The following is a 57,671-nucleotide window of genomic DNA, read 5'->3' as shown; positions in this document are numbered from 1 at the left end:
CCCGTTGCCGAACAGGTTGACCGAAACCACGCAATGGCGTGCCGGATCGATCGCCCTTCCCGGTCCGAAGAAACCCTCGTTACGCATATGATTGCCGGTGTAAAAAGTCGGCAGTACCACAACGTTATCCCGGCTTGCGTTCAGCTCACCATAGGTTTTATACGCGAGCTGCGCGTCGGGCAGAACCACACCCGACTGCAGTTCGAATTCGCCGAGATCGTAGACGCTGTAATCTTTCAAAACAGGCGCAGGTATTCCTGTACTTCCCAGTCGGTAGTGACCTGGTGGTAACGCTCCCATTCGTCGACCTTGTAGGCGAGGAAAGATGACAGCATCTGCTCGCCCAGCACCTCTTTCGCCAGTTTGCTCTTGCCGAGTTGCTCGGTTGCTTCCAGCAGGTTACGCGGTAGCGCGGTCAGCTTTTGCTGTTTCTTATCATCCATGACGTAGAGGTCTTCGTCCACCGATTTACCCGGATCGATCTTATTGACCACGCCGTCGATGGTTGCCCCCAGCATCATACCGAGGCCGAGGTAGGGATTCATACACATGTCGGCGGCGCGATTTTCGAGTGCGAAACGGCTTTGCGGCATGCGCAGCATCGCCGAGCGGTTATTCGAGCCGTAAGTGATATGCGTTGGCGCCCAGGTGTAAACGCCACCCTCGAAACCACCCACCTTGGGCACCAGCCCGTTGTAGGAATTGACTGTACTACAAGCTACTGCGGTAATCGCCGCGCCGTGTTTGAGAATACCGCCAATGGCGTGGTAAGCGGTTTGGCTCCAGCCGCCCTTGCTGTCCGCATAGAGGTTATTGTCTGGCTTGCCAACCCTGACCAGCGAGGTATTCATATGTGCACCCGAGCGCCAATCGCCGGTAGTCGGCTTGGGCATGAAAGTAACGAACATGCCGTGCTTCTTGGCAATTTCCTTCAGCAGAACTCTCAGGAAAACCATTCGATCCGCCATTTCGAGTACGTTGGTATAGTGAAAATCGAGCTCGAACTGCGAATAGGCACCTTCAGCGACAACGTCGTGCAGTTGCCAGCCGAGGTCGTTCAGAATATCGATCAAATTACCGAGGAAACCCATCGCGTCGATCGAGTATTCAACATCGTAGCCGAAAGCCTGACGCCGCGGCCGTATGCCTTCGCCTTCGGCGGGATCGTCGTCGAAGGCCTTAACGGGTTTCCCGTTTTCATCCCACTGCATGGTAATGAATTCGGGCTCGATGCCGGCCATCATCGCGTAGCCCTGGTCGGCAGCATCACGGATGATGCGTTTCAGCGCCTGGCGCGGGCACAGGTTGTAGGGTTTGTCCTCCCACCAGAGATCGGCGAATACCCAGGCACAGGTCGGATCCCAGGGGCAGATCACGAGGCTGTCGAGATCGGGCACCGGGATCTGGTCGGAGTCAGCCGGGCCGAGTTCAGGCACGAAAGACACCGAGTGCACGGCGAATTGAGGTCCCTTGCCGAGGCATAGCGGTTCGAAGTCACAAATGGGTACAGGCTTGGTCTTGGGTACGCCGAGCATATCGATCCAGCAGGATAGTATGTACTTGACGCCGGCATCCTCGAGTTTTTTTTGTTCTTTTCTGATACGCGTCTTGCTGGGAAAAGATTTCTCCATACTCTCGTAGTACGTGCTGCTCATTGTTGTGCTCCTCTGTGTGATTACTGTGCCTGCCGTTTCAGCAGGAACTGGTTTTTAAACATTTCGATACCGCTCATGACCTCTATCTGATCGATGTCTTCGTGACCGAAACAGTGTTGTTCCAGGAAAGACTGAAATGCGCCACTGGTTTCGCAAACCACTTCGATCAGTAAATCGTAGCGGCCAGAAACCCAGAGTACGTAGACGACTTCGCCGTGTTCGCTGAGGCGGTGAGCGACGCTGCGTGGTGTTGCCGGGCTTGCGACCTTGATCCCGATCATCGCATCGGCCTGGTAACGAATTGCCATCGGGTCGGCCAGTGCGACAATCTTGAGTGCGCCGCCACGTTTCATCGACTGCACGCGGTTGCGGATCGTGCCTTCCGAAACCTTGAGCGCCTTGGCGATATCCTTGTAAGGTAAACGGCCATCCTGTTGCAACATCTTGATAATGGCGCGGTTAAGATCATCCTCGGTGGAGGCGATGCCACGCACCCTGGGTTCAGCGGAGACTGCAGCTTCAGAAGCCATATTTATAGTTTTCGCGATTGAAAGCGCGGCATTATTGATGAAAACGGAGAATATTGCAAAAATTATTGCGCAAAGCGTAAAATAATCAATAATATTTGTTTCGCGAATGGGTAACTCTGTGCTAATTTAACGCGTTCTGACAAGTTCTGAATCATGCTGACTCAGTCATTATTTCGCGATTTTGATGCGGTTGAATCGGTACCCTGTGGTTTACCGGCGCTTGCCTATACCAGCGATGAATTTCTGCAGCTCGAAAATCAGCATCTGTTTGCCAAACACTGGGTGTTCGCCGGTTTTTCACATGACCTGCAAAATACGGGTGACACAAAACCCATCCAGATAGCCGGACTGCCGGTTTTCCTGTTGCGCGATTCCAAGGGTGGAATTCGGGCTTTTCACAATGTTTGCCGACATCGCAACCTGAAACTAATCGATGGTGATGGCAACTGCGGCAAACTGATCCGCTGCCCTTACCACAGCTGGAGTTACGATCTGTGCGGTAACCTCATAAATGCCCCCTATTTTGGTGGTGGCGCACAGCAGCAGCCCGAAAATTTCGATTTTACCGAGCATGGCTTGATACCGGTACATTGCGCAATTTGGCATGACTGGATTTTTGTCAACCTGTCCGAAGATCCAACTCCATTCGAGGATTTCCTTGCACCGATCAGGAAAATGCTCGGCGGCAATAAGGTCGAAGACTATAAACCGGTTATGACCATCGATTTTGGTGAAATTGCCTGTAACTGGAAGCTGTTGATGGAAAATTTCATCGAGCCTTACCACGTGCAATTCGTACACCAGACCACGACCAATCAGCCGTTGCAGGATCATCGCACTTTTATCGAGGCGCACTGCGTCGGTAGCGTGGTGGAGCTCAACGCCGAACAACAGGCCAGAGCAAACTTGAGCGCACTCGGCGTGACATCGCACTACCTGACGTTGTTTCCGAGTTTCATCCTTGGCACCTATCAACCCGACCAGCTTGGTGTGTACCTGCACCAGCCGATTGACGCCGGCCATACACGCCAGCGCCGGGTTATTTACACCCACAAGGACGCGAACTATAGTGACGCCGAAATTCAGCAGTTAAGGGATTTGTGGCATAGAGTTCATCTCGAAGATCATGCAATGTGCATGCGTATGCAACAGGGGCGGCAATCGTCGCTTGCCGCCGACGGCGGGGTATTATCACCCTACTGGGAAAACAGCGTGCGCCGATTCCAGGAGATGATCGCTGACGCGATCCGACCCGCACTATAAAGAATAGAGGCAAACCATGAGCGATCAAAAACCCGATTTCCGACTCGATCACACTATGATCCGCGTATTCGACCAGGAAAAGACCCTGGATTTTTACACCCGCATCCTGGGTATGAAGATACTGCGTCAGAACGAGTATCCAGACGGCCGCTTTACGAATACCTTTGTCGGTTACCAGGGTGAGGACGAGGGTACGACGATCGAAATGACCTACAACTGGGATCAGACGGAACCTTATGATTTCGGCAATGCCTGGGGGCATTTTGCGCTCAAGGTATCCGATGTCTATGCGACCGCAGAGTATCTAAAGTCAGAAAGTGTTGAATTTGTGCGCGAGCCCGGCCCGATGAACGCGGGCACACGCATCATCGCATTCTTCAAGGATCCAAACGGCTACGTTATCGAACTTAACGAACCGCTCGGAAACTCTTAACTTTCGTCATTGCGAGCGTAGCGGGGCAATCTTATAGATTCGAGAGATTGCTTCGACGCTATGCGCCTCGCAATGACGTCAGGAGTCGATGCTTAGACCAGATCGTCGAGGCAGCTTGCGAGGATATCCATACCCTCGTTGATCAGTGTGTCGCTGATGTTCAGCGCGGGCAGGAAGCGAATGACGTTACCGCGTGCGCCACAACTGAGCAGTGCCAGACCATTTTCATAGGCAGCACCGATTAATGCTTTGGTCAGGTCCGGGTCCGGTTGCTCGGCATCGCCGTTCTTGACCAGCTCCATTGCCATCATCGCGCCGTGACTGGTGCGCAGGTGGCCGATGTTTGCCGGGAATTTCGCCTGCAAGGCTTCGAGGCGACTGGCAAATATCTTGCTTACGTGGCTCGCAGAGTCGACCAGGTTTTCTTCTTCGATTACGTCAATCATCGCCAACCCTGCGACACAGCCAAGTGGTGAACCGGCATAAGTGCCGCCGAGACCGCCGGGTAGTGGCGCGTCCATGATGTCGGTTTTACCGACAACCGCGGCAATCGGAAAACCATTGGCCATGCCCTTGGCCACCGTCATCAGGTCGGCCTCGATATCGGCATATTCGCTACAGAACATCTTGCCGGTGCGTGCGAAGCCGGTCTGGATTTCATCGACGACCAAAACGATTCCATGCTCATCACAAAGTGCTCGCAGCGCCTGTAAAAATTCCACTGGCGCCGGGTAAAAGCCACCTTCACCCTGCACCGGCTCGACGATGATCGCGGCGACATCACTGGCTGCGATATCGGCCTGGAACAGGTTATCAACTCCTTTGAGTGCGTCAGCCACCGAGACGCCGTGATACTCGATCGGGAACGGAGCGTGGTAAATCTCTGCCGGAAACGGACCGAACAGATTTTTATAAGGAGTAATCTTGCCGGTCAACCCCATCGCGAGCATGGTTCTGCCGTGAAAGCCGCCGTTAAAGGCGATCACGCCGCGTCGTCCGGTATGCGCGCGCGCGATCTTGACTGCATTTTCGATCGCCTCGGCACCGGTGGTGACGAAAATTGACTTTTTCTTGCTCGGCCCGGGCGCCAGTTCATTCAGTTTTTCGGCCAGGCGTACCGAGCTGTCGTAGGGAGTGACCATGACGCAGGTATGGCTGAACCTGTCGAGCTGCTCGGCCACCGCTGCAGTGATTTTCGGATGGCAATGACCTGCCGAACAAACGGCGATACCGGTACCGAAATCGATGTAGCGGTTGCCCTCCACGTCCCACAATTCCGAACCCTGCGCACGTTCGACATAAACCGGCGCGATATTTCCCTGACCGCGGGCCACGGCATCTTCTTTACGAGTTTGCCACTCTTTGTTGGAAAGACCTGCAAATTCGGTCACTTTCAGTTTTGGGTTACTCATTTGTCGATTCCTCCCATGCACAGGTACTTGATCTCGGTATAATCATCGAGACCGTACTTCGAGCCTTCGCGGCCTTGTCCGGATTCCTTGACACCCCCAAACGGCGCCATTTCATTGGAGATGATGCCTTCGTTGATACCGACGATGCCGTATTCGAGGCTTTCGGCAACCCGCCAGATGCGCCCGATATCGCGCGCATAAAAATAACAGGCGAGGCCGAACTCGGTATCGTTCGCTATCTGGATGGCTTCATCCTCGGTGTCGAACTTGTACAGGGGTGCGATCGGCCCGAAGATTTCTTCACGGAATACCCGCATTTCGCCATTGACGTTGGTCAAAATGGTGGGTTCGAAGAAATGGGTCCCGAGCTCGGAACGGTTACCACCGACCACCATGTTTGCGCCCTTGCTGACCGCGTCAGCGACAAAAGCTTCCATATCGTTTGCGGCCTGTTCGGTGATCAGGGGTCCAACCGTAACACCTTCCTCGGTGCCGTCACCCATCTTGAGGCCGCTGACGGCAGTTGCCAGTTTGTCGGCAAAGGCGTCATAGCAGCTGGCTTGAACCATGATACGGTTGGCGCAAACGCAGGTTTGCCCGGCGTTGCGATACTTGCTGATCAGTGCACCGGCGACGGCTGCGTCAAGATCGGCATCGTCGAAGACGATGAAAGGCGCGTTACCACCGAGTTCCATCGAGGTACGTTTTACCGTCTGTGCACATTCGGCCATCAGTTGCTTGCCAACCGGGGTAGATCCGGTAAAGGTCAACTTGCGCACGGTTGGATTGGATGTCAGTTCCTTGCCGATGGCAGCGGTTTCACCGGTGACCATATTGATGACGCCCGGCGGAATACCGGCACGCTCGGCCAGTTCGACGAACGCGTAGGCGGATAACGGGGTTGCGTTGGCAGGTTTACAGACCACAGTGCAGCCGATCGCAAGCGCCGGCGCAATTTTGCGCGTCAGCATGGCGTTGGGAAAATTCCACGGTGTAATACAGGCGACGACACCCACGGGTTGCTTGATACAGACGATGCGCTTGTCATTGGAAGGCTGCGGGATGGTGTCGCCGTAGATGCGCTTGGCTTCCTCGGCAAACCATTCGATATAGTTGGCACCGTAGGCGACTTCACCGCGCGACTCGGCCAACGGCTTACCCTGTTCGACAGTCATGATCATCGCCAGGTCTTCCTGTGCTTCCATCATCAGGTTGAACCACTTGCGCAAACAGGCGGCGCGCTCTTTAGCAGTCCTTTTGCTCCATTCGGGAAACGCGGCGCCGGCTGCTTCGATCGCGCGGCGGGTTTCCGCGGTGCTGCATTTCGCAACTTCAGCGATAACTTCACCATTGGCAGGATTGGTCACCGGCACGGTTTCGCTGTTGTCAGCGTCCACCCATTGGCCATTGATATAGGCTTTTGTTTTAAGCAGTGCCTGGTCCGTTAGTTGAATACTCATATGCTTGATCCCAAGAAATTTGCCGGAAAGGCGTGCAGCATAACGATTTCGCCCCTGGGCGACAATAAATTTAGAGAACAAGCGGTAAAAGTAGCGATCGTTCACAGACATCATCTGTTAGAATGATGACAGAGGATAGGAATGGAGTTGCAATGCCTGACACTGGCGCCCCTCCCAACAGGAAATCGCGGACTACGCTGGACTTTTATCATAGTCCCACACAACTGCGCTTCGATACCTGGAATCGACTCAAGGAACACACCCATCGCCTGGCCGAAAAACAGTTGCGCAAAGCGGATGTCGCTGCATTAATCAAGAAAACCGGCGATGCCATGTCCGTTTTGCAGAGCATCGAAGACTATACCGCTTTTCCATCACATGAAGATTTCAAATTGCTGTGGCATCTGTTCGAGCAACAGGATTTTGACCTGCTTTCGCGTGTAGTCTCGAGGATTGTGCGCGCATTAACCGGAGGCACTTATCGCTCACGGCAAATTAACCTGCGCGTGCCAACCGAGCTTGAGGACAAGGATGAGGTCAACCAGTACTATGACGAAGAGCGCCAGCAGCAGCGACCTTATTTCGAGCTACTGTTTGTCGATGAAAGCGGACCTGAGGACGTCAAGCGACTGCGTGAAAGCCTGCATGCACTACGACGCCCGGAAGATCAATTTATCTACGACATCGTCGTGGTGCCGAGTTTTGAAGATGCGCTGATTGCAGTCCTGTTTAACTACAATATCCAGGCAGTGGTGATTCGTTACGGATTTCCGCTGCGCTCGGCCAATCATCTCGAAGTTCTGCAACGCTACCTGGCGCGTATCGATGAATCGAAATACGAAGAAGCACTCGGCATCGAGCGTGGTCCGCTGCTCGGCAACTGGTTATCCGAACTGCGGCCGGAACTCGACTTGTACCTGGTTACCGATGCCGCAGTGGAAGATATTGCCGGAAATGTCACGCAAAAATTTGCACGCATCTTTTACCAGCAGGAAGACTACCTCGATCTGCATCTGAATGTCCTGCGGGGCATCCAGGCTCGTTACCAGACCCCGTTTTTTACCGCACTGCGCAGATACAGCCGACAACCCACCGGGGTATTCCACGCGATGCCGATATCGCGTGGCAAATCGATCACCAAGTCGCACTGGATCAAGGACATGGTGCAATTTTACGGCATGAATATATTTCTCGCCGAAACCTCGGCCACCTCGGGCGGACTCGATTCACTGCTACAACCGCATGGGCCGATCAAGAAAGCCCAGGAGCTGGCGGCCCGCGCGTTTGGCGCCAAGCGTACCTACTTCGTCACCAACGGTACCTCCACCGCGAACAAGATTGTGGTGCAGGCGCTGGTTAAACCGGGCGATATCATCCTGGTTGATCGCGATTGTCACAAGTCACATCACTATGGCATGGTGCTTTCTGGCGCCCATGTCTGCTATCTTGATTCTTACCCGCTGAATAATTACTCCATGTATGGCGCGGTGCCGCTTAAGGAAATCAAGCGAAATCTGTTGCTTTATAAAAAGGCCGGTCTATTGCACATGGTCAAGATGTTGTTACTGACCAACTGCACCTTTGATGGCGTGGTCTATAACGTCAAACGGGTAATGGAAGAGTGCCTCGCGATTAAGCCCGACCTGATTTTTCTCTGGGACGAAGCCTGGTTCGCTTTCGCCGGATTCACCCCGGCTTATCGACGCCGCACCGCGATGGTGACCGCCAAGTATTTAAGGGCAAAATATCGTAGCGATGATTACGCGCAGCAGTATGCCGAACATAAAGAGCGTATCGCCAAATTAAAAGATGCTGATCTGGTTGATGAGCCTTTGCTGCCGGATCCGGACAAAGTCAAAATTCGCGTTTATGCAACGCAATCTACGCATAAATCGCTGACCTCGTTACGCCAGGGCTCGATGATCCATGTCGCTGACCAGGAATTTAATCACAAGGTGCAGGAACCGTTTAACGAGGCTTTCATGACCCACACCTCGACCTCGCCGAATTACCAGATCCTGGCCTCGCTCGATATTGGTCGGCGCCAGGTCGAACTTGAGGGATTCGAAATGGTACAAAAACAAATCGAGTTGGCGATGGCAATCCGCGAACGCGTCGTGTCGCATCCATTATTGAGTCGCTATTTTCGATTTTTAAACGCCAAAGACATGATCCCGGAAGAATACCGACCATCCGGTATTGATTGTTATTTCGATAAGGAAAAAGGCTGGCGCAACACACGCATGGAAGAGGCCTGGGCTATCGATGAATTTGTCATCGATTTGTCACGCTTGACGCTTTACATCGGTAAGACGGGTGTCGACGGCGATACCTTCAAAAACGAGTACTTGATGGATAAATACGGCATCCAGATCAACAAGACCTCGCGTAACACCGTACTGTTCATGACCAATATCGGTACTACTCGTAGCTCGGTCGCGTTTTTAATCGAGGTACTGGTCAAGATTGCTACAGATCTGGAGCATGAGCGCGAAGACGCAGGCAGGGTTGAGCGCAAGTTGATCGATAATAGAGTCAAGTCGCTTTCGGAAGATTTGCCACCGTTGCCCGATTTCAGTTACTTTCATGCAGCCTTCAGCCCCGGCGCCGCAAACAAAATCAAGACAAGCGAAGGTGATATTCGTAGCGCGTTTTTTTTAGCCTACGACGATGAGAACTGTGAGTACATGACCATCGACGAGAAAACCATTGGCGTTGCTATGAAGTCCGGCCGTGAGTTAGTGTCTGCCAGCTTCGTAACGCCTTATCCGCCTGGTTTTCCGGTGCTGGTTCCGGGACAGGTGGTGAGCGAGGAAATACTGGCATTTATGCGTGCACTGGATGTCAAGGAAATCCATGGCTACAACGCCGAAATAGGTCTGCAACTGTTTACCGAGGAAGCGCTGGTAAAATTCCAGCAATAGCACCAGCATCATCGCAAATCCCGTTCCGATCACTTTGGTCAAGCTTTCGATTTATACGCCACTTCGGGAGTAATCCCGCAAAAGACGCTACCAACCGGCGCTTGCGTTGGTTGGTCCATCCATGGATCCGCTTGTCGCCCGATGCGTCGGACCGCAGCATTCTTGCCGCGCTACACTTTTGCGAGATTACTCCCGAAGTGGCTGAGTATCAAAGCTGTGGTCACCGATGTATCTGGAATGCGCGATTCGATCGATTGAACCGGGACTATGGTGTTTAGAACTTCAGAACAGGTACCGGCTGGCTGGTGTATACCTCGCCGTAAGCCTGGCTCTTCGGCGGGTAGCCCTCAGGATCGACAAAGGCGATGTGGTAGTCACGTGCGCTGAAATTTCGAAAGTTGAACGCCCAGCTATTGTGCGGCCAGAAGTATTCACAGGAATTGCGTTGTGGGAAGAATGCGGCGTCGTACAGGGTACCGAATCCACGCCCAAATCGGGTCTGGTAGAGTGGAAACTGCAGGAATTCGCGGGCGAACGCAGCAGCGGTATGTTCGCGATCCGCAGTCACGTTATGCAAATGCTGGAATCGGGCGTGGGTAAACACCTTTTCTTCATACAGTGGCCAACTACTGTCTGCCTGATGGTTGGTGGCGACCCGGCTGCCGACGAAGTTCGGGGTACGACCCGCATCAAGTTCGACAGTTTCGAAATTAGCTTCGCGATCGAGCAGCATGATGTTATAGGCACCCTGGACCGGAACCCTTTTAATCAACTCGCAGGCCTCTTTGACATCGCCCGCAAACTCGAGCAGATAGCGCAGCAGAATAGAAATCCCGAAGCCCTCGCCGAATTCTTCACGACCGCCAAATGACATCGATACCGCAAGCCCGTCGTCATTGATACCGTCGAGCACCCCGGACATACAGTCAAGCATGGCGATGACCTGGCGCTGCGCGAACTTGCTGCGCATGATCAGGCCATCAAACACGTAGGGCGAATAATCGTAGCTGCGCACCATGACGATCTCATCGGCGTGATAAATCGCCTGCGAGCAGCCGCGAAATAACGGCGGCGGGCAATACTGGGCAAGGAAACGTGCCGCATGATCGCCGCCACCGGCAAGGTCGACCATGGTTTCGTATATCGCTTCGAATTCGGGCATATGACGTCTAAGCGCTTGCACCGACTCATGATAAGTGGGTCGATCGCCTTCACCGTAGCGCAGAAACCAGCGACGATAAGCGGGCCACAGGTTTTTAAAATGCTGTTGCCAGGTTGGTCCGGGTGTCTCTTCCGCGAAGGCGTGGAAGGTGAAATCCATATGGGTTGGATGACTCATTAAAAGGGTGAAAATGGTGGGTCGATGATGGTGGGTGAGGGTGGATCAGGCGTATCATCTGGCTCAGTGAGCGCGTTGCCCACGGGTTCCAGATCGTTACGCGTCCACCAGTACCAGAAACCCTGCTCACGCAACCAGGTGCTGAGACGGTCGATACTGTTCCATTCACGGCCAGCCCCGCGCGCGTTGAATACCCGGCACAGCTGGTTGTCGACATAAACCGCCACTGCCCAGGCCAGTGGATGTTTACCCTGGTCGCCATAGCCGCCACCCTGGTGCAGGCGTTCGATGCGGTAAACCACTGCAAACTCGCCGAGCCGTGCACTTTCACGCAACGGCGCCAGGTCGGCCTGGGTGACCGAGCCACTAATCCCGAGGCTGACATCTTGATTCATGGTGTTGACAAATTCAAATTAGTTGCCTACATTATGGTTCATAATGTAGATGGCTGCAATTTTTCCGTTCTGCGTTTTTTGTATCAGAAAGAATTTTATCCTTATTCCGCAAAATTCATATTATGGAGCATACTGTGAGTAAAAAAGTTTCCCCTATCCCACGTGGTTATAGAACTGCGACACCTTGCCTGACAGTTTTCGATGTCGATGCCGCCATCGCCTTCTACCTGGCAGTTTTCGGTGCCGAGGTACTGACGCGCCAAAGCGGTGCAGATGACGCAATCGCGATTCATGCAACCGTGAAAATCGGCAACAGCATTATAGCCCTGAACGTCGAATCTCCAGAGCAGGGTATTTTTTCACCCCTGCGCCTGGGGGCTTGCACCGGACAGATTCATCTTTACGTCGACGATGTCGACCTCAGTTGGGAACGCGCGCTCGAAGCCGGCGCCAAGGTCCATACACCGCTCTATGATGCGTACTGGGGCGACCGCACCGGTGTACTTGTCGATGGCAATGGATACCTGTGGTCGATGGCCAGCAAGATCGAAAACGTATCTCAGGACGAGATTTCCCGACGTGCCAAGGCGTGGTACCAGGTAACCGCCGAGGTACCGGTTGACGTTGGGACTCCGGTCGAAGCTTATTTGGCCGAGGAAACGGTTGCGAACGATAACGTAGCTGTCTAAGCTGCGGACTTTCGTTACCTGTTGAAAGGGCCGGGATTACTCCCGGCCCTTTCTCTAAAAAACGCCGTATATGGAAGAACATTCTCTGACCGCAACAGAGCAATTAAAAGCACTCGCGCAAGGAAAGATCGACGCCGTCGAACTACTCGAACAAACGATCACGCGTGCCGAGGCCATCGGGCCGCTATTAAATCCAATTGCGTTAAAGCTATACAGCCGCGCCCGCCAGGCCGCCCAGGAAGCCGATAAGTTACGCGCCAGTGGCAAAGGTGGCCGACTTTGCGGGTTGCCGATCACCATCAAGGATTCACAGTTTCTTGCTGGCTATCCCTGTGCCAACGGATCGCAGATACTGAGCGATTTTATTCCAACCGAAACCTGCCGCGCGGTGGAACTGCTGGAACAGGAAGGCGCGATTATTTTTGCCAAAACCACCTGCCCCGAATTCAGTCTCACCGGGGTCACCGATTCGGAGATCTACGGACTGACGTCGAATCCGTGGAATATTGAACGTACCTGCGGCGGATCGTCGGGTGGGGCCGCGGTCATGGTGGCGACCGGGCTGGGTTCTTTTTCACTGGGTGGTGACGGAGGAGGCTCGATCCGCATTCCATCAGGCTTTTGTGGCATTGTCGGTTTCAAACCCAGTTTCGGGGTAATCCCGCGCGAACCCTGCTTCCCCTCCTGGCAATCGCTGGTTGCCTACGGCCCGATGACGCGCAGCGTAGCCGATGCTCGCCTGTTCTTCGAGATTTTAAGTGAAGGTTTTACTGCGGATTCGGGGCCGAAATCGACCGGGTCCAGGATTATTTACTCGGAGGATCTTGGATTCGCGCCAGTAAACAGTGACGTGCGCGAAGCGTTTCGCAAGGTCATTGGCATGATGCAGCAAGCGGATTTCGACCTGGTGGAGGATAATCCCGGACTCTCTTCGTCGGTGATCACCTGGGCGGTCACCGCCTGCTACGATGCCGCGGAAAATGCGCGCGGTAGTGCCTACAATATCGATTACCTGGGTGAAGTGGCCAAGGGCTTTTTCGATTTTGGCGAGCAGTTCAGCGCCAAGGAATTCGACGCAGCACAGGCCCATCGTAAAGTCATTCGTCGTCACTATGCCGAAATGTTTGCCCGCCACGATGCTCGCATCCTGGTGACGCCCACCCTCGGTTGTGAAGCTTTTCCGCATGGCAGTATTCATCCCCACAAGATCGATGATACGAATATCGAACTCCCGTGGCTGGACTGGGCGAGCTTTCTTTACGATGCCAATCTCGCGGGCATGCCGGCCTGTGCGATACCGATGGGCCTTGGTGATGAGGGCCTGCCGCTATCGTTGCAGATACTGGGGCCGAAGGGCAGCGATTACGAAGTTCTGCGCGTTGCCGAGGCGATCGAGAAACTGGTCGGCTGGGATAATTCGATTGTCACTCCCGCTACCGACGACCTGGGACAGCAAAGCGCCTAGAAAAGTTTGGAACCGAAAGGATCCTGGTAAAGATCCGGGACCGCCTGGGGTTCGACGCCATGGAACTCGGCGTTTATCGCCGCGGTCCAGAGCTTGGCGCGTTCCCGCAACTCGCGCTGCTCGGTCTGCATGCGACCGCGCGAAACGATGATGCCGAGATCGGCGCCCTTGTAAACATAATCACCTTCGCGATAAACCCGCAGGTAGTAAGCCTCGTCGTTATCGATAACGTTGGTCCAGTCGAGATCGGGTCGGTCATAGCTAATACTGCCGTGGTGGTCCATCGTCCAGACACCGCTCCTCGGCGCATGCGTCAGCTGCTTCACCTTGTCCTCGGTCTGCTTCAATACCAGCTGGCTCCAGAAATCGTACTCGTTCCAGCGATTCTGTACCTTGCGCAGATCGATTTCGTAATCGACATCGAGATATTCAAGCAAGTGAAACAGGAACAATGGCACACCGCCGTAGTGTGCGGTGATCAGGTTGGTCAGGGGACTCGCGCCGCTGATACGCGGGTTAACCTCGCCGAGATAAGGCGTGCCATCGTTGGTGTCGAGCAGGAAATCCATGCAAAAAACACCCTTGTAACCCTCCTTGTATAGCTTGTTCCCCAAAGCCGAGGCCATGTTGCGCAATTCTCTGCGAATCTTCGCGTTAAATATCTTCGGCCAGACGTCATTGCCGCACCAACCACCCTTGTAAGGGGTGATTTCCTCGAAGCCGGTGATGTCGGTCTGGATCGGGCCCGACAGGGTGCCGTGACGGGTGACGCATACCTCGAGGGTTCCGGGCATATGATCGATGCGCTTCATGATTTTCAGCTGCTCGCCTTTCATGTCGTCGGCGTTCTTCTGCCAGTCAGCTTCAGACTTGATAAAAAAGGTAGTGCGGCCGGAATCACCGTAAGGGGTTTGTACCACGAGGTCATTGCCCAGCCTGGCATCGGTGGCAGCTTTCATGAGCTCGTCAAAACTGTCGGCCTTGCCGAGTACATTGGGTGCGCTATCGATTCCGGCCTCGCTGGCGAGCCGGGTCAGCTCGATCTTGGAGTCGAGTCTTTTACGCAACCCCACCGGGGGCAAGGCGATGTCGACGCCCAGGTCGCGGCAGATCTCTTCGGTTTTTTCGTCGAGCATGACGAACAGTAACTTGGCCGGGCCATTGCCGGCTTTTTTTATCTTATCGATGACCTCCTTGTGCATCAGCATGTAGTTGCACACATCCTCCATCGATTCAAACTCTGCATGGCCTTTTTCCGAGGGCACGAATACGCGCGGGTGGGTGCCATCAAAAGAATCGAAATAATTGATGTGAAAAAAGCGGTTGACGAATTTTTCGAGGCCGAGCAGGTTGAACGCGGTCGGCGAGACGAAAAAGATCGGGGTTTCGTTGCGCCGAAAAAAAGTCAGAATGTCGGATAATCCACGAACCTTGGCGCTTCTGCCCATTTTACTTCCCCCGTAAAGTGAAATGATATGGATCGATAAAGGACCAGCGATAATATAAGATTGCTGGGCTTAAATCACCCGTTAATCAAAAAGACCCAGAAGCCATGACCAGAACAAGCCGTCGGCGCAATCGCAAGCTGCCTGGCGAGCCACAGGTAGCGGTTCGTCAAATCGACCGTAAAGTACTGCGCAATCGATTTGCTCCGCTGGAACCGCTGGACGAGGAGCAACTAGAATTTATTCACGATGTCTCGCTGCGTATCGTCGAGGAAGAAGGCATCGAGGTGCTGGGTGAGCAGGCCCTGGAATTGTTTCGCAAGGCTGGCGCAAGCGTCGATGAGCAGGGCGTGGTGCGCGTGGACCGGGAACTGTTACTCGAAACGGTTGGCCTGGCACCCGAGACTTTCGAGGTAGTTTCGCGCAATCCGGAGCAAACCCTGCTGGTTGGCGGTAACGTCATCAATTTCGGGCTGGTGTCGGGAACCCCCAATGTCCACGACAATATTAATGGTCGCCGCGCCGGAAACTACGAGGATTACAAGAAGCTGATAAGCTTCGGGCAGTATTTCAACGTACTGACCTTCTTTGGTAACCAGGCGACAGCACCGACCGATATGCCGGCAAATTCTCGTCATCTGGACACGACCTATATCAACCTGACACTTTCCGACAAGCCGTTTTTTGCCACCGGAATCGGTGGCGGGCGCGCGCGCGACGCGATCGAAATGAGCGCAATTGCGCGCGGCTTGAGCATGGAGGAAATGAAGACCAATCCGAGCGTGATGACCAATATCAACGTGAATTCGCCGCGCAAGCTCGACGATGCGATGGCCTATGGCTCAATGCAGATGGCGATGTTCGGTCAGCCGGTGACGGTGACCCCGTTTACCCTGATGGGCGCAATGACACCATCGACGATGGCCGGTGCGCTGGCACAGCAGAATGCGGAAGCGCTGGTCGGCATCGCGCTGCTGCAGTTGACCAATCCAGGTACCCCGGTGGTTTACGGCGGTTTTACCTCCAATGTCGATATGCGTTCCGGCTCGCCGGCTTTTGGCACGCCTGAAAACGCGCTCGCCAATATCGCGGGTGGCCAGCTGGCACGGAGGTACAAGCTGCCTTACCGCACTAGCGCCTGTAATGCGTCGAACGCGGTTGATGCGCAGGCGACATACGAAACCCAGATGGCCCTGTGGGGCTCTGTCATGGGTCACGGTAACCTGATCTATCACACTGCCGGCTGGCTCGAGGGGGGGCTGGTTGCGTCTTTCGAGAAACTGGTTATCGATTGTGAAATGCTGCAGCACATGAGCAAGATGTTAGAGCCACTCAAGATCGATCTGGCAGAGACCGGGCTCGAAGCGATGCACGAGGTTGGACCGGGCGGTCATTTCTTTGGCTGCGCACACACCATGGAACGCTACAAGCACGCGTTTTACGAGCCCTTTATCAGCGACTGGCAAAACAGTGAAAACTGGGTCATCGCCGGTGCCAAAGATGCCACCACCCGCGCCACCGAGTTATGGCCAAAAATTCTCGAAGAATTTGAGCCACCACCGGTAGACCCGGCCATCGAGGAAGCACTGCAGGCCTATATGGCCCATCGCAAGGAGGAACTGGGTGGCGCAGAACCGTTACTCGAACCGACCGCTTAGCGCTCCGCGTAAATAGCCCGAGCGCCCGTCATCCTGCGAATTGGCCGGCACGCCATACAGAGTCTGTCGTCCCGCGACTTGATCCGATGCGTCGGAGCGGCGGGACCCAGCAATGCCTGACTTATCCTTAATATCACTGGATACCGCGGTCAAGCCGCGGTATGACAGCCTGGCGGGGTATGACAGACTGGCCGGGGATGACAGTAAATAGCCAGCGATTATTTCAGCAGTCTTTCTTCGAAAGGATACTTGATCAGGTTCTCGTAACCATCTTCGGTGATCAGCACCTGGTCTTCGAGCTTGACGCCCTCCTTGCCGTCGACTTCACCGGCGTAAACCTCGACGCAAAACACCATGCCAGGTTCGACCACGCCATCATATCCGTGGGCGTCGTAATCCTCGCGATACCGTATTGCCGGGTATTCATCGCACAGGCCGACGCCGTGCATCACGACCCCGTAGCGATTCGGAATACAGTTGTCGGGTAAGCGATGCGCTTTTTGCGTTATCTCGCTGAACGTTACCCCCGGCTTGAGCAAATCCATGTTAGTCATGATGTGCTCGTAGGAGATCTGGTAAATACGTTTTTGTGCCTCTGTTGGTTCGACATCACCGCACAGCCAGGTGCGCGAGATGTCGCAACAAATGCCGTAGGTGCCGACCATGTCGGTATCCAGCGCGAGCAGCTCGCCGTCGCTGACGATACGTGGCCCCGACTCCTGAAACCAGGGATTGGTGCGCGGCCCGGACGAAAAAATTCGCGTTTCGAGCCACTCGCCACCGCGTTTAATGTTGCCTGCGTGCAGCACCGACCAGATTTCATTTTCGCTCTTGCCCGCTTCACAGGCAGCTTCCATTTCATACATCGCGGCCTCGCAGGCTGCAATCGAACAGCGCATCGCCTTGATTTCATCGGGACCTTTAATAACGCGAGCTTCCTCGGTGACCGCCTGGCCTTCGAATACTTCGAAGCCGATTTTTTCGAGCGCACGCAGGCCCGCAATCTCTATTTTATCGACGGCCAAGCGTCGATTTGTACCCGAATGGGTGCGCATCAACTCGTCGATATTCCTGGCAAAATGCAGTGCGTGCTCTTCGCTACGCTGTGCTGATTCAAAGTAAAAAAACGACGCGCCGTGACGTCGCTCCCTGACCAACGGTAAATGATCGGAAAGGTGCTCACAGCTGTGGAAATCGAACAACACGATGTAACCGTCAGCCGAGACGAAACAGGCGCGCGCCGGATTGTGCGTGATCCACAGCTGCATGTTGGTGGAGTCGGTGGCGTAACGAATATTAAGCGGATCGAATAAAACGATGCCGCCATAGTCACGCGCCTGCAATTCCTGCATCAGGCGTTGCAGCCGGAATTCGCGCATCGTATCCAGGTGCGGAATCTCCAGGCCAAGCGTCTTCCACTCGGCAAATGCGAGCGCGGTGGGACCGATTTCGACCCGGTCATTATCATCCGGGGTGCCGTCGGGTTTTAACGCGGCATCCGGATTTTTATAAGGATCGATTTTGCGCTTGGAGCTATCGATGGAATACGGTGATGCGGCCATAATGAATCTCAATCAAGGATGCAGAACTATTGCAAGAATAAGGGATTAATGATGTTAAGATAAATCATTTTTTTACTAGTTTAGTCATATATTTGCAGAACATAGCCCATGAATAACGATAATCAAGATTCGCTCGAATCGCGCGTCGTACAGGCCTGCCACTATATTGACGAGTTAACCGGTGGAGTCAGCCCGCCGCTGCAGTTTTCAACGACCTATGCCAGGGATTCCGAGTACCAGTACCTAAGCAAGTTTAGCTATAGCCGTTCGGGTAACCCGTCCTGGGAACTGCTCGAACAAGTTTGTGCCGAACTCGATGGTGGTGCTGAAGCAAGTTGCTTCGCATCGGGCATGGCGGCGGTATGTGCATTCTTCGAAACCGTGAATTCCGGTGAGCACGTGGTGGCGCCGAGAATCATGTACCACGGTTCGCAGGACTGGTTACGTCGAATTTCGGAAAAGCGCTCGATCGGTCTGACCTTGTTCGACGCCGGTGATATCGAGAATCTGAAACGCTCGGTTCAGCCCGGGAAAACAACGGTGGTATGGATTGAATCACCGGTTAATCCAACCTGGGAGGTGATTGATATCGCCGCTGCAGCAGAGATCGCACACGATGCCGGCGCAATTTTAGCGGTTGATGGAACGGTTGCGTCGCCAGTGACAACCCGCGCGCTCGAGCACGGCGCCGATATCGTATTTCACTCGGCAACGAAGTACTTGAACGGTCACAGTGACGTAATGGCCGGCATCCTGGTGACCGCTAAAAGGAACGAACGCTGGGAAGAGATCAAGCTGGTAAGAACCCTGACGGGTGGGGTGCTGGGACCTTTTGAAGCCTGGTTACTGTTACGCAGTATGCGCACCCTGTTCCTGCGTTTCGACAAGGCATCGCAGAGCGCTTTACGCCTGGCGCAGCATTTTGAAGACCATCCCCGTCTGGAGCGTGTGCTGTATCCCGGCCTCGAAAGCCATCCCGGGCACGAGGTCGCAAAACGGCAGATGACTCGCGGCTTCGGTGGCATGTTATCATTGCTGGTCAAGGGGGGCGTGAAGGCAGCAAAACGAATTGCCGGCAGTACCCGCCTGTTCGTGCCTGCAACTTCGTTGGGAGGCGTGGAAAGCCTGATCGAGCATCGCGCGTCGGTGGAAGGTCCGCATAGTTCGGTACCACCGAACCTGCTGCGTCTGTCAGTTGGAATTGAAAATTGTCAGGATTTGATCAACGATCTTGAGCAGAGCCTCGAAGCGCTCTGAATAAATGGGGAAAAACTTATGTCAGTTGAAAGTTCTATCGAACATACCACCGAGTCGATTTTGTCGGCACTGTCGAGCCATGACCTGTCAGATTCGGAAAAAGAGCAGGTTAGAGACATCGTCAGTCAACTCCTGGTAAAGACAGTCAAAAAGACAACCAAGAATCAGCTCAAGACTGCGGCCAGCTGCTGCGGTCCTGAACTTGACCTGGCGCACCAGATCCAGGAGGAAATGATTCGCAAGCAAAACCTGTTGATTTCCAACCTGAAAGCGCTCCGATAATCGGATTACTCTTCGCTTGCGAATTCGTGGCAGGCGTGCTCGATGGAATGCGCAAAGGAACGCGCCAGGCTGCGTATCACGAACAGGTCGTAAGTCGGGGTATCGTCAACCTGGACGATCGTGGCATTCATGTGCGCCACTGAAGTCATTGCGCATTGACCCGGGCCGAACGCGCGTGGATGTAGATCGATAGCCGTGTTTTTTACCATCACCTGGCGTGCGTGCGAACCGCTCAGGCGCAAACTACAGCGGCCATGGCTCTGATCGATCACTGCCCCGAGATCGCTTACTCCATCCTGTAGTATCCTGAACAATTCGCCGGGCGCGCGCCCGGTTTCTGCGTCACTGCACACGATCATCCAGCTATTCGGCCCGTTCCAGCAGACCTGGGTTTTACCATCCGAATTGACGATGCCGGGCCGGGTCGAGCACGTGATGCCGAGTGCCGAACCGACTGCCGCTGCGACCTCCGCGTACCTGCCGTTGAAGGCCAGCACCTGGATCGCGGTCAACGACTTGCGTTCAGCCAGGCGTACATTCTTGTAGTCGATAATAAAATCACCTTCCGCCGGCAACAATGGCGAAACGCGTCGAGGCAAGTCTTGTTGATCAGGCACGAACGAGTTCTCCCTCGGGATCGATGAATATCGGGTGGCAGACCTCGACGCTGAGCGTTTCGTCATCGAGCGGAAAGACTGCCTCGATTTGTTCACCGTGTCTTGATGCACCATCCCGCAGCAGACCAAGCGCGATACCGCAGCCAAGCTGCGGGCTGTAGGTTGTCGCGGTCACATGACCTTGTGACTGGCTCACGGTCTCCAGCTTGGCCTTTGGGTCGACCAGGTGCGCACCGATGCGCAGGTTCCTGTCCGGTACCAGTGACTTGAGTCCTACCACCTGCAAACGCCCTTCTCCAACCAGGGCCGGTCGCTCGGAGTTGTGCTTGCCGATGAAATGTTTTTGCCGGTTGGCCATGCCTTCAAGACCCAGGTCTTTCGCAGTGGTGCGACCGTCGAGTTCGGAGCCCGCCACATGGCCCTTCTCGATACGCATGGCACCGAGCGCCTCAGTACCGTAAACCGAGACACCCAGCTCCTTGCCGGCTTCGAGCAGATCGAGCCATGCCTGCTCGCCATAGTCGGCGGGCACGTTGATTTCATAGGCCAGTTCACCTGAAAACGAAATCCTGAAAAGGCGCCCGGGAATATTCTTCATCATGCATTCGCTGACGCTCATGAAGGGGAAGGCCTCGTTGCTGATGTCGATATCGATTACCTGTTCCAGCAGTTTACGGCTGTTGGGTCCCGCGACCGCGATTCCGGTCCATTGCTCGGTTACCGAGCAAAACACGACGTCGAGCTCCGGCCATTCGATCTGGTGATACTGCTCCATGTGCGCCAGCACGGATGCAGCATTGGCCGTCGTGGTGGTCATGAAGAAGTGATGCTCGCCGAGGCGCGAAGTCGTACCATCGTCAAAAACCATTCCGTCTTCGCGCAGCATCGCGCCATAGCGTACCTTGCCCACGGGTAGCTTGAGCCAGTTGTTAATATAAAGCCGATTTAAAAATTCGGATGCGTCGGGTCCCTGGATGTCGATCTTGCCGAGCGAGGTCACGTCGACGATCGCGACATTATTACGGGTTGCCTCGGTTTCACGAATGTAGCAATCATTCATCGTATCGCCCGGCATTTGCGGATAATAACGTGCGCGCAGCCACAGGCCGGCTTCGACAAAGACAGCACCCTGCTTGGTATTCCAGTCATGAATGGCGGTACGCCGTACCGGCATGAAATCAGAACCGACGGTGTGCCCGGCAAAAACCCCCATCGCGACGGGCACGTAGGGTGGTCGAAAGGTAGTAATACCAACTTCAGGTAAGGGTTCACCACGTTGACAGGCAAGTATTGCCAACGCGTTGACGTTACTGGTCTTGCCCTGGTCGGTCGCCATACCCTGGGTGGTATAGCGCTTGAGTAACTCGACCGAGTCGAAACCCTCCTGCGAGGCCTGTACCACGTCGCTGGTCTTGACGTCGTTTTGCTGATCGACGAATTGTTTGTAGTTTTTGTTGTACGGTGTCGGTGAAATCCACAAAGCTTCGATTTCGTATTCACCCTCATGTTCAGTCTTCGCGGCCGGCATTTTTCTGGACGGGTAACCCGTCTGCCTGGCCGCGGCGGTTCCCGCGGTGGTGCCTTGCGCGAGGCATTCCTGCAGGCTGAAACTACCATTAGCAGCGCCAGCCGATACTTCTGCCTGGCATGATTTACCGGGAACAAAGCTCAAGATTGAATCATCGTAAACCGGTTTTGCGCCGGACTGGCTATGCAGATGGACGTTCGGATTCCAGCCGCCGGAGCAGGCTATCAGGTCACAGTCAATACGTTCGGGTTCAAGCGTGTCTCCGAGGGTAGTGACAATCTGGGCATGGGTGACGTGTCGACCACCCTCGGCTGAACCGACGGTGCTGCCGGTCAGCAGGCGGATCGAGAGTTTTTCGAGTTCTGCTGCCAGGGGCGCGTCGGGGTGCCGGCGTGAATCGACAACCGCGGCAACGCTAATCCCGGCATGATGCAAGTCGATCGCGGTACGGTAGGCATCATTATTGTTGGTCGTAATCACGGCGCGCCTGCCGGGTTTGACGCCATAGCGATTCACATAAGCCCTCGCGGCCGAGGCGAGCATGACGCCTGGCTTGTCGTTGTTGCCAAAAACCAGTGGTCGCTCGGTTGCGCCGGTTGCCAGGACTACCCGACCCGGGTAAAAAGTCCACATACGCTGGCGCGGGTGACCCTTGTGCGGGACCGGCACATGGTCACTGACCTTTTCGATCGCCGCGACCACGTTATGGTCGTAGTAACCGAACAGGGTTGTGCGCGTGAAAACGTGCACATTCTCCATTTGCTGAAGTATTTCATAAACTTCAAGTGCCCAGTCGCTGCCGGGTTTGCCGTTGATGGAAACGTTTTCGTCGTTGAGCGATCCGCCCACCCTCGGGTGTTCGTCCACCAGAATGACCCGAGCATCAGCCCGGGCCGCGGCCAGCGCGGCCGATAACCCGGCGGGTCCTGCGCCGACCACCAGCACATCACAGTGTTCATGACACTGCTCGTAAAAATCAGGGTCCGGGTCGGTTGGCGCGGTACCGAGACCAGCCGCACGGCGGATTACATGTTCGTAGACATTGGTCCAGAATGAAGCCGGCCACATAAAGGTTTTGTAGTAAAAGCCGGCCGACAACAATGGAGAAAACAGGTTGTTGATCGACATCACGTCGAAGCTCAGCGAAGGCCAGCGGTTCTGGCTGTTGGCAACCAGGCCCTCATACAACTCGATTGTCGTTGCGCGGGTATTTGGCTCTTTGCGCGGGCCGGTGCGCAACTCGACGATCGCGTTGGGCTCTTCCGAGCCAGCAGTCTGGATTCCGCGTGGCCGGTGGTACTTGAAACTGCGTCCCACCAGGCGCACGCCGTTGGCTAGTAGCGCCGACGCTAGAGTGTCACCCTCGTAGCCCTGATACGATTTACCATCAAAGGTAAAGCTGAGCGTACGACCGCGATCGATTTGCCCACCGCTGCTGGTACGGAATTGCTGGCTCATATCGATCAGGACTCCTTGCCGGGGACCGGGAGGTGGGGTGAGGCCGGTGCGACACTGAAAATCTCGTGCGTGACGGTATCGCGCTCTACCACGAGCCAGGCGCGGCAGCCATTCACATGGTGCCAGTATTCGCGATGTGGGCCGGCCGGGTTCTTACGCGTATAAACGTAGTGATACCAGTCGTCCCCGGGGGCGTTATCTGCGGGCCGTTTGACCGTTGCATCGCCATCATAGGAAAACTCGTCTTCGTTGCGTACCCCGCACCAGGGGCAATCGATTCTCAGCATATCAATACCCCCTAGTGTGATTTAGGTGAGGCGCCCACGCCTTTTTCGTCGATCAGGTTACCTTCACGAAAACGCTCCAGCGTAAACTCCGCGTTCAGCGCATGCGGCTTGTCGTGCGCTATGGTGTGCGCAAACACCCAGCCCGAGGCCGGTGTGGCTTTGAAACCACCGTAACACCAACCCCCGTTCAGGTAGAGATTATCTATCGGGGTTTTGCCGATGATCGGCGAGCCATCCATCGACATATCCATAACGCCACCCCATTGGCGTAATACACGCAGGCGTGCAAGGCAGGGCATCATCGTCACGCCACCGGCGACCACGTGATTGAAGGTCGGCAGGTTGCCGCGTTGCGCATAGGTGTTCCAGCCGTCGAGATCACCGCCGAAAACCAGGCCGCCCTTGTCCGACTGGCTGATATAAAAGTGGCCCGCACCGAAGGTGCATACGGTGTCTACCAACGGCTTGATGCCCTCGGTAACAAAGGCCTGCAGTACATGTGATTCAATCGGCAGATTCATGCCGACCATATTAAACAAACGGCTCGAGTTACCCGCAACCGCAACGCCGACCTGGCCCGCTTCAATTGGACCGCGCGTCGTTTCAACAGTGATGATCTTGTCACCTTTACGTTTGATGGCGGTAACTTCACACTTTTGAAATATTTCAACCCCGAGGCGATCAGCCGCACGCGCGTAACCCCAGGCGACCGCATCGTGACGCGCAGTACCACCGCGCGGCTGTGCCAGTCCGCCTTGAACCGGGAAACGCGTATTTTTCGAGAAATCGAGATGTGGCATCAGTTTCTTGACGCCTTCCAGATCATGCATGACGGCATCGATGCCGTTCAATCGTAACGAGTTACCGCGACGTGCGAAAGCGTCGCGCTGGGCATCGTTATGAATCAGGTTTAACACACCCCGCTGGCTGAACATCACATTGTAGTTCAGGTCCTGGCTTAGTCCTTCCCACAATTTCATTGAGTGCTCGTAGAACTGTGCGTTCGGGTTAAGCATGTAGTTGGAGCGCACAATGGTGGTATTGCGACCCGTGTTGCCACTACCGATGTAACCTTTCTCCAGAACCGCGACGTCGGTTATGCCGTGCATTTTTGCGAGGTAATAGGCCGTGGCCAAACCGTGACCGCCACCGCCGATGATGACGACGTCATAGCGTTTCCTCGGCTCGAGGTTGCGCCACGTCCTGGTCCAGCCGCGGTTTCCGGTGAGTGCCTGTTTGAGCAGGCTGAATCCTGAATAATGCATAAGCGTTGAGTTGGTTGGGTCTGTGCAGAGAATACCCGGTGTCAGCCACCCTGTGCCAGTGAAATTGCCGGCAAGTAGGGGTGTTCAATGCGTGTTTTAAGTTTAAACAGAATGTATTGGCCGCAGTCAACCGTTAAACGACTTGCCAGAGTGCATAAACGACATGCTTCGGCAAGCAATAAATAGCTTTGTCAACGAATCAACTCCTGACTTACGACGCTTTCGTCTGGTTATCGAGCAGCCAGTCGGGCTACATCTATGGTGTAGTTGACAAATCCATCAGTGCCACCCGTTATCTTGTCGTAGAGGCCTCTCGCGACTGCGTTATGGTTCTGTGTGTGCCAGTAAACCTCGTTCCACTGCTGTTGTTTCGCTACATCTACCACGGCGTCGATCAGCTTTTTGCCAATACCTGCGCCACGAATAGCCGGCAGCACGAACAGGTCATTGAGATAACAGACCGGGTTTGCATACCAGGTATGTGGATGCGGGAAAAAATGCACCAGTCCGACAAGATCACCTTTTTCATTTGCGGCCACAAGGCACTGAATATCGTGCGCCGGGTCGATGATGCGCTGCCACAGCAGGTCCGTGACTTCATCCGCCAGGCTCGACTGGTAAAACCGGAGGTAGCCCTGCCATAGCGGGTCCCATTGAAGTCGGTCCGATTCGGTGACGGGCCTGATCTTGTGTTCGGGATTTGTCATGGTTTGATATCTTTAGCTCGCGTTCGAAGGATTAATTATATCTTGCCTGGCATCGGCGCGATGGCTAAAATCGCTGCCCGCTGGTAGCGATGGCGTCGATGCCGATATAGCGGGTAATCTGGTCCTGTACGCCCGGATGATTTCGGAGTGATTGCGATGTCTCAAATCCCACGTCCCGAGTTCTTCGAACTGCAAAACGGTTCCAAGGCCACCCTGCCTTTTACTGACACCGAGTATGAAAATCGCCTCGGCAGTCTGCGCCAGCTGATGGCCAGTTCCGGGGTCGATGCCATGCTACTGACCTCGATGCACAACATTGCTTACTACTCGGGCTTTCTCTACTGTTCTTTCGGCCGCCCCTACGCCTGTGTCGTCACTGCCGAGCGCTGCGTTACCGTCTCGGCCAATATCGATGGTGGCCAGCCGTGGCGGCGCTGCTACGCGGAAAACCTGATCTACACCGACTGGAAGCGCAATAATTACTGGCGTGCCGTAAAATCGATCATTCCCCACAGCAAACGCATCGGTATCGAGGGAGATCACATGACACTGGCAACTCGCCAGTTGATGACCGACATGCTGGGCGATATCGATGTCGTCGATTTGAACCAGCAGATCATGGGTTTGCGCATGATTAAATCGGCTGAAGAAATCGAGCTCATCAGGGGCGGTGCCCGAACCGCCGATGTTGGCGGTGAGGCGATCCGCGATGCAATCAGGGTCGGCACCCGTGAAATCGATGTGGCAATGGCTGGTCGGGATGCGATGGAGCTTGAAATTTCTCGCGCTTACCCGGACAGTGAGCTGCGGGATACCTGGGTCTGGTTCCAGGCCGGGTTCAATACCGATGGTGCGCATAATCCCGTGACCACGGCGAAGCTTGAAGCGGGCGATATTCTGAGCCTGAACACTTTCCCGATGATATCGGGATATTACACCGCCCTCGAACGCACGTTGTTTCTCGGTGAACCCGATGCCGCATCGCTCAAGATATGGCAGGCCAACGTCGAGGCACACGAGCTCGGGTTATCGCTGATCAGGCCGGGTGCGACCTGCTCGGGCATTTGTGCCGAAATTAATCGCTTGTTCGAGGAAAAAGATTTGCTGCAGTATCGCTCTTTTGGTTACGGACATTCTTTCGGTGTACTGTCACATTATTATGGTCGCGAGGCAGGGCTTGAACTGCGTGAAGACATCGATACGGTACTGGAGCCTGGAATGGTGGTCTCGATCGAGCCGATGCTGACGTTGCCACTGGGTGTACCCGGAGCCGGTGGCTACCGCGAACACGATATCCTCGTGGTTACCGGGGACGGTGCGGATAATATAACCGGCTTCCCCTACGGCCCCGAGCACAATATCATCGCGGCTTGAACAACGTCAGCCGGGCCGACAATTATTAACCAGGTGAGGCCAGATGCCAGAACAACAGTCACATCCCGAAGTACGGGCCGCGGTCACGCGCCTTTGCGCTGAGTATCCCGATGAATACTGGCGCGAAAAGGATCGCGACAAGGCCTATCCAACCGAATTCGTGCAGGCCCTTACCGACGCGGGTTACCTGTCAGTACTGATACCGGAAGCCTACCAGGGTGCCGGTATGGACCTGGCGGCTGCCTGTGCCGTACTCGAGGAGATCCAGCGTAGCGGGGCCAACGGCGCCGCCTGCCACGCCCAGATGTATATCATGGGCACGCTGCTGCGTCACGGCAGTGACGTCCAGAAACAGAGGTACCTGCCCGAAATCGCGACGGGCGCGCTGCGGCTGCAGGCCTTCGGTGTAACCGAGCCCTCCAGCGGAACCGATACCACGCGTATCAAAACGCGCGCGCATCTCGATGGTGACCACTATGTCGTTAGTGGGCAAAAGGTGTTTATATCACGCGTCGAGCATTCCGATTTACTGTTGCTGCTGGTGCGCACCACGGCCCGTGATGAAGTCGAAAAACCGACCCAGGGTATGTCGGTGTTGCTGGTTGATCTGCGTGAAGCAGTGGGTAACGGTTTAACGGTGCAACCTCTCGAAACCATGCTAAATCATGCGACCACCGAACTCTTTTTCGACAAGTTACGGGTGCCGGCGGAAAATCTCGTCGGCGAGGAAGGCAAAGGTTTCAGCTATATTCTCGATGGCATGAATGCAGAGCGAATCCTGATTGCCGCTGAATGTATCGGTGACGCCCGCTGGTTCATCGACCGTGCCACCCGTTACGCCCGCGACCGCGAAGTCTTTGGTGCTTCAATCGGCAAGAACCAGGGTATCCAGTTTCCGATTGCTCGTGCCCACGTACAAACCGAAGCCGCGGCATTGATGGTCGACAAGGCCTGTCGCATGTTTGATGCCGGTGAGTCTTGCGGTTCGGAGGCCAACATGTCAAAGCTGCTGGCTGCCGATGCCTCGTGGGCTGCCGCAGACATGTGCCTGCAAACTCATGGTGGTTATGGCTTCACGGTCGAGTACGATGTCGAACGCAAGTTTCGGGAGACCCGGCTTTACCAGGTTGCGCCGATATCGACCAACCTGATCCTGTCGAATATTGCGACGCATGTACTCGGCCTGCCCAAATCCTTCTAGGCGATCCATAACGGCATGCTGAACTTGAAGGATATTCTTGTGGTCTCGCTGGAACAGGCGGTGGCGGCGCCCTTTTGTTCCAACCGGCTCGCGCATGCCGGGGCGCGGGTGATAAAAATTGAACGCGAAGAAGGTGATTTTGCGCGCGCTTACGACAGCGTAGTGCACGGCGAGTCGGCTTATTTTGTCTGGTTAAACCAGGGAAAAGAGTCCCTCGTGATGGACATCAAGGCGACTGCCGATGTCGAGCTGCTGCATCGGATACTCGCTCGTGCTGACGTGTTTATCCAAAACCTGGCTCCCGGGGCGGCCGAGCGTGCCGGCCTTAGCAGCAAGGGCCTGCTGGAACGATATCCACGATTAGTTTGTTGCGATATTTCGGGCTACGGGGACCAGGGCGAATACAGCACCATGAAAGCCTACGATTTACTGGTGCAGTGCGAATCCGGGATGGCCTCGATCACCGGAACCCCGGATGCACCGGGCCGAATCGGCGTGTCGGCCTGCGATATCAATTGCGGACAGCAGGCTTATGCCGCGATTCTTGAAGCCCTGATTGAACGTGAGCATAGCGGTAGCGGTTGTGTTATCAAGGTCTCGTTGTTCGATAGCATGGCCGAGTGGCTGGCGGTACCCCTGTTAAACTATGATTACACCGGCAAAATTCAGCCACGCGTCGGCATCAATCACGCGACGATTTCGCCTTACGGCGCTTACCGCTGTCGCGATGGTGTCGATATAGTCATTGCGATCCAGAATGAACGCGAGTGGAAAAACTTCTGTACGCAGGTGCTGGGTGATGCCAGCCTGGTTGATGACGCCAGGCTCGAGTCCAACCATGTGCGTGTCGATAACCGCCAATACGTCGACCAACTTATCGGCGATGTGTTTGCACAGCTCGACCAGGCTGCAGTGGCTGTGCGCCTGCGCGAGGCCGCCATCGCCTATGGCCGAATAAACGATATTGCAGGCCTGTCCACCCATCCCCAACTGCGTCGCAATACGGTTGATACCCCAAGTGGAGACGCGCAGGTGGTCGCGGTCGCGGCACTGCGATCCGACCGCACCGAGAAACCGCGCAAAGTGCCAGCTATTGGCGAGCACAGTGACGCGATTCGTGTTGAATTTTCCTGAGGAAATATACATTGAATACCATTGACTGGAGTGATTTTGAAAAGGTCGAGTTACGGGTTGGTACCGTCATCGAGGTCGAGGATTTTCCCGAGGCGCGCAAGCCCGCTTACCGTTTGAAAATTGATTTTGGTGATGCACTCGGGCTGCGAAAATCGAGCGCCCAGATTACCGATATTTACCAGAAGGAGGACCTGGTCGGGCGCCAGGTAATCGCCGTCGTGAATTTCCCGCCGAAACAAATTGGACCGATGCGCTCGGAATGTCTCGTCACCGGATTTCACCGCGAGGATGGCGCCGTAGTGCTGGCGCACCCCGACCGCGAGGTACCGAATGGCGCGAAACTCGCTTGATCAAAACTAGGCTATACTATTCGGGTTAACCAAGCCCATCAAAACTGAGGAGAACACCATGCTGAAATCGAAGTTTATGCGCTGCTTGCTGGTAGCTTTTACTGCCCTGGCGGTGAGTTTACCGGGTCAGGCAGGAATGGTTGGTACCGCACAATTGCAAGACAGCCTGTTGTCTGTCGATCTCGGTAGTATTGCCGCGAAACGGGACTGGATTGAGCAGCAGCTGGTTCTCGGCGGTGTCGAAGCCATGGATGCCGAGACTCGCGTCGCGTCAATGACCGATGCGCAGGTGATAAAAATTCACCAACGCATTGACGAGGCCCCCGCGGGGGGTGCAGACGCACTGGTAATTGTCATCCTGATTCTGGTCATTACTGAACTGATGGGGTACACCGATATCGTCCCCAACTGGCCTGCCTCCGAGTAGTTGAAATTTGCTAACAGGCGTGCACGCGCGATTACGTGCACGCTGGTTTTACTGGCTTTCCTCGGCGGCTGTGCGACCTCTCCGCAAACCCGGTCGCTGCTGGATAATCCCCCGGATATTCCTCCCCGAGCCGAACTGACCGAAGTCCCGTTTTTCCCCCAGCAGGAGTATCACTGCGGGCCCGCATCGCTGGCCAGCATCATCTCCTATCGGGGCACCGCGGTAGAACCCGAGCAGATAGTACCGCTTATTTATGTACCCGAACTAAAGGGCAGCTTGCAGGCCGAGGTAATCGCGGCAACGCGGCAATTTGAATTACTACCGGTTCAGCTCGATGGCACTCTCGAATCCCTGTTACGTGAGATCGCCGCCGGCAATCCGGTTTTCGTGTTGCAGAACCTTGGTCTGGATCTGGTTCCAGTGTGGCACTACGAGGTAGTCGTCGGCTACGACTTTGATCAACGCATTATGATTATGCGTTCCGGCCTCAAGCCCCGGGTGACCCGTTCCTTTGCACTGTTTGAAAAAACCTGGCAGCGGGCAGGTCATTGGGCGCTCGCGATTGTGCCGGCAGATTCGATTCCGCAGACGGTCAGCGCCAGTGCTTACCTCGAAGCCGTTATCGGCCTGGAGCAGGTAGGCCGAATAAACACTGCCCATCGTGCCTATACCACGGCGCTACGGCGCTGGCCCGAAAACCTGGTGGCCCACAGCGGCCTGGGTAATTCCGCCTACGCGTTGGGGGAATTTGCCGAGGCCGAATCGGCTTATCGCGCGGCGCTGCAAATCGACCCGGAAAAGGCGGATGTCTGGAACAATCTCGCCTATGCGCTGGCCCAGCAGGGCCGACACGAAGCTGCCATCGGCGCGATCAACCGCGCGCTCGAACTCGATCCCGTCAACCAGAACTACAAAGACAGCTATCACGAACTCTCCCATTGGCAATAAGCCCACAAAATCGATGCGAACGCGGCGGACATTCGAACCATCATGAGTTTTTCCTTCGATTGTCTCATTTGTGTTTAGTCGCCACGGGAAATATCCTGCAAAAGTGTAGCGAGGCATGGATGCCGAGCTCCAAGCGATTCCATGGATGGACCAACCGGCGCCTGCGCCGGTTGGGAGCGTCTTTTGCGGGATATTTCCCGTGGCGGCGTTCTGAAAGATACCCGCTTGACCGGGAAAGATTGCCAGGTGGGGATTTGGATGTAGATGGCGCCATCATGGATTTGCACCGGGAAGGTTTCCAGGTCGATGCAAACCGGGGCGCTTAGCGCCTTGCCGGTGCGCACGGCGAAGCGACCCTGGTGCAGCGGTCACTCGATCACGTTGTCGATGACAACGCCCGACGAGGCCGCGTTGGTGGGCGTCGGCTTGTTCGTGACCTGGTCACCGCTGGTTACAGTTTGTAATCGGGTTCTTCGCGATCGAGGATGGCGCGTACTTCCTGCAGGTGGGCCTCGGCATAACGGGAATGGTTTATATAGTCATCCCACTGACCTGCCGTTTTCTCGGCCACTTCATCGCTGACAACGCGCAACGGTTTGCCGGTCATTAACGCGGTAATATAATTGCAGCAGGCACGTTCGAAATAGTAGAGCTCGTCGAATGCGATCGCGATGGTCTCGCCGACCGTCATTACGCCGTGATTACCCATGATTAATACCCGGTTATCGCCCAGGGTAGTGGTCAAACGCTCGGCTTCATCGCCGAGCCCCATACCGTCAAATCCGTCGTCAACCGATACCCGGTTGAAAAAGCGCATCGTGTTCTGGTCGATCGGGGGCAGGCCGTGCTGCTGTATCGATGCCAGCACGGTGGCGTACTTCGAATGCACATGCAGTACGCAGCGAGCCTGTGGTACGTTGCGATGCATTGCACCATGAATCGCCCAGGCAGTCGGATCGGGTGCGTTGGGTTTGTCCATGGTTGAGCCATCATTGGCGTCGAGCATTAACAGTTCGCTGGCGCGGATATTGGAAAAATGACGTCCCAGTGGATTCACCAGGAATTGGCTGCCGTCTTCTGATACCGCGTAGCTGAAATGATTGGCAACCGACTCATGCATGTCGAGCCTGGCGGTCATGCGAAAGACTGCGGCGAGATTGACCCGATCTTCGTAATGCGGATCGCTTTCGGGGGTTACAGAACGGGTACCGACGGCGGAAATGGACATGATTCGTTCCTGTTGATCTGGGGTAATAGGAGATTAAAGCGCAGGAAACTGGTCCTAGCAATACATTTTTCCTGATCGCCGCCATGCAAGTTTTTGATTTATAGTAGCGCTCATGAATCACTTTGCGCACCTGGTGTTAGCACAGCCGACGGTTGAATCCACGATCGGTAATCTGCTTGGTGATTTTGCGCGCGGAATCGACCCGGAATTACTGCCCGGGGCGGTCAGGGCGGGTTTGAATAATCACCGTGCGGTCGATCGTTTTACCGATACACATCCACTGATCAGAGAAATGAAGCAGGGATTCAGCCCCGATCGCCGCCGCTTTGCCGGCATCGCGCTGGATATCTATTTCGATCACCTGCTGATAATCCATTGGAAAAAATTCGAAGCCCGGAATCTGGAGGATCTGATCGCCAGTTTCTATCGGCACATGTCGAACGGCCAGGCATTGATGCCTGCTGAAAACATGCGGCGGGTAACCCTGCGCATGATTGACTATGACTGGTTTGGTTCCTACCGCGATCTTGACGCCGTTGCCGAGGCACTTGATCGGGTCGCGGGGCGCATCCGTTTTGCCAACCAGTTTGACAATGCAATCGAGGATTTGCAGCGCAACCATGAATCGATACGCGATGGTTTTTTTGAGTTTTACCCGCAGCTGCAGCAATACGTCGAGAACCAGGCGATCGAGACTCGCTAGCAATCGACAATCTTGCCGGGGTTCATGATGTTTTGTGGATCCAGTGCCGCCTTGATCGCTTTCATAGCATCCACCGCGCCGTCACCGTGCTCGTTGCGCATGTGTTTGAGCTTACCGATACCGATGCCGTGCTCGCCGGTACAGGTGCCACCCATGGCCAGCGCACGCTGCACCATGCGATGGTCGAGTTCGAGCGCTTTGGCCAGCATGGTGTCATCGTCCGGATCGATGAACATGGTGGAGTGAAAGTTTCCATCGCCGACATGACCGATGATCGGCGCGAACAACCCGGAGGATGCGATGTCCGCCTGGGTCTCGGCGATACAGTCTGCAAGCCTTGAAATCGGCACACAGATATCGGTAACGTAACCCTGATAGCCCGGGTATACCGCGAGACCTGCATAGTAGGCGTCATGTCGTGCGCGCCAGAGTCGATGACGATCTTCCTCTTGCTCCGCCCATTGAAAGCCGGTCGCACCGAAGTCCTGTGAAATTTCGTTAAACATTTGTACCTGCTCGGCGACGCCCGCACGGGTGCCATGAAATTCGAGGAACAGTGTATCGAGTTCCGGGTAATCTGTTTTACTGTAGGCGTTGATCGCCCTGATGTAAGCGCTGTCGACAATTTCGATGCGCGCCATCGGAATGCCCATCTGGATGGTCTGAATCGTCGCTTCCGCCGCCGAACGTACGTCGGGGAAATTGACGATGGCGGCCGAAATGGCTTCCGCCAGGCCATAGAGTCGCAGGCTAACCTCCGTAATAACGCCGAGCGTACCCTCGGAGCCGACGAAGAGGCGCGTCAGGTCATAGCCGGCCGCGGATTTACGCGCGCGCGTTCCGGTTCTTATGATCTCGCCGCTAGCGGTAACCACGGTCAAACCGAGCACGTTTTCACGCATGGTACCGTAGCGTACCGCGTTGGTTCCGGAAGCCCGTGTTGCCGCCATGCCGCCGATCGAGGTATCGGCACCGGGATCGATCGGGAAGAACAACCCGGTATCGCGCAGGTACTGGTTGAGTTGACGGCGCGTGACGCCGGCCTGCACGCGGCAGTCCATATCCTCGTTTCCGACTTCGAGGACTTGATTCATCTGCGAGAGATCGATGCAAATACCGCCCTTTACGGCCTGCACCTGGCCCTCGAGCGACGTGCCGGTGCCAAACGCGATCACCGGTGTTGCGGTCTCTGCGCAGAGCTTGACGACAGTGGCGACTTCCTCGGTACTTTGCACGAAACAGACCGCATCGGGCTTCTGTACAGGGTGCCAGGATTCACCATGACCATGCTGTTCAAGTACCGAACTGCTGGTGCTGACCCGGTCACCCAGGATTGTGCGCAGTCGCTCGATCAGGGTTTCCCTGGGGGGAACATTCGCTGCCGGATGATTCATAGCCTGGTTGCCGGTTACCGATGCCAGGTTGAATTATGCTACAGCGCAGATTTTTTACCACTCTGGTGTAAACGCGGTGGAGCGCCCGGCGCATGGAAAAACAGGGTATCACTCCTATACTTGATGCTTATACGAAACGAAATTTAACCGGGTACTAAATGCCGACCATAGATGTGTTAGCGGTAGCGCAGGCACAGCAAGCACCAACATCAGAGTTTTCTAGTCTGACCCGGGAAGAGCTCGAGGTCGAACTGGGAAAGCTGAGGCGTCGTGAAAGCCTGTTTGACGCAACCGAGCAGGCGGCAAAGATTGGTCACTACGAGTGGAACTATCAACTCGATCGGCTTGAATCCTGTTCGAAGGAGTATGCAAACCTCTACGGCATGAGCATCGAAGAGGCGCTGGCCCATCAGGATAGTTGGGAAAAAACAGTGCAGCAAATCCATCCCGATGACGAGGAACATTATCGGCATTCCTGGGAGACATTACGGGATAAAAAGATACTGGATGCCCGCTATCGCATCGTACTGGATAATGGCGCGATAAAGCATATCCGCGAGTTTGCAGTCATCGTAACTGACGATGATGGGAATGAGCACGGTAGTTTCGGGATTGTGCAGGACATCTCTGATCAGGTCAGGTACGAACGTGACCTGGAGTATCGCGATGAACTCTCAAGCCAGACCGAGGCCATCACTGACATCGGTCATTTTATCTACGACGAGGACAAGGAGCGCTATGTCTACATCAGTGATGGCTGCGCGCGCATTTTCGGAACCACGGCCGAGGCTTACCAGGAGAAAATGCGCAGCGTCGAAGACGATCTTGCAGATATCGTTAGCGAGGATCGCCAGCGCGTGGCCGACGAATATCGCCACTACATAGAGACAGGGCAGGATTGCGCACTGGAATTTCGCATCAAGCGCGCCGATGGTTCAATCCGCTGGGTGCGCGAACTGACCCGGGCCAAGCAATTTAGTAATGGGGGGGTGCAGCAGACACTCGGTGTGATTCAGGATATCACCGAGCGCGTCGCACGCGAACAGGAACTGCTGTACAAGGATGCGCTGGCTAACCAGGCCGAGGCCATCACCGAGATCGGACACTTTATCTACGATGAAATCAAGCAAAAGTACCTCTTCGTTAGTCCGGGCCTGGCTCGTATCTACGGTATGGACGGCGAGCAGATTGTCACCAGGCTTGTGCCAACGGAGGGTGCCAGCGAAATCATACATGCCGATGATCTTGCCCGGGTACAAAAGGCTTACGACAAGTTTCTTTCCGAGGGGGGTGAATGGCAGGTGGAATTCCGTCTCAAGCGTGGCGACGGAGAGTTGCGCTGGGTGCGTGAGGTAGGCCGGGCTTACCTGATGACACATGGTATACCGGAGCAATCGATCGGTGTGCTGCAGGATATCACCCGGCAGAAACAGTCCGAGCAGGAAATCATAAGTGCCAGGGATTCGCTCGAACAGCAGGTCGTTGAACGCACCCGCGAGCTGGCGAATACCGTCAAGCAGCTACAGGTCGAAATTGAAGAACGCGAAAAAATTGCGGCCGAACTGGACTTTTTGGCCAACCACGATGCCCTCACCGGGCTGCCGAGTTTGCGCCTGTGCAAGGATCGTCTCGACCAGTCCCTCGCAGAAGCGCGCCGTAATCGCCAAACCTCGGCGGTCATGTTCGTGGACCTGGATGGATTCAAGGAAATTAACGATCAATACGGCCATGATTTCGGGGACATGGTATTGAAGACGACAGCGGAGCGTATCAAGTCAGAAATTCGCGAAACGGATACGGTCGCGCGAATCGGTGGAGATGAATTTGTAATCATCCTGTCCAGCTTGCCGGAAACGGCGATCGCCGAAAGAATCGCGGCAACCGTGATCGAGCAGGTTGCGAAACCCCTTAAAATCAAAGACGTTGAAGTCACGATAACCGCGAGTATCGGCATTTCACTTTATCCCGAACATGGCACCACCGCTGAAAAATTAATTCGGGCGGCTGACAAGGCCATGTACGAAATCAAGCGTAAAGGCAAGAACAGTTTCGGATTCGTAGGATCCGTGAGTCTTTAGTTTTAAACGTATAAATTCGATTTAGCTAAAACATGAACGATCTAAGCCTGCCCGCAGAAACGAAGAATTACCCGGATACTTCTGAACTCGAAGCTGAAGTCGAAAGACTGCGCCATCAGGAACTGTTTCTCGATGCGACCGAGCAGGTGGCGCATATCGGGCACTGCGAGTGGGATTACGAAACCGGATCTCTTAAATCCTGCTCCAACGGCTATGCAGGTATATTCGACCAGACCGTCGCCGAGATAATGCAGTCGCAAAATGCCTGGGATCTGATGCTAAATACCGTGCATCCGGAGGACAGAGCGCTATATACCCAATCCTATAATTCACAGGGAAATGCCGGTGCGCACGATATCGAGTATCGGATTTTGCGTAACGATGGCGAGGTCAGGTTCATCTATGAAATTGGCATGGTTGAAAAGGGTGATAACGGCAAAATAAGTTCCTCGTTTTGCCTGTTGCAGGACATTACCGAACGTAGGATCTACGAGCAAATGCTTGAAAACCGCGATGCCATCGCGCAGCAGGTCGAGGCGATTACCGATATCGGTCATTTTACCTATGATCCGATCACCGCAACCTATGCCGACCTCAGCGAGGGGCTCGCCAGAATTCACGGCGCCACGGTTGATGAATACCAGAGCATGGTCTCTTCGCGGGCAGATTATATCGAGGACGTTTACCCTGAAGACCAGGAAAATCTGATGGAAACATACAGTCGGCATGAAGAGGACGGCCAGAATTACAGCGTGGAATACCGGATACACCGGTCCGACGGCGAAATGCGCTGGGTGCGCGAGCAGGGCACCGCGTTACGGTCTGCAAGCGGCGATGTGGTTCAGTCGATTGGGGTGGTACAGGATATCACCCAGCAAACCCAGACCGAACGGAGTTTGCGCGAAGCCCGTGATTCGCTCGAGGCGATGGTAAAGACCCGGACCCGTAAACTCGCCGACACGGTAAAACAACTCGAAGGCGAGATAAAGGAACGTGAAAAAATCGCTGCCGAGCTCCACTTCCTGGCGAATCATGACGCCTTAACCGGACTACCGAGTCTGCGTCTTTGCAAGGACCGGCTTGATCAGTCGCTCGCCGAGGCGCGTCGCAGGGGACACATGTCAGCAGTCATGTTCCTGGACCTCGATGGATTTAAAGCCATTAACGATGAGCATGGCCATGAATTCGGTGACCTGGTATTGCAGGCTACAGCGCTCCGTATTAAAGCTGAAATTCGCGAAACCGATACCGTCGCGCGCATTGGTGGTGATGAGTTCATTATTATTTTATCGAGCCTGCCGGAGTTTGCCATTGCTGAGCGCATCGCTGCTGGTTTGATCAAGCAAATAGTACAACCGATTCGGGTTGAAAAAGTCGAGGTAGTGGTTAGCGCAAGTATCGGCATTTCAATTTATCCGGAAAATGGCACGACCGCGGAAGCGTTGATACGAGCGGCGGATAAAGCGATGTACCAGATCAAGCGCCAGGGGAAGAATAACTTCGGCTTTTTCAAAGACGAAACCTCCATTTAGATAATGTCCGAAGCTGCTGCATGCTGAGACGATTGCGTTAGCTAACCTATCGGCACGAGGTCGGCTTGAGTATACTTTGCTGTCTGTTGGCCCACCTGCGATACGCACGAAAGCCCGATTCGAGACCGCGAAATGGCATTATCTTCCAGCCTGGTTAGCCGACACCACGACCATCCCTCGCTCGGTATAGCGACCTTTATTGGAAACCTGCTGCTGATGGCATTGCTGAGCGCTGCGGTACGCGAACTGGTCAACCGGGATTACCCATTGAGCGAGGTCCTGTTGTTTCGCTACCTGTTCGCGAGCGGATTTTTCTGGATTATTCTGTTTTCAACCGCGGGCTTGACCGCGCTTGCCACTCGCCGTCCACTGGACCATGCCATTCGCAGCGTCAGTGGTATTGTCAGCCTGGGATTGCTTTATTTCGCGCTTACCCGGATACCGATTGCAGACGCGACCGCCATTTCCTACGCCGCACCCATATTCATAACCGTGTTGTCTATTTTTCTGCTCGGCGAGGTGATCGGGTTGCGGCGCTGGTTAGCGGTAATCGCCGGTTTTGTCGGGGTCTTGCTGATCTCAAAACCAGGGGCAGGTGGCTGGGGGGATATCGGGGTGATTGCAGCCGCAGGCTCGGCCTTTACCGGTGCCCTGGTAGCGATCTGGCTGCGTAAGCTCAGCAGCAGCGAAAAGTCGGTCACGATCGGTATCTATTACAATAATCTCGGCTGCCTGGTGTGCCTTGCCTGGGTGCTGTTGTCGGGATGGTTAACGCCACGTGGCGGCGATTTATGGCTGTTCCTCGGGTTTGGTCTGGGTTGCGGGATGCAGCAATGGTTGTTAACGGTTTCGTTTCGTTATGCAGAAGCAAGTCTGCTGGCACCGTTTGAATACCTGGCCATGGTTTTCGCGGCGATTGTCGGATATATGTTCTGGGGTGAAGTGCCGGTTTTAACAACCTGGATCGGCGCCGGTATCATTGCTGCAAGCGGCCTGTTTATTTTTGTGCGGCGACAGAAACGGATGAAAACGAATAAACCGCCGGAATCCGTGGTCATTGAATAAGCGCCTGACAACACTGTTGGCATCGATGCTGGTCACCTTTGTGCTGGGTTCGGTGCACGCGTTTTCGGTTTTTATTGTACCCCTGGAAAAGCTGCTCGAACTGCCACGCTCTGAAATCAGCCTGATTTATTCGTTCGCGCTGGTTGGGATTACGCTGGCGGTGTTAATGGGTTATCGGGTTTACAACTTGTTGCCGTCCTGGTGGCTGGTACTGGTAACCTGCCTGGTCGCGGCTGCGGGCTTGTTGCTGGCGGCAAAGGCCACCAGCTGGTGGCAATTTTTCCTCGGCTACAGTGTCGCCTTCGGGCTTAGCAACGGCGTCGGTTATGGCTTTAGCCTGCAGCTGGTAGGTCGGGTCATGCCGGAGATCAAGGGATTGGCAATGGGTGCGGTCACCGCTGCTTACGCGGTGGGATCGATTGCGTTCGCCAGGATATTTGCGTGGCGCATCGAGCTGGTTTCGCTGGAATCGGCACTGCTGGCGATCGCGCTGGCGCTGACTGGTTTCGGATCACTCGCCGCAATCATGCTGCGGTTTGCCGACGCACGCTACGGGCTAGCGCCGACTGACACCCTTCTTGATAGTCCTGGCATCGACAGGCGCAAGATATTGCATTTCTGGTTCGCATACATGGCCAGTGTTTTTGCGGGGCTGATGGCCATTGGACACGCCGCCGGTATCGCCCTGTCGAAAAACGCCACTACGGAACTCGCTACGCTGGCGGCAATCACCATCGGTATCGGCAGTGCCCTGGGTGGATTTCTCGCAGGATGGCTGGTAGATCGCTGGCCGGTCAATCGCTTTCTCGTTGGTCTGCCCCTGCTATCGGCGTTTGCACTGCTGGCGATAAGTGCTTCGTACAGTGCGCCGCTTGTGGTCGCTTTACTTTCCCTGGTCGGACTGGCTTACGGTTCGATAATCGCGATTTACCCGGTGGCGATATCGGACACTTTCGGTGAACGCGGTCCACAGGCCTACGGGCAGGTATTTATTGCCTGGGGATTTGCCGGGCTGGTTGCACCCTGGTGCGCCGGCCTGGTTTATGACCTGAGCAATGGTTATGGCCTGGCAATGTTGATTGCAGCATTGATCGCGATTGGTTCGGCGATCAGTGCCGGGCTATTCAGGCTCGGCAAACCCGCTTAAAGCGTTACGCACCAGCTGCTGAAAATAGATCGTACCGGGTTCCTGGTCCGGGGAAAGCGCGCCTCCCGGGTAGGCACCCGAGGCGAGGTTACGCTGTACCAGTTCGCAAATTGCAATATCTTCGTCGATAACCTGCTCTGAGTTTGGGCGAATTAATGCAGTATCGATTCCGCTTGCGCCGGCTTTTTCGCTATGCGACCAGAACCAGCGGTGTATTCGTATCGCATTCGCGCCAAGCGGCAGCACCGTTTCGGCGTTAAACGCGTAGTCGGCAAAATGCATCAGTAACCCCGGAAACTTGTAAATCCAGAATCCCTTGCCGGCACGACTTTGATCGCGTCCGGCGTCATAGTTGACATCAAACCCGACAAACTTGCCGTTATCGTAAGTGTCGATGCGAACCGACTCGCGCTGCATCGACGATCCCAGGTCGCGGTGTACCATGCCGACGTGGTATCCCTCGCAGGAATTATCGCCGTAAGTCTTCCAGTTTGCCGCGGCCTCCCGGGTGACATCGCCGTCATAATGCATGCTCGAAGTTGCATCAAATTTTGCCGCGATTGGCACAATATCGCCCAGCCAGGTGACCAGGTCAGGTGCGGATTCGTCGAGGCATGCGAACACCATTCCATTCCAGCTGTCGACTCGGATCGGTATCAGGCCCATCGCTTGCGGATCGGCAATCGCGTCATTTTCGAAGCCGGGCGTTTTCAGTAGTTCGCCCGAGCAGGCGTAGCGCCAGCCGTGATATCGACAGACGAAATCCCGACAATGTCCTTCACCCTCCAGCACCAGCGGGCCGGCGCGGTGCCGACACAGGTTGTAAAACCCCCGCAACGTCGATTGCTGATCGCGCACCACCACCAGCGGCCATTTCATCAAATTCAGTGCCAGGTAATTGCCGGCCTCGGCGACGGCCGATTCCACTCCGACGAGCCACCAGTGCTTGCTGAAAATGTGCTCGCATTCATAGGCGTAGGTTGCGGGATCGTGGTAGTGGTGATGGGCTAAGGTCGTGGTCATAATCGAATCAGCGGTGAAAGATTGCATTTCCACGTGAGATGATGTTCCAATCCAGGCTATGCCGCAACAATCAAATCTACTGGGCTGCCTGTGGATGGTAGCCGGGGGGCTGCTGTTTGTCGCCGTGACCGTGCTGGTGCGCCACCTGGGCACGGATATGCCCGCGGTACAGGCCGCTTTTATCCGCTATTCGATTGGCCTCATCCTGGTGCTGCCGCTGTTGTGGCGCATGCGCTGGCGCGGGATCAGACCCGGCAGTTTCAAACTTTATTTTTACCGCGGAATCGTACACGGCGTCGGCGTGATGTTGTGGTTCTTTGCGATGGCGCGTATTCCGCTAGCAGAAGTGACCGCAATCGGCTTTTCGACCCCGGTGTTTACCGCGATCGGTGCAATCCTGATTTTCCATGAAAAAGTGAGACTGCGTCGCATGTTGGCGATCGTCGCCGGTTTTGTGGGTACGCTGATCATTCTGCGGCCCGGATTTCAGACGATCGAGGCCGGTTCGCTGGCGCAGTTGATCGCGGCATTTTGTTTTGCCGGATCCTTCCTGCTCGCCAAGCACATGACCCGTAGCGAGAATTCAGGCGATATCCTGGTGATGCTGACGATTTTCTGCACCCTGGCGTTGCTGCCCGGCGCCATCTACTACTGGCGCGAACCGACCTGGATCGAAATCGGCTGGCTGGCGCTGGTCGCCGTGTTTGCCACCACCGGACACTATGCGCTTACGCGCGCGATCGCATACGCTCCATTGACGGTTACCCAGCCGCTTTCATTCCTGCAGCTGGTATGGGCAATCTTATTTGGTTACTGGCTGTTTGACGAGATTCCGGATAACTGGGTTATTGCCGGTGCCCTGATGATCGTGGGCGCGATCAGCTACCTTACGCACCGCGAAGCGGTGGCGGCACGTCGCAACAGGATTCAGGCGGCCGCATCTTCGCCGGTTTAACCGTCCTTGCCCAACCCGTTTTACTTCGCACCCGCATCCAGCAAGATTTTAACCATACTCTGGTAGCCACGCCTGCGTGCTAATTGCAGTGGTGTGCTGCCACTGCCATCAGCCAGGTTGACGTCCGCACCTGCATCGACCAGGGCCTTGAGCGTTGCGATATGTTGCTGACCACCATCACCGAGCACGATGGTTTCGATCAGCGCGGTCCAGTTCAGATTGTTAATATGGTCGAGCGGCGCACCAGCCTGGATCAAAGTTTCGACGACGGCGAAATGCCCGAGATGTGCTGCGGCAATCAATGCGGTGCCCTCATAACGGCTGGTGACATTGTCGGCGCGACAGCCCAGCGTGAGCGCCAGTTTCATGGTCGCGAGATCATTAGCGACGGCTGCAATGGTAACGATGTCATAAAAATCGTCTTCGAGCGCATTCGCATCAGCGCCGGCTGCCACCAGATGTCGCATGGCTGCGTGATTCTGAAAATAAGCGGCTACATGAAGCGCACTGCGTCCGTGACTATCACGCCGATCGGTATCCGCGCCCGAATTCAAGAGCTCTTCAAGCGTGCCCGTGTCGCGTTCTAGTACGGCGCGAAATAAAACACGATATTTTTCCATTTCGATATCGCTGGGTGGGGTTTGCGCAACCGCGATAGACGACGCGACGATACTGACTATCAGGATCAGGTCGCGCAAACAGGTGGTCATTTTTGAGTACGACTGCACAGTGTCAGGATAATCACCGTTACTTCATAGTGCGGTATCTAATGCCCGTAAAATGCGGTTCACCTCATCCTGATTGCTGTAGTGCACCAGTGACAGGCGGACCACGCCATCATCCGGGTCAATGCCGAGGTCGCTAATCAATCGGTGGGCATAAAAATTGCCGTTCTCGGTGCCAATGCCCAGATCCTGCAGTTTGTGGGTCACTGACTGCGCGCTCTGCTTGAGCGGCTGGAATGCAATTGTCGGTGCGCGATCATTGTCCCTGGTATGAGTTTTGCCGAGCAGGCGCACGTCAGCATGGTGATGCAGAAACTCGAGCAGCGGCGCCGCCAGTTCGTTTTCATGCTGCACGATCAACTGGTGGAGTTGCTCCAGTTTGGTGTTGCGTTTTTCTTCACTGACGCCGAAATGGTGCTGGTGCAGTTCGTCAAAATAATCCAGGACCCCGGCACAACCGGCGATCTGGGCGTGCTGCGGGCCGGCGGGGGCAAAATCCTTGGCCGGATTGCTGCTGTTGAAATAGTGAGCCTGCGATGTCAAATCGCCGTGAACGTCCCGGTTAACGTACAGCAGGCCCTGGTGCGGGCCATAGACCTTGTAAAGGCTGAACGCGTAGCAATCGACGTCGAGCGCTTTCATATCTGAAATATGATGCGGTGCATAGGCAACTGCGTCGATAAATACCCGTGCGTTGCTGCCCGACTTGATGGTCTTGACGATTGCGGCAACCGGGTTGACCGTGCCGACGATATTCGAGCAATGCGTGAAATATACCCAGCGCGTATTGTCGCGCAGCAACGGGAACAGTGATTCGATATTGAGCAGCCCGGTGTCGGGCTCCACTTCCCATTGCCGGATGGTGACGCCTTTTTCAATCGCCTTGCGCCGCCAGACCCCGCTATTGGCTTCGTGGTCCTGGTTGGTCACGATGATCTCATCGCCCGGTTTCCAGATGTCGCCAATCGCCTGCGCCATGACGTAGGTGTTCATTGACGTCGAAGGACCGATGGTCAGCTCGCTGGGCCGGATATTGAGTGCCTGCGCCCAGCCGGCATGGGCCCGGTCCATCGCCTTGCCTGCTTCTGCTGAGGGCGAATAACGCGAATAGGGTTGTACGCGCATGTGACGGTTATAGTGTTCGAGTACCTCGTTAGCCTGGTTGCAGACGTAGCTGCCCCCGGCATTGGAAGCAAAGGCAAACTCTGGATCATCGGCGAGCTGATCGAATTGTTTTCTGACATAGTCGATGTCGAGTTTCATAAATGGACTCCGGTGGAATTTTTCAATGGTAATTGTTTTTATATTCGGTATATACCGATTCGAAGCGCATCAGGTTTTTTTGCGTGTAGTCGGCAAAATCCATGTCCACGCGCGAGTTCAGTTCCGAGACCATCGACCACATGGTCTCGCGTAACAGCGAGGCGCATTTCATCGCGTGGTAACTGCTGAGTGTTGCGTGGTCCGGACGGACATCAAAATACTGTTCCAGCATTGCCCTTTCCTGCAGGTCACTCAGTTCATTGTTCGATGCCAGGTTTGACAGGTCAAATAGAGGGCTGTTGAAACCAGCGTAATCGAAATCGATGAGCCAGATCTTATCACCGTCATCGATAAAATTGGCGGGCAGTAAATCGTTATGGCCAAACACGATTTCAACCGGTCCGACCGCCGCTTCGAGCTCAGCTCCAATGGTGGCGAGTCCGGGTAGCCGTGCGGCGTGGGCACTTTTACCCTGCACCAGCAGGTTGTGGTAGTGACGCAGTACCTGGAATACCCAGAACATGACCGCCACTCCGCTGAAGTGCCCGGGGAGTTCGTGGTGGAATCGTTTCAACAGCGCCACGATACGTTCCAGGTTTTGATCGACACGCACATCGGCCTCGTCAAATACCTTGCCCTCGATAAACCTGACCACGAGGATACCTGCCTCGTGATGCACCAGTTCCGGGCTGACACCAATTTCGAAAGCCGCCCGGCAGCTTGCTATTTCATTTGCGCGGGAAATGAGATGAACGGGATCATCCTCGCCGAAACGCACTACGTACTGCTCGTCACCGTCGGTTACCTTGTAGTTAAGATTGGTCATGCCGCCGCTCAACGGTTCGATGTCGATCGCAGCTTGCCAGCAGGGCAGGCCGGCGATGCGGGTTTTGTCAGAATCACTCATGTTCCGGCCGATTCAAAGTCTTGATCGAGGCATGATAGCATCGGCAACACCATGCGCAATCTCGCGAAGCAATTCTTTACCCGGGGCTGGTGCCGGTTTGATCATGACCCAGAATTACATAGCTGGATCAATGCCGCACTGGCACCGGCGCGCGCATGCTTGCGCGACCCGCAACAGAAAAAATGGCTGCGTTACCAGGGGACATGGTTCGCCGGCGTAAATGCGCTGTCGAATGACGAAAATGGTGCTGTCGATAGCAGTGGTGCCCTGCGTGGCAGCGCAGTCGAATTCATCGGCAGAAAACTTGAATTGACACATTTTTCCTGGGACCGTGCCCAGGTTTCGGTTTGTTACCCGGGATATCCAAAACCAATGGCGGGCGAATCCGCGGCCAAAACGCGTTACCGGCGCGAGCGCGACGCGGCCCACGTAGACGGCTTGTTGCCTGAAGGCCCGCAGCGTCGTCGGCACTTACGCGAGCATCACGGATTTATCCTGGGCCTTCCGCTGGTGGAATTCGATGCCGGTGCGTCACCCTTTGTCGTCTGGGAGGGTTCTCACGAAATCATGCGTGAAATTTTTACTGCCCGCTTTAGCGGTATCCCGGTCGAACAGTGGGGTGAGCAGGATGTAACCGAGGTTTATCATGCGGCCCGTGAGCAGGCCTTCACCGACTGCAATCGTGTTGAGATCCATGCGCGACCGGGTGAGGCTTTCCTTGCGCATCGGCTGGTGTTGCATGGCATGGCGCCATGGCGTGAGGGTGCCCGCGCGGGACCCGATGCCCGCATGATTTGTTATTTCCGGCCCGACCCGTTCGGACCCTACGAATGGTTGCATAATCCCTGAGTCCTGCCGGTCTCTCTGATCACGTATACTTGACCCCGCGACTAAAAGCGGCAAAGGAGCTTAGAGATGAAAAAAATCGTGATAATCCTGTTCGGTATCCTGTTAGCGCAACCGGTTTTTGCGCAAACCGGTCCGGCGATAACAAAAATGATGCAAACGCCAGCTACGGCATTCGACATGTTTCTGTTTCGACTTTATGAGTCAGCCAAGTGCAATAATGTGGTTAAAAACGTGAACTCGGACGAAGCCGATTTGTGTCTCACCACGATCAAGTACGATGTCGACAAGAATATACTGTCTGCTTTTTTTCGCGTACTGCCCGGCGCCGAGGCAATGGATGATTTCGTGGACCTGGAGGCCGACGGGCGCAAGGAAATCATGCTGAAGTTGCTCGATAATACCGTTCGACGCGTGGGTGCCGTCGACAGCTGGGGGTTATTGCACAGTACGCCAATCAGTTATGGTCAGAAGGGAAATCAGGCAGCCGAAAAATCATTCCGCGCAGAATTGGCAGCAAGAACGTCTACCGCGCTGTCAACTTCCTACGATGGCGTGGTCTATATTGCGACCCGACATCACGATGGGGCGATCGAATATTTCACCAGTAAGTAAGCTAACGGAAAGAGGCGTTTGCAATGAACAATCATGACGCCATCGAACAATGGGTCAATCCTGGTGATACCCCTTTTAAAAACTGCTATCTGTTGAGGTCACGTTCCGGGATTAGATCGAAGCCAATGGGTATCTCCGCAATCTCCCTGTCGATCACCACGTGTGTCTCTTCCAGGTCCTGGACTCGTCTACTCAAAGCCTGATTCTGCAATTTCAAATGCCGAATCTCACGCTCCAGCTTTATTATCAGATTTCGTTGTTTGGACGTAAGCGTTTCCAGACGCCCGACTAACTCGCTCATCACTGCTCTCCGTATAAATTTAATTATTATTCGCGAGATACTACATTGGGTGCCGATCCTGTTCAATCCCGGTTTCGCACGATGTTCAGGAAACTTAGGTCGAACCCGCGACGCACGGCGGCGGGGCTTCATACTAAATTTGTCCAAAGGTTAAGCTGCTTTCCCTGGCTCGCTAAAGAAAAACGATTTTCTCCGAAGCAGGCCCTCAGGGTGCAGATCCAGAAAACGGCCCGCGGTCATATGCGGTCGCTTGCCAAGCCGGAAAATAAAAGGGCCGCCTGAATTTGGCGGCCCTCCGAGTTACTTGGGAGAAAGGCCATCGAGATCACCACCGGAAAAACCGGACCAGATCAAGAGGGTACTAGCCTTTCAGCTTCCCTTCAGGTCCCGGTTACTCCTGGTGTTTCGAAACCTTTCTCCAATATCTCTGTAGACACTAGATCACCCCCTTTATGTTGTTACTGATGGCGCCAAGGATGCCATAGTTTTTACATCTGTCAACGCTGTTTGCAATATAACCGGGGTGACGGTTAGCATAATACCAAAATTGTGGGATCGAGCTCCTTCAAAATCTCTTATTCGGGGGACACCATACCTGATTAGGTCTCTTGCTTGAGACCCAAACAGGTATACTGTCACCGAATTCTGGAATCGCAGGAGGAGGAATATGGCGCGTACTCCATTATCGGCCGACCTGGAAAGAGCCCTTGACCTGTTGAAGCAGGTTGACCAAAGCAGGCTGGACTTCGCCCCTGACCCGAATGTCTCCCCCGATATTCGCGAGCTAACAGGTCTGGAGGCGTATCCTGTAGATTCCCACCTGGCGAATCTGCAGGCCAGAATCGAGGCCGTTGCAAAAGCAGGTGATAAGCTGGATCCGCGCGAACCCTCCGACTATGTGTCGAAGCTCATCATCGCGTGCGTACGGTTCGCCCCGCCAAGCGACGATTAGGCCTCCGGCGGTAAATGAGTGTCTGCTTCCCGTTAGCGGACACTCATATTCGTCGCACCGTTGGTCTTACTACGGCCAATTGCAGACTCTCCTCCGATACTCTTAATTCTGGAATTCCGGGGACTGTACAGTTATTTTTCGATCAGAAAGAATGGGGATTAAATAGGTATACTGTCCCCGGAATTCGTAACGATTCAAAATGAGTAAGGCCCGAAAGATCTGTGTTTTAGCAAATTCATTCAGGAGCTAACTATGGTACCAAGTGAAAAAATACAAACAGATGCCCGCGGGGTACCTGTGTCAAGCTGTAAACCCGAATCGTTGAACGACTATGAGACGGCAATTTATCAATTCCAGAGTTATTTCGGTGATCCGACTGAAACGCTGACAAGTACCATCGAAAATGATCCCGAATTTGTAATGGGTCATATTTTTAACGCCAGTGCCATGTTGATGATGAGTGAGCGCCAATACCTGCCAATGGTTCAGGAAAGTATCGAAACTGCAGAATCGCTGGCAAGTAAATCAAATGATCGGGAAAAGGCGTTAACCGCAGCGGCACGAAACTGGATGGAAGGACGCTGGGATCAGGCGGGTGTAATCTGGGATCGGGTGCTTGGCGAACATCCCCGTGATGCGATGGCGATTCAATGCGCCCATCTGACCGACTTCTTGATGGGTGATGCGGTTAATTTACGCGACCGGATTGGCCGGGTTATCGGACATTGGGACCGGGATACTCCAGGCTACTCATATATTCTTGGAATGCAGGCTTTCGGTCTCGAAGAATGTAATCAGTTTGACAAGGCGGAAGAAGCTGCGAGGGGAGCGCTCGATATCGAAGCGCGCGATGGATGGTCTGTACATGCGCTGACCCATGTGATGGAAATGCAGAATCGATACGAGGAAGGCCAGGAGTTCCTGCAGTCTACAACCGATAACTGGGCTCCCAACAACGGATTCGCGTTTCATAACTGGTGGCATCTTGGCTTGTTTCATATCGAGCAGGAAGACTTTGATGGTGCATTGAAATTGTACGACGAGCAAATTCTACCCGGAGATTCTGATGTTTCGATGCAGATGCTTGATGCCTCGGCATTACTTTGGAGAGTGCATTTACAGGAAGTTGATGTTGGCTCTCGATGGCAGACAATTGCGGATCTATGGGCTCGTAAAACGCCCGTCGAGAATGGTTACTACGCGTTTAATGATCTGCATGCCATTGTGGCACTGGTTGGAGCAGGGAGACTTAACGAGGCAAGAGAAGTCCATCGGGATTTAACCCAGGCAGCAGTCAACAATCCTGAATTGACTCGCATGATGGCGAATGATGTCGGGGTGCCAGCCTGCGCCGCTATGATCGCTTTTGGTGAAGGGCGTTATGACGAGGTTGTCGCGCAAATATTTCCGATTCGTACTATTGCCTGTCGTTTCGGAGGCAGTAACGCACAACGTGACATTCTAACTCAGACGTTGATTGAGGCTGCAATTCGCGATGGTCAAACCGGCCTGGCATCAAATCTTATCAATGAGCGTAGCGTACACAAACCATTCAGTCCGTTAACCCGACGATTTAAAAACAAGCTCAGTCATTAAAGCCTCTAAATAGTCCGCATATAACTCTTTGGAGCTATGCAGGCTACCGGATAGAGATTCCTTAAACAGAAGCAATATCAGAGTCTCTTTTGGATCGTTCTCTGCCGCTGATATTGGAGATTTCATGGCCAGCTCTCTCCAAAGGAGACGCTCGATAAGCTGACCTGGGAGGCAACCTTCGGCCAGTAGCGGAAACCCGGCAACACATAATATATTATCAGGTCAACTACCTTTTAATCGTGCTGTTATGCGGTACAGAACGATAAAGGGTTAGGATGAAATCTCAACATACCAAGGAACAACGATACGCAATATGAAAGCTTGGATTATTCGGAAAGCTGGTGGACCAGAGCAATTTCAACTTGAGGACGCGGAAATGCCAAGCCCGCGAAAGGGCTGGGCACTAATCCGAATTCGTGGATTTGGGCTGAACCGATCAGAGTGGTTTACACGAATAGGAGATTCCCCTACCGTGCAGTTTCCGCGCGTCCTTGGAATTGAATGCGTGGGAGAAATCGTGGACGCGGGCGGTTTGGATTTGGACCCCGGTACCTCAGTTGCTGCGATAATGGGCGGTATGGGCCGTGAATTTGATGGCTCCTATGCAGAATACACCTTGGTTCCACATGAGTGTGTTTTCGCGATTCGCACTCAATTGCCTTGGGAAAAACTTGCTGCTCTACCTGAGATGCTTCAGACCACTCACGGGTCGTTACATATCGGACTCGAGATCAATCGAGCGAAATCTCTATTGATTCGGGGCGGAACGTCTTCGATTGGAATGGCTGCCCTGGCCTTGGCCAAGCACGCCGGGTTGGAAGTTGGTACTACTACTCGCGGTTCAGGAAAAATTGGTGAACTCAAAGCTGCAGGTGCAGACGAAGTCTGGATCGACAATGGCGAAATCCACCAGCAAATCGAAGATGAACGTGGCAAGCCCTATGATCGAGTACTTGAGTTAATCGGCGCCAGCACTTTGCTCGACTCGCTGCGTTGTGTCGGGCGCGGTGGTATCGTTTGTATGACAGGAATTCTTGGTGGAAAATGGGTACTCGATGACTTCCATCCAATGGGAGATATACCTACAGCGGTAAAGCTGACTTCATATAGCGGTGAGGCAGCGGATCTGACGTCCACACAACTACAGGAATATATCGGTCTCGTTGAGAAAGGAGAGCTAGAAGTAAAGACGGGAGCTGTTTTTGATTTTGAGGAGTTGGTAGAAGCTCATAATCTAATGGATGACAATCAGGCGGGTGGGAAGATAGTTGTACGCGGTAAAGAATGAGCAAGCGATCACCAGATTGTTTGAAATCACTAATACACTCCACCGCATAACAAACGCATGCAGTCGATCGGACTAGGTGCCCGCTGCGCGCGCACTGTGTGCCGCTGATGCATCGAGTTTGAGCGGCAGCTTTCTCGTAAGCGGACCCTTGTAATATCCTGACGGGAGGCAATCTTCGGCCAACAGCGGACCCTCACACAATTAAAATCACAAACTACACTTTGCATATACCTGGCTATGTTTAGCTCTTGTTTGCACGACTTCTTACCTTCGCTAACTTCGCCTCAAGATACTCTATTTCCCTATTTAAACGGCGCAGTTTTTCAGACAACGGCTTTTCATTTTTTAACTTATGGGCCAAGTCTTTGGATTCGATGATTGACCTTACCAGCTTAGCCTCATCGATTGCTAAACCCAAGCAGGTTAACAATCGATTCGTTGAAGTGGGTTCGATTTGCAGTGACACATTCATAGCCGTCCCCCTCTCTACTGTTGTATAGAAGTGGCAGTCCGGCGGTCTTGGGTCCTCCGGGAGCTTTTCTGTGGCTTCTCGGAGGAAGCGAGGACCCGTGGCTTTCCGTCCCCGTCTTTAGACGGGTTTGGCTTTATCATTGTATATTGTGATTCACTTTATACGCCCCGTCGTTGGAAGAGTCCAAGTGATTTAATCTATTAAAATCCCGGGTGACTGCTATGGTCGTAAATCGCCGCTAATTACTGGATTTCGAGCGCCTGCTTTCTCCAAAGGAGACGCTGAAACGCAGGTGCCGAGGATCTCAGTTCGGCCAAATACGGACTCTCGGCTCTAATCAAATGTCCTCCCAACATTCACCAATTATTAAGCAAACCAGTTAATCTTCGTAAGCGCCCTTCTGCAGCTTTTTAAGCTTGCTAAATCGACCAATCGAGTGCAGATAAACCCGCTCACGTTTTTCCGGTTTAACCTGCCCGTTGTCCTCAGCCTCTGTCATATCCTTTCTTGTTTCAGAGTAGCTGTCGTTAACTGCGGGCTTTGTTATTGGTACGAAGGTGGTTGTGGCGTATTCCAGAAGTGATTCGTCACAAGTTTTGTTTTTGATGTGTTTGTTTTTCATCTTCTTTCTCCCTCTTGGTAATTAGCCACGACCTCAATTTGCGGTTGCTGCACTGCGACCCTGGCGTCCTGATCTGGCGTAACAGCATAGGCAAATGCGCCGAATAGCGCCAAAATCGCCAGCGAAAAACCCAGATCAAAAAAACCTTTTTGTTGCTTTGCCGTATTGCGCTTTTTCATCGTCTTGTTCCCTCTTGGTTTATGGCAATCTTTAATTGCCGATTGGTCATTGATTAGAAGCCCTGGTGAACCGGTAAATCCTGAATCTCTTTCACCGTGATTTCCGTTTCGTGTTGAGCACAATTGTAGGTAAGGGGGATAAATTACCCTGTTACCGATTACCCCGGTATTTGTGAAAAATTACCCGAGTCGGCATGGAGTAAATCGCCAATTTAATGGGTAGTTTTACTATCGATGCAACCAACTCGTATTCGGTGATGTCGCGCCAAACCGGAAATCGGAGTCGTTGACGGGTGACTTGACGGCAAGCCTTGCGGCTTACCAGTTGGCAGGCAGGTTCTTGTTGATCACGTAGTGCTTATCGGTTATCGAAATATAACTGCCGTTCTCGAGATCCTTAAGAATCTTGCTGACCATTTCGCGTGAGGATCCGATCATGCCTGCAATTTCGCGGTGGGTAAATCTGGGGACTAGCCGATGATCTTCAGCCTCGACGGCATACTTTTCGAAAATGTGGGTAATGCGGCCATACACATCGGACAACGCGATACTGCCGAGTTCCTCGGTGATATCACCCACCATGTTGGCCAGGGCTTTAGCGAGCGCAAGTAAAATCTCTGGATGTTGTTTCAGAAAAGACAGGTATTTTTCGCGCGCGAACGCCGCTACCACACAGTCGGTTATCGTCACGACACTAGCGGTTCTGGGAATGTCCCCGATCAGCGCAACTTCACCAAATAAATCGCCGGATTTGAGGATTCGGATCGTTAGCTGCTTCCCCTGTTCGTCTTCAACGTAAACCCGCATTTCCCCCTCGATCAATATGAACATCGTGTTGGTATCATCACCCTGCTGTATAACCAACATATTCTTCTTATAGTTCCGCCGGATAGCGATACTCGCAAGCGACTGAAGATCTCGTTCATCGAGGGTGTCATACGGGTTTACCGTTCCTAGAAAATCCAGCATAGCCCTGTTTGTCTTAAATACTATAAGAGCTAAACTAGTGTATTCCTTGCGAATACACAAATTGGGATTTTCTATTTCAGCTTAAGAAGAAATCCAGCCTCCGAGTGGGCGGGACAAGCCTGCTTATTGTTATTCAGCAGACTTAAGGATTAGTCGCAATCGTCGTCGGCAATCAATACTTCACCGGTCTCGGAGTCCGCTATGGGTTGTTTATCGCCGCTGATTCATTGAATATGAGCGGCAGCTTTCTCGTAAGCGAACCCTCGTCAGGTCAAGGTAGGAGGCAATCTTCGGCCAGGAACGGACGTTCGGTAATATGCATTAATTGCTATCAAATCGATGAGTTCGTTTCAATTTTGCAAAAATCGATTTTCAAGTGTCGCGTGAAGTAGAATTCGCCGAACAGTTATTTTCAAGTTTACTTTTATATGGAATTTCACTGAATATGATAGGTGCGTACGGGTCGCAATGAATCTCGCATATCTCACAGATATAATAATTCTCCTGGTAGCAGCTGTCGTTGTGGTGCCTTTATCGCGGATTATTGGGCTCGGCACCGTTCCGGGTTTTCTTATTGCCGGGATCGTGGTTGGGCCGTCAGCTCTGAGTCTGATCGACAATAGCGTCGAGATTGGCCATTTGGCGGAACTGGGAGTGGTGTTGCTCCTATTTGTTATCGGCATTGAACTCAAGCCTTCACGCCTATGGTTGATGAGGCATATGGTCTTCGGGTTGGGCGCACTCCAGGTAACGGTTACAGGGGCGATTATCTCTGTAGCCGCAATCTTTATTTTCGGGCTAGAGCCGCGCGCCGCTATCTTGATTGGCCCTGCCCTGGCGCTCTCATCGACGGCCTTTGTGTTACAGCTGCTAACCGAACAACGGATGCTAACTTCCAGGTATGGGCGCTCATCTGTAGCCGTGTTGTTATTCCAGGATCTGGCAGTGGTGCCGTTGCTTGCCCTGGCATCCCTGTTAACAGTCGCGGACCTCACCATCGAGGAAGATATTGGGCTCGCACTCATTGAGGCGATGGTTATTCTTGCGCTTATAATTCTCGGGGGGCGATATTTGCTTCAACCTCTACTTCAGCGCGTTGCTCACTATGGGACACCCGAGATTTTTACGGCCTGCGCAGTGCTACTGGTTCTCGGTAGTGCAGTTCTCATGGCACAAATCGGCCTATCCATGGCCATGGGCGCGTTTGTAGCGGGGCTTCTAGTAGCCGACTCGGAATTTCGTCACCAGGTAGTGGCAGAGATTCAGCCTTTCCGAGGCCTTTTGCTTGGCCTGTTTTTTATGTCGATGGGTATGTCCCTCGAGCTATTGCCGTTCTTTGAAAATCCACTGTATTTCATTGGCATGGTTATCCTGCTAATGACGACGAAAGCCACGCTGCTTTGGATATTCGCCTTGTTATTTAGGCAAAAGGGTGGAACTGCACCCGCGATCGGCCTGTTGCTAGCCCAAAGCGGTGAATTCGCACTGGTACTTTTTGCGGTGGCTTTCAATGCCACCTTGATTAACGAGGAATTGTTTCAACAACTCCTGGTTATAGTGATACTCAGTATGTTCGCAACCCCACCCCTCGCTCGCATCGCCCATCGGCTGGTCACCAAACCTGGCAGCGAAATTATCGAGGATGAACTAACAGAATCGTTCGTGAAACCGGCATCGATACTTGTAATTGGCTTTGGACGAGTGGGACACAGGGTAGGGCAGATACTCGAAAAACGAGGCCTGGCGTATATCGCTGTCGAGCATGAGGCCGAGGTAGTCAGGCTAGAGCGCAACGAAGGCCGGTCTGTAGTGTATGGCGACGCTTTGCAGCCCAGCGTCCTGCATAGTCTAGGTATAGCAGACATGGAACTGGTCATTGTTACTGTTGATGACTTTCAGGCAGCAGAACACCTGGTGTCAACTCTTCACCGTGATTTTCCGGACTTGAATATCTTGGCCCGAGCGCATGATAAAGAACGCTGCCAGACATTGCAAAAACAAGGCGCACGGTTAGCCGTCTCTGAAAATTTAGAAGCAAGTATTGCGCTTGCCAAGGCAGCCATGACAGTACTTGGGGGGGATAAGATGGAAGATGATACGGTAATAGATCAATTCAGGAAAGACTACCACTCAAGTACCAGGATTAATCTCGATGATGGATAGAGGACTCGTTAATGAATTGACAGCGGTGATTAATACCGAGCAAACGCAGGACTTCTATGCCAGGTACATACAACCACAATCCTAATCTTTGTAAGCGTCTCTTATGGGTCGTTCTCTACCGCTAATATTGGAGATTTCAGGGTCAGCCTTCTCCAAAGGAGACGCTCGATAAGCTGACCTGGGAGGCAATCATCGGCCATTTGCAGACCCTCGTATATTTTTATTTATAAAGGTTCAGGCAATTCGGTAATCAATTTGAAACGGAAAAACTCGAATCCAACTAAGATCGAGCGTTTTTTTGTTAAAACATGTAGAGTTTCAGAGAAAGCCAAACAGACTCAACTATATTTCTGATGTTTCAGGCCCGCTCTGCACCGAGGGCGCCCGTTTGCATCAGAAATAGCCCCGGGTATCTTGTGGTTATGTAATATATGGTCGTTTATACTTCCCGTGCGCTTTTGGTTAATATCTTAATTTACTACATTAACTATCTAGATGGAGCTGGCAACATGAGGATCACTGCTTTTTTGTTATTTCTAGTAATGATGGGGGCCACCAATGCTGCAACGATTTTTGTGGATTCCGGCGAGAGCCGCAAAGTATTTGGAGAATTTGACCCCGACGTGACTATCGACTCACTATCGATCGAATCAGACGGCGGTATATATTTTGGTCTTCGTGCCGCTGATATGGAGGATACGGAATATGTCTCTATTTATATTGGGGTCCAAAGCGAGCTATTTTTCATCTCAGGCGGGGTAGGGCGCCTCGAAGATGAGGTCCCGTTATTGGCCACTAACTCGGTAGCCGAAGTACAAGGCGGTATCCAGTACAGCCTTGGTGGGTTTCGCTTTCGCATGGGTCTTCGACACATAAGCGATCCAGAAGAAATCGATGATGGCCGAGATTTTGTTTTTGTTGCTGCCGGCGTCCAGTTTTAAAAAGATAAGCTGCCAGGTGTAGATCTCAGCCCTGATGCGGAAAAATTTCGTCTTCAGGTGAGTATTTATATTGGATCGAACCAGGCTACTGGTGTTATGGATTTAAGAATCGGCTTTCTCCAAAGCGGACACACAAGTTAGCTACTTCAGAGACGACCTTCGGCCATAAGCGATGTATGGGCTCCACCAACCTACCTCAGTAGGCTGGTGTCGACGAAAACAATGGAGTCCATACAATGAAAAAGTCTAACGTAATTGGTATTGATTTAGCAAAGCATGTCATCCAGGTATGTAAGATAGATTAACACGGTGAGCTAATCTCCAACAAAGCCATTAGCCCCAGCAAGTTAAAAGAGTTGCTAGCCAAAACGGTCCCGTCAATTGTTGCGATGGAGGGCTGTGGTGCTTGTCATTACTGGGCAAGGCTGGCGCAAAAGCATGGTCACGATGTACGCGTCATTAGCCCGAAAAAGGTCAAAGGTTATCTGCAAGGCCATAAAACAGATGCCAATGACGCTTTAGCCATTGCGGTTGCATCGATCCAGCTCGGCATGAAGTTCAGCCAAATAAAAACAGAAGCGCAGCAGTCACTGCAAACCCTGGAAACCAGCCGTAAGTTTTTAGACAAAGAACTGGTCGCATTAAATAATCATATTCGCGCTTACCTGTACGAATATGGAATCACGGTGAGAAGAGGACGCAAAAGTTTAAGAGAAACCATGGGCCTAGTCCTCGATGACCTGGATACGCGGTTGCCGACATGCCTCAAAAATACCCTGGATCTACTGTGGGCGCGATATCAATTAACCGTTGAACAGTTAACCGAAGCGGAAAAATATAAAGCTGCTCTTGTTAGTCAGCTAGAACCCTGCCAGAGGCTAATGGATCTGGAAGGCATTGGGAAAGTCTGCGCATCCATGCTGTATGCGAATATTGGGGATGGCAGCGAATTTAAAAATGGTCGCCAGGCATCGGTTTATATTGGCTTAACCCCAAAGCAACATAGCTCTGGTGGTAAAACGTATTTCACGGGGATCGATAAACAGGGCGGCAACAAGGAATTACGGGCTGCGCTTTATCAGGGCGCCTTATCGGTTATTTATAAATTGCCCAGTGAGCCCCGAACGCTCAAAGAAGCCTGGTTAATCGAATTAGTAAAACGAGCCGGGGTTAAACGTACCTGTATTGCCCTGGCGAATAAGACGGTCAGAACCGCCTGGGCATTATTGTCCACCGGGAAATCGTACGAACCTGTCCTGCTTGGCAGATCGTAATAAACCAATTTAGAAATAGCACCAAAGAGATCTACAACGATAACGCTGCATAAAAGGTAAGACCAACCTGCCCAAAACCTGTGGCGTCTGCAAGCCCTTAGAGGCTACAAAAGCGAAGAGGATGGTAGGTGCGCAAACATCTAGGGCTAGAGGGTAGCTTCCTCAACAAGAAGCCGTATATACCCAAGCAGTTTACGTTTTTATGCAAAATTAGCGTTGTAAAATAGGTGGAGTCCATATACGGACGCCCACGTTTTGCCCTCGCAGCCCTTAACGGATTAGATGAGAGTCAACGTCACTTAAGCTTCATATCGTTCTTGACGGATTTCACGCCCTTGATTTGTTGCACGATTTCCACCGCTTTGTCG

The 57,671-nt window shown here is 53.7% G+C and carries 53 protein-coding genes, 1 pseudogene and 1 riboswitch (1 of these 55 running past the window's edge); of the genes and pseudogenes, 29 read left to right on the top strand and 25 right to left on the bottom strand.

All coding sequences use genetic code 11. The annotated features are described in order from the left end of the window. The 3 genes in view from OES20_11905 to OES20_11895 are tightly spaced (at most 20 nt apart) and all read right to left on the bottom strand, a layout consistent with a single transcriptional unit that may run on beyond the window. Positions 1-240 carry the beginning of an alpha/beta fold hydrolase gene (locus OES20_11905; protein ID MDH3635397.1) on the bottom strand. It extends 768 nt beyond the left edge of the window, so the window shows 240 of its 1,008 coding nt (coding positions 1-240); it begins with the start codon at positions 238-240; the stop codon falls past the left edge of the window. Then, complete coding sequence (locus OES20_11900; GenBank protein MDH3635396.1) at positions 237-1,655, bottom strand: glutamine synthetase family protein; 1,419 nt, start codon at positions 1,653-1,655, stop codon at positions 237-239. Before OES20_11900 ends, OES20_11905 begins: the two co-directional genes overlap by 4 nt. A 20-nt stretch (positions 1,656-1,675) precedes the next feature. Then, positions 1,676-2,185, bottom strand: coding sequence for an AsnC family transcriptional regulator (locus OES20_11895; protein ID MDH3635395.1), 510 nt, complete (start codon positions 2,183-2,185; stop codon positions 1,676-1,678). A 153-nt stretch (positions 2,186-2,338) separates the two neighbouring features. Between OES20_11895 and OES20_11890 the strand changes: the two genes are divergently transcribed. Continuing rightward, a complete protein-coding gene (locus OES20_11890; GenBank protein MDH3635394.1) occupies positions 2,339-3,448 on the top strand; it encodes an aromatic ring-hydroxylating dioxygenase subunit alpha in 1,110 nt (369 codons plus the stop codon). Positions 3,449-3,464: 16 nt separating this feature from the next. Continuing rightward, positions 3,465-3,881 carry a lactoylglutathione lyase gene (gene gloA, locus OES20_11885; protein ID MDH3635393.1) on the top strand — a complete coding sequence of 139 codons (417 nt, stop codon included), beginning with the start codon at positions 3,465-3,467 and terminating at the stop codon, positions 3,879-3,881. A 92-nt stretch (positions 3,882-3,973) separates the two neighbouring features. On the opposite strand, the gene gabT is transcribed toward gloA, so the two are convergent. Next, on the bottom strand, positions 3,974-5,293 hold the full coding sequence (gene gabT, locus OES20_11880) for a 4-aminobutyrate--2-oxoglutarate transaminase (GenBank protein MDH3635392.1): 1,320 nt from the start codon (positions 5,291-5,293) through the stop codon (positions 3,974-3,976). Further along, complete coding sequence (locus OES20_11875) at positions 5,290-6,753, bottom strand: NAD-dependent succinate-semialdehyde dehydrogenase (protein MDH3635391.1); 1,464 nt, start codon at positions 6,751-6,753, stop codon at positions 5,290-5,292. Before OES20_11875 ends, gabT begins: the two co-directional genes overlap by 4 nt. 152 nt (positions 6,754-6,905) lie before the next feature. Here OES20_11875 and OES20_11870 point away from each other — a divergent pair, with 152 nt between their 5' ends. Continuing rightward, positions 6,906-9,677: an aminotransferase class I/II-fold pyridoxal phosphate-dependent enzyme gene (locus OES20_11870; GenBank protein MDH3635390.1), complete on the top strand. Its 2,772-nt coding sequence runs from the start codon at positions 6,906-6,908 to the stop codon at positions 9,675-9,677. 274 nt (positions 9,678-9,951) lie between these two features. Here the strand turns inward: OES20_11870 and OES20_11865 are convergent, their stop codons facing one another. Further along, positions 9,952-11,016 (bottom strand): C45 family autoproteolytic acyltransferase/hydrolase, encoded by a 1,065-nt coding sequence (locus tag OES20_11865; GenBank protein MDH3635389.1) that lies wholly within the window; start codon positions 11,014-11,016, stop codon positions 9,952-9,954. Then, the gene (locus OES20_11860; GenBank protein ID MDH3635388.1) at positions 11,016-11,411 is read right to left on the bottom strand and encodes a hypothetical protein; all 396 of its coding nucleotides are present in this window, start codon (positions 11,409-11,411) and stop codon (positions 11,016-11,018) included. The genes OES20_11865 and OES20_11860 overlap by 1 nt, the downstream gene beginning before the upstream one ends. Positions 11,412-11,545: 134 nt before the next feature. Here OES20_11860 and OES20_11855 point away from each other — a divergent pair, with 134 nt between their 5' ends. Together OES20_11855 and OES20_11850 are read left to right on the top strand one after the other, a co-directional pair. After that, positions 11,546-12,100, top strand: a complete 555-nt coding sequence (locus OES20_11855; GenBank protein ID MDH3635387.1) for a VOC family protein — start codon at positions 11,546-11,548, stop codon at positions 12,098-12,100. A 70-nt stretch (positions 12,101-12,170) separates the two neighbouring features. After that, positions 12,171-13,565 (top strand): amidase, encoded by a 1,395-nt coding sequence (locus OES20_11850; GenBank protein ID MDH3635386.1) that lies wholly within the window; start codon positions 12,171-12,173, stop codon positions 13,563-13,565. Here the strand turns inward: OES20_11850 and OES20_11845 are convergent. Then, on the bottom strand, positions 13,562-15,013 hold the full coding sequence (locus OES20_11845; protein ID MDH3635385.1) for a biotin carboxylase: 1,452 nt from the start codon (positions 15,011-15,013) through the stop codon (positions 13,562-13,564). The genes OES20_11850 and OES20_11845 overlap by 4 nt on opposite strands. Before the next feature lie 104 nt (positions 15,014-15,117). On the opposite strand from OES20_11845, the gene OES20_11840 reads away from it, so the two are divergent. Then, a complete protein-coding gene (locus tag OES20_11840; GenBank protein MDH3635384.1) occupies positions 15,118-16,668 on the top strand; it encodes a trimethylamine methyltransferase family protein in 1,551 nt (516 codons plus the stop codon). Positions 16,669-16,886: 218 nt separating this feature from the next. Here the strand turns inward: OES20_11840 and OES20_11835 are convergent, their stop codons facing one another. After that, on the bottom strand, positions 16,887-18,230 hold the full coding sequence (locus OES20_11835) for a Xaa-Pro peptidase family protein (GenBank protein ID MDH3635383.1): 1,344 nt from the start codon (positions 18,228-18,230) through the stop codon (positions 16,887-16,889). Positions 18,231-18,338: 108 nt separating this feature from the next. Here OES20_11835 and OES20_11830 point away from each other — a divergent pair, with 108 nt between their 5' ends. Beyond that, positions 18,339-19,487 carry a PLP-dependent aspartate aminotransferase family protein gene (locus OES20_11830; GenBank protein ID MDH3635382.1) on the top strand — a complete coding sequence of 383 codons (1,149 nt, stop codon included), beginning with the start codon at positions 18,339-18,341 and terminating at the stop codon, positions 19,485-19,487. Between the two features lie 18 nt (positions 19,488-19,505). Continuing rightward, positions 19,506-19,769 (top strand): hypothetical protein, encoded by a 264-nt coding sequence (locus OES20_11825; GenBank protein ID MDH3635381.1) that lies wholly within the window; start codon positions 19,506-19,508, stop codon positions 19,767-19,769. A 5-nt stretch (positions 19,770-19,774) separates the two neighbouring features. Here the strand turns inward: OES20_11825 and OES20_11820 are convergent, their stop codons facing one another. The 5 genes from OES20_11820 to OES20_11800 all read right to left on the bottom strand — a co-directional run bounded on the left by OES20_11820 (position 19,775) and on the right by OES20_11800 (position 25,631). Beyond that, positions 19,775-20,386 (bottom strand): hypothetical protein, encoded by a 612-nt coding sequence (locus tag OES20_11820; protein MDH3635380.1) that lies wholly within the window; start codon positions 20,384-20,386, stop codon positions 19,775-19,777. Then, complete coding sequence (locus tag OES20_11815; GenBank protein MDH3635379.1) at positions 20,379-23,372, bottom strand: sarcosine oxidase subunit alpha family protein; 2,994 nt, start codon at positions 23,370-23,372, stop codon at positions 20,379-20,381. The genes OES20_11820 and OES20_11815 overlap by 8 nt, the downstream gene beginning before the upstream one ends. A gap of 5 nt (positions 23,373-23,377) precedes the next feature. Further along, on the bottom strand, positions 23,378-23,659 hold the full coding sequence (locus OES20_11810; protein MDH3635378.1) for a sarcosine oxidase subunit delta: 282 nt from the start codon (positions 23,657-23,659) through the stop codon (positions 23,378-23,380). An 11-nt stretch (positions 23,660-23,670) separates the two neighbouring features. Then, positions 23,671-24,924 (bottom strand): sarcosine oxidase subunit beta family protein, encoded by a 1,254-nt coding sequence (locus tag OES20_11805; protein MDH3635377.1) that lies wholly within the window; start codon positions 24,922-24,924, stop codon positions 23,671-23,673. A gap of 230 nt (positions 24,925-25,154) precedes the next feature. Then, on the bottom strand, positions 25,155-25,631 hold the full coding sequence (locus OES20_11800) for a GNAT family N-acetyltransferase (GenBank protein ID MDH3635376.1): 477 nt from the start codon (positions 25,629-25,631) through the stop codon (positions 25,155-25,157). Positions 25,632-25,787: 156 nt separating this feature from the next. Between OES20_11800 and OES20_11795 the strand changes: the two genes are divergently transcribed. The 7 genes from OES20_11795 (at position 25,788) to OES20_11765 (ending at position 31,391) form a co-directional block, all read left to right on the top strand. Next, positions 25,788-27,005 carry an aminopeptidase P family protein gene (locus OES20_11795; GenBank protein MDH3635375.1) on the top strand — a complete coding sequence of 406 codons (1,218 nt, stop codon included), beginning with the start codon at positions 25,788-25,790 and terminating at the stop codon, positions 27,003-27,005. A gap of 43 nt (positions 27,006-27,048) precedes the next feature. Continuing rightward, entirely contained in the window at positions 27,049-28,206 is a 1,158-nt protein-coding gene (locus OES20_11790; protein ID MDH3635374.1) for an acyl-CoA/acyl-ACP dehydrogenase, read from the top strand. A 15-nt stretch (positions 28,207-28,221) separates the two neighbouring features. Then, positions 28,222-29,340, top strand: a complete 1,119-nt coding sequence (locus tag OES20_11785; GenBank protein MDH3635373.1) for a CoA transferase — start codon at positions 28,222-28,224, stop codon at positions 29,338-29,340. 11 nt (positions 29,341-29,351) lie between these two features. Further along, entirely contained in the window at positions 29,352-29,690 is a 339-nt protein-coding gene (locus OES20_11780; GenBank protein MDH3635372.1) for a tRNA-binding protein, read from the top strand. A gap of 58 nt (positions 29,691-29,748) precedes the next feature. After that, positions 29,749-30,117, top strand: coding sequence for a PA2779 family protein (locus OES20_11775; GenBank protein MDH3635371.1), 369 nt, complete (start codon positions 29,749-29,751; stop codon positions 30,115-30,117). Then, positions 30,118-31,065: a PA2778 family cysteine peptidase gene (locus OES20_11770; GenBank protein MDH3635370.1), complete on the top strand. Its 948-nt coding sequence runs from the start codon at positions 30,118-30,120 to the stop codon at positions 31,063-31,065. Between the two features lie 119 nt (positions 31,066-31,184). After that, positions 31,185-31,391 carry a hypothetical protein gene (locus OES20_11765; GenBank protein ID MDH3635369.1) on the top strand — a complete coding sequence of 69 codons (207 nt, stop codon included), beginning with the start codon at positions 31,185-31,187 and terminating at the stop codon, positions 31,389-31,391. A gap of 125 nt (positions 31,392-31,516) precedes the next feature. Here the strand turns inward: OES20_11765 and OES20_11760 are convergent, their stop codons facing one another. Next, entirely contained in the window at positions 31,517-32,293 is a 777-nt protein-coding gene (locus OES20_11760; GenBank protein MDH3635368.1) for a class II aldolase and adducin N-terminal domain-containing protein, read from the bottom strand. Between the two features lie 112 nt (positions 32,294-32,405). Between OES20_11760 and OES20_11755 the strand changes: the two genes are divergently transcribed. Continuing rightward, complete coding sequence (locus OES20_11755) at positions 32,406-32,996, top strand: ACP phosphodiesterase (GenBank protein MDH3635367.1); 591 nt, start codon at positions 32,406-32,408, stop codon at positions 32,994-32,996. Here the strand turns inward: OES20_11755 and OES20_11750 are convergent. Next, the gene (locus OES20_11750; GenBank protein ID MDH3635366.1) at positions 32,993-34,390 is read right to left on the bottom strand and encodes an FAD-binding protein; all 1,398 of its coding nucleotides are present in this window, start codon (positions 34,388-34,390) and stop codon (positions 32,993-32,995) included. The two genes, OES20_11755 and OES20_11750, sit on opposite strands and share 4 nt — an antisense overlap. Before the next feature lie 158 nt (positions 34,391-34,548). On the opposite strand from OES20_11750, the gene OES20_11745 reads away from it, so the two are divergent. From OES20_11745 to OES20_11730, 4 genes are all read left to right on the top strand, one after another. Next, positions 34,549-36,468: a diguanylate cyclase gene (locus OES20_11745; protein MDH3635365.1), complete on the top strand. Its 1,920-nt coding sequence runs from the start codon at positions 34,549-34,551 to the stop codon at positions 36,466-36,468. A gap of 32 nt (positions 36,469-36,500) precedes the next feature. Next, on the top strand, positions 36,501-38,000 hold the full coding sequence (locus OES20_11740; GenBank protein MDH3635364.1) for a diguanylate cyclase: 1,500 nt from the start codon (positions 36,501-36,503) through the stop codon (positions 37,998-38,000). A gap of 132 nt (positions 38,001-38,132) precedes the next feature. Then, the gene (locus OES20_11735; protein ID MDH3635363.1) at positions 38,133-39,065 is read left to right on the top strand and encodes a DMT family transporter; all 933 of its coding nucleotides are present in this window, start codon (positions 38,133-38,135) and stop codon (positions 39,063-39,065) included. Further along, positions 39,058-40,212 carry an MFS transporter gene (locus OES20_11730; GenBank protein ID MDH3635362.1) on the top strand — a complete coding sequence of 385 codons (1,155 nt, stop codon included), beginning with the start codon at positions 39,058-39,060 and terminating at the stop codon, positions 40,210-40,212. The genes OES20_11735 and OES20_11730 overlap by 8 nt, the downstream gene beginning before the upstream one ends. Here OES20_11730 and OES20_11725 read toward each other — a convergent pair. Continuing rightward, on the bottom strand, positions 40,186-41,235 hold the full coding sequence (locus OES20_11725; protein MDH3635361.1) for an aromatic ring-hydroxylating dioxygenase subunit alpha: 1,050 nt from the start codon (positions 41,233-41,235) through the stop codon (positions 40,186-40,188). The two genes, OES20_11730 and OES20_11725, sit on opposite strands and share 27 nt — an antisense overlap. A gap of 58 nt (positions 41,236-41,293) precedes the next feature. On the opposite strand from OES20_11725, the gene OES20_11720 reads away from it, so the two are divergent. Beyond that, positions 41,294-42,190: a DMT family transporter gene (locus OES20_11720; GenBank protein MDH3635360.1), complete on the top strand. Its 897-nt coding sequence runs from the start codon at positions 41,294-41,296 to the stop codon at positions 42,188-42,190. A 20-nt stretch (positions 42,191-42,210) separates the two neighbouring features. Here the strand turns inward: OES20_11720 and OES20_11715 are convergent, their stop codons facing one another. From OES20_11715 to OES20_11705, 3 genes are read right to left on the bottom strand one after another with little or no spacing between them, the layout of a single operon-like run. Beyond that, a complete protein-coding gene (locus OES20_11715) occupies positions 42,211-42,900 on the bottom strand; it encodes an ankyrin repeat domain-containing protein (protein MDH3635359.1) in 690 nt (229 codons plus the stop codon). A gap of 42 nt (positions 42,901-42,942) precedes the next feature. Continuing rightward, positions 42,943-44,178 (bottom strand): aminotransferase class V-fold PLP-dependent enzyme, encoded by a 1,236-nt coding sequence (locus tag OES20_11710; GenBank protein ID MDH3635358.1) that lies wholly within the window; start codon positions 44,176-44,178, stop codon positions 42,943-42,945. A gap of 22 nt (positions 44,179-44,200) precedes the next feature. Further along, positions 44,201-45,085, bottom strand: a complete 885-nt coding sequence (locus OES20_11705; GenBank protein ID MDH3635357.1) for a phosphotransferase family protein — start codon at positions 45,083-45,085, stop codon at positions 44,201-44,203. A 51-nt stretch (positions 45,086-45,136) separates the two neighbouring features. On the opposite strand from OES20_11705, the gene OES20_11700 reads away from it, so the two are divergent. Further along, positions 45,137-45,934, top strand: coding sequence for a hypothetical protein (locus OES20_11700; GenBank protein ID MDH3635356.1), 798 nt, complete (start codon positions 45,137-45,139; stop codon positions 45,932-45,934). 66 nt (positions 45,935-46,000) lie between these two features. Continuing rightward, positions 46,001-46,546, top strand: coding sequence for a hypothetical protein (locus OES20_11695; GenBank protein ID MDH3635355.1), 546 nt, complete (start codon positions 46,001-46,003; stop codon positions 46,544-46,546). Between the two features lie 85 nt (positions 46,547-46,631). On the opposite strand, the gene OES20_11690 is transcribed toward OES20_11695, so the two are convergent. After that, positions 46,632-46,847: a hypothetical protein gene (locus OES20_11690; GenBank protein MDH3635354.1), complete on the bottom strand. Its 216-nt coding sequence runs from the start codon at positions 46,845-46,847 to the stop codon at positions 46,632-46,634. A gap of 667 nt (positions 46,848-47,514) precedes the next feature. Between OES20_11690 and OES20_11685 the strand changes: the two genes are divergently transcribed. The 3 genes from OES20_11685 to OES20_11675 all read left to right on the top strand — a co-directional run bounded on the left by OES20_11685 (position 47,515) and on the right by OES20_11675 (position 50,683). Continuing rightward, a complete protein-coding gene (locus OES20_11685; GenBank protein MDH3635353.1) occupies positions 47,515-47,799 on the top strand; it encodes a hypothetical protein in 285 nt (94 codons plus the stop codon). 297 nt (positions 47,800-48,096) lie between these two features. Further along, positions 48,097-49,395 (top strand): tetratricopeptide repeat protein, encoded by a 1,299-nt coding sequence (locus OES20_11680; GenBank protein ID MDH3635352.1) that lies wholly within the window; start codon positions 48,097-48,099, stop codon positions 49,393-49,395. Between the two features lie 313 nt (positions 49,396-49,708). Next, positions 49,709-50,683 (top strand): zinc-binding alcohol dehydrogenase family protein, encoded by a 975-nt coding sequence (locus OES20_11675; GenBank protein MDH3635351.1) that lies wholly within the window; start codon positions 49,709-49,711, stop codon positions 50,681-50,683. 241 nt (positions 50,684-50,924) lie between these two features. Here OES20_11675 and OES20_11670 read toward each other — a convergent pair whose 3' ends face one another. From OES20_11670 to OES20_11655, 4 genes are all read right to left on the bottom strand, one after another. Beyond that, positions 50,925-51,155 (bottom strand): hypothetical protein, encoded by a 231-nt coding sequence (locus OES20_11670; protein MDH3635350.1) that lies wholly within the window; start codon positions 51,153-51,155, stop codon positions 50,925-50,927. A 29-nt stretch (positions 51,156-51,184) separates the two neighbouring features. Next, positions 51,185-51,297: riboswitch (cyclic di-GMP riboswitch) on the bottom strand. 237 nt (positions 51,298-51,534) lie between these two features. Continuing rightward, the gene (locus OES20_11665; GenBank protein MDH3635349.1) at positions 51,535-51,777 is read right to left on the bottom strand and encodes a hypothetical protein; all 243 of its coding nucleotides are present in this window, start codon (positions 51,775-51,777) and stop codon (positions 51,535-51,537) included. Beyond that, positions 51,774-51,956, bottom strand: a complete 183-nt coding sequence (locus tag OES20_11660; protein ID MDH3635348.1) for a hypothetical protein — start codon at positions 51,954-51,956, stop codon at positions 51,774-51,776. Before OES20_11660 ends, OES20_11665 begins: the two co-directional genes overlap by 4 nt. Before the next feature lie 318 nt (positions 51,957-52,274). Further along, a complete protein-coding gene (locus OES20_11655; protein MDH3635347.1) occupies positions 52,275-52,925 on the bottom strand; it encodes a Crp/Fnr family transcriptional regulator in 651 nt (216 codons plus the stop codon). Between the two features lie 468 nt (positions 52,926-53,393). On the opposite strand from OES20_11655, the gene OES20_11650 reads away from it, so the two are divergent. The 3 genes and pseudogenes from OES20_11650 to OES20_11640 all read left to right on the top strand — a co-directional run bounded on the left by OES20_11650 (position 53,394) and on the right by OES20_11640 (position 57,303). Then, a complete protein-coding gene (locus OES20_11650) occupies positions 53,394-55,088 on the top strand; it encodes a monovalent cation:proton antiporter-2 (CPA2) family protein (GenBank protein MDH3635346.1) in 1,695 nt (564 codons plus the stop codon). A gap of 431 nt (positions 55,089-55,519) precedes the next feature. Then, positions 55,520-56,029: a hypothetical protein gene (locus OES20_11645; GenBank protein ID MDH3635345.1), complete on the top strand. Its 510-nt coding sequence runs from the start codon at positions 55,520-55,522 to the stop codon at positions 56,027-56,029. 236 nt (positions 56,030-56,265) lie between these two features. Continuing rightward, positions 56,266-57,303, top strand: a pseudogene (locus tag OES20_11640) (IS110 family transposase). Positions 57,304-57,671 lie beyond the last annotated feature (368 nt).

It is taken from the genome of Gammaproteobacteria bacterium (genome assembly GCA_029862005.1).
Taxonomy (GTDB): Bacteria; Pseudomonadota; Gammaproteobacteria.
This window is presented reverse-complemented; position numbering and strand designations above follow the sequence as displayed.

What these genes read in the sequence shown, in the direction of transcription:
- OES20_11900 (MDH3635396.1), bottom strand. Translation starts at nt 1,655, where the DNA reads ATGAGCAGCACGTACTACGAGAGTATGGAGAAATCTTTTCCCAGCAAG.
- OES20_11895 (MDH3635395.1), bottom strand. Translation starts at nt 2,185, where the DNA reads ATGGCTTCTGAAGCTGCAGTCTCCGCTGAACCCAGGGTGCGTGGCATC.
- OES20_11890 (MDH3635394.1), top strand. Translation starts at nt 2,339, where the DNA reads ATGCTGACTCAGTCATTATTTCGCGATTTTGATGCGGTTGAATCGGTA.
- gloA (MDH3635393.1), top strand. Translation starts at nt 3,465, where the DNA reads ATGAGCGATCAAAAACCCGATTTCCGACTCGATCACACTATGATCCGC.
- gabT (MDH3635392.1), bottom strand. Translation starts at nt 5,293, where the DNA reads ATGAGTAACCCAAAACTGAAAGTGACCGAATTTGCAGGTCTTTCCAAC.
- OES20_11875 (MDH3635391.1), bottom strand. Translation starts at nt 6,753, where the DNA reads ATGAGTATTCAACTAACGGACCAGGCACTGCTTAAAACAAAAGCCTAT.
- OES20_11870 (MDH3635390.1), top strand. Translation starts at nt 6,906, where the DNA reads ATGCCTGACACTGGCGCCCCTCCCAACAGGAAATCGCGGACTACGCTG.
- OES20_11865 (MDH3635389.1), bottom strand. Translation starts at nt 11,016, where the DNA reads ATGAGTCATCCAACCCATATGGATTTCACCTTCCACGCCTTCGCGGAA.
- OES20_11860 (MDH3635388.1), bottom strand. Translation starts at nt 11,411, where the DNA reads ATGAATCAAGATGTCAGCCTCGGGATTAGTGGCTCGGTCACCCAGGCC.
- OES20_11850 (MDH3635386.1), top strand. Translation starts at nt 12,171, where the DNA reads ATGGAAGAACATTCTCTGACCGCAACAGAGCAATTAAAAGCACTCGCG.
- OES20_11845 (MDH3635385.1), bottom strand. Translation starts at nt 15,013, where the DNA reads ATGGGCAGAAGCGCCAAGGTTCGTGGATTATCCGACATTCTGACTTTT.
- OES20_11840 (MDH3635384.1), top strand. Translation starts at nt 15,118, where the DNA reads ATGACCAGAACAAGCCGTCGGCGCAATCGCAAGCTGCCTGGCGAGCCA.
- OES20_11835 (MDH3635383.1), bottom strand. Translation starts at nt 18,230, where the DNA reads ATGGCCGCATCACCGTATTCCATCGATAGCTCCAAGCGCAAAATCGAT.
- OES20_11830 (MDH3635382.1), top strand. Translation starts at nt 18,339, where the DNA reads ATGAATAACGATAATCAAGATTCGCTCGAATCGCGCGTCGTACAGGCC.
- OES20_11825 (MDH3635381.1), top strand. Translation starts at nt 19,506, where the DNA reads ATGTCAGTTGAAAGTTCTATCGAACATACCACCGAGTCGATTTTGTCG.
- OES20_11815 (MDH3635379.1), bottom strand. Translation starts at nt 23,372, where the DNA reads ATGAGCCAGCAATTCCGTACCAGCAGCGGTGGGCAAATCGATCGCGGT.
- OES20_11810 (MDH3635378.1), bottom strand. Translation starts at nt 23,659, where the DNA reads ATGCTGAGAATCGATTGCCCCTGGTGCGGGGTACGCAACGAAGACGAG.
- OES20_11805 (MDH3635377.1), bottom strand. Translation starts at nt 24,924, where the DNA reads ATGCATTATTCAGGATTCAGCCTGCTCAAACAGGCACTCACCGGAAAC.
- OES20_11800 (MDH3635376.1), bottom strand. Translation starts at nt 25,631, where the DNA reads ATGACAAATCCCGAACACAAGATCAGGCCCGTCACCGAATCGGACCGA.
- OES20_11795 (MDH3635375.1), top strand. Translation starts at nt 25,788, where the DNA reads ATGTCTCAAATCCCACGTCCCGAGTTCTTCGAACTGCAAAACGGTTCC.
- OES20_11790 (MDH3635374.1), top strand. Translation starts at nt 27,049, where the DNA reads ATGCCAGAACAACAGTCACATCCCGAAGTACGGGCCGCGGTCACGCGC.
- OES20_11785 (MDH3635373.1), top strand. Translation starts at nt 28,222, where the DNA reads ATGCTGAACTTGAAGGATATTCTTGTGGTCTCGCTGGAACAGGCGGTG.
- OES20_11775 (MDH3635371.1), top strand. Translation starts at nt 29,749, where the DNA reads ATGCTGAAATCGAAGTTTATGCGCTGCTTGCTGGTAGCTTTTACTGCC.
- OES20_11765 (MDH3635369.1), top strand. Translation starts at nt 31,185, where the DNA reads ATGCCGAGCTCCAAGCGATTCCATGGATGGACCAACCGGCGCCTGCGC.
- OES20_11760 (MDH3635368.1), bottom strand. Translation starts at nt 32,293, where the DNA reads ATGTCCATTTCCGCCGTCGGTACCCGTTCTGTAACCCCCGAAAGCGAT.
- OES20_11755 (MDH3635367.1), top strand. Translation starts at nt 32,406, where the DNA reads ATGAATCACTTTGCGCACCTGGTGTTAGCACAGCCGACGGTTGAATCC.
- OES20_11750 (MDH3635366.1), bottom strand. Translation starts at nt 34,390, where the DNA reads ATGAATCATCCGGCAGCGAATGTTCCCCCCAGGGAAACCCTGATCGAG.
- OES20_11745 (MDH3635365.1), top strand. Translation starts at nt 34,549, where the DNA reads ATGCCGACCATAGATGTGTTAGCGGTAGCGCAGGCACAGCAAGCACCA.
- OES20_11740 (MDH3635364.1), top strand. Translation starts at nt 36,501, where the DNA reads ATGAACGATCTAAGCCTGCCCGCAGAAACGAAGAATTACCCGGATACT.
- OES20_11735 (MDH3635363.1), top strand. Translation starts at nt 38,133, where the DNA reads ATGGCATTATCTTCCAGCCTGGTTAGCCGACACCACGACCATCCCTCG.
- OES20_11725 (MDH3635361.1), bottom strand. Translation starts at nt 41,235, where the DNA reads ATGACCACGACCTTAGCCCATCACCACTACCACGATCCCGCAACCTAC.
- OES20_11720 (MDH3635360.1), top strand. Translation starts at nt 41,294, where the DNA reads ATGCCGCAACAATCAAATCTACTGGGCTGCCTGTGGATGGTAGCCGGG.
- OES20_11715 (MDH3635359.1), bottom strand. Translation starts at nt 42,900, where the DNA reads ATGACCACCTGTTTGCGCGACCTGATCCTGATAGTCAGTATCGTCGCG.
- OES20_11710 (MDH3635358.1), bottom strand. Translation starts at nt 44,178, where the DNA reads ATGAAACTCGACATCGACTATGTCAGAAAACAATTCGATCAGCTCGCC.
- OES20_11705 (MDH3635357.1), bottom strand. Translation starts at nt 45,085, where the DNA reads ATGAGTGATTCTGACAAAACCCGCATCGCCGGCCTGCCCTGCTGGCAA.
- OES20_11700 (MDH3635356.1), top strand. Translation starts at nt 45,137, where the DNA reads ATGCGCAATCTCGCGAAGCAATTCTTTACCCGGGGCTGGTGCCGGTTT.
- OES20_11695 (MDH3635355.1), top strand. Translation starts at nt 46,001, where the DNA reads ATGAAAAAAATCGTGATAATCCTGTTCGGTATCCTGTTAGCGCAACCG.
- OES20_11690 (MDH3635354.1), bottom strand. Translation starts at nt 46,847, where the DNA reads ATGAGCGAGTTAGTCGGGCGTCTGGAAACGCTTACGTCCAAACAACGA.
- OES20_11685 (MDH3635353.1), top strand. Translation starts at nt 47,515, where the DNA reads ATGGCGCGTACTCCATTATCGGCCGACCTGGAAAGAGCCCTTGACCTG.
- OES20_11675 (MDH3635351.1), top strand. Translation starts at nt 49,709, where the DNA reads ATGAAAGCTTGGATTATTCGGAAAGCTGGTGGACCAGAGCAATTTCAA.
- OES20_11670 (MDH3635350.1), bottom strand. Translation starts at nt 51,155, where the DNA reads ATGAATGTGTCACTGCAAATCGAACCCACTTCAACGAATCGATTGTTA.
- OES20_11665 (MDH3635349.1), bottom strand. Translation starts at nt 51,777, where the DNA reads ATGAAAAACAAACACATCAAAAACAAAACTTGTGACGAATCACTTCTG.
- OES20_11660 (MDH3635348.1), bottom strand. Translation starts at nt 51,956, where the DNA reads ATGAAAAAGCGCAATACGGCAAAGCAACAAAAAGGTTTTTTTGATCTG.
- OES20_11655 (MDH3635347.1), bottom strand. Translation starts at nt 52,925, where the DNA reads ATGCTGGATTTTCTAGGAACGGTAAACCCGTATGACACCCTCGATGAA.
- OES20_11650 (MDH3635346.1), top strand. Translation starts at nt 53,394, where the DNA reads ATGAATCTCGCATATCTCACAGATATAATAATTCTCCTGGTAGCAGCT.
- OES20_11645 (MDH3635345.1), top strand. Translation starts at nt 55,520, where the DNA reads ATGGTCGTTTATACTTCCCGTGCGCTTTTGGTTAATATCTTAATTTAC.